Source organism: Winogradskyella psychrotolerans, assembly GCF_018860545.1.
Classification (GTDB): Bacteria; Bacteroidota; Bacteroidia; order Flavobacteriales; family Flavobacteriaceae; genus Winogradskyella; species Winogradskyella psychrotolerans_A.
This window is the reverse complement of record NZ_JAHKPN010000012.1, coordinates 1-57671: the sequence shown is the minus strand read 5'-3', so window position 1 is coordinate 57671 and position 57671 is coordinate 1. Positions and strand designations below refer to the sequence as shown.

Here is a 57671-nt window from a genome sequence, read left to right as displayed (position 1 = left end):
ACTGTTATCATTAGCGGAAGAAATAAAATATAACCTCCGGTAATTTCAGCAATTAAAAATATGGCAGTTAATGGAGCATGAATAACACCAGCAATCAAGCCAGCCATACCAATTAATGTAAAGTTCGCTTCTGATACTTGATGCCCAAGTCCAATGTTGTTTATAATTTTAGCGACCACATTTCCAAGAGCACTTCCCATGACCATGGTGGGTACAATAACTCCGCCCACACCTCCTGCAGCAAATGTAGTGGTCATAGCTATGGCTTTAAATACGGTAAAACCAATAAGTAATATTATAACGACCCAAATACTGTCGGTATATTTATCAAAGAGGTTAGAACCTAAGGCATGTAAATAATTGCCTTCAAATAAATCTTTGGTAAAACTTAAACCTTCACCATATAACGGTGGAATGAAATAAAGCATGATACCAATAGCGATTCCTCCTACTAGAAGTTTCGTAAACTTTGTTTTAAATCGGTCGAAAAAAGTATAAATAGCGAAATACATTTTAGTGAAGTAAATGGATGCTATACCAGTTCCTAATCCTAAAATCATATAAAAGGCTGTATCTCTTGGATTGAATTTTTCGGTAACATTAAAATTAAAAAGTAATTCATCACCTAAGAAAAAATAAGAAGTTAAAACCGAAGATATAGAAGCAATTAGTAATGGTAATAATGAGGCAAACGTCAGGTCTAAACTAAAAATTTCTACGGCCAATACAATAGCTGCGATAGGTGATTTAAACATGGAAGCCACAGCAGCAGCAGTTGCACAAGCAATGAGCAATGTTCGTGTTTTTTTATCGACATGTAAAATTCGACTTAAATTAGAGCTTAATGCAGAACCAGAGGTGATTGCGGGTCCTAATAATCCAACGGATCCACCAAAACCTACGGTTAAAGGAGCCAATATTAATGGATGATAAATAAGTTTATAAGACAAAAGTCCTTTTTGTCGTAATAAAGAGTAGAGTAGTGAAGGTATAGCACGTTTTATAAACGGAGGAATAGACGGTGTCATTCCTTTTTTAAACATATACTTAGTTAAAACGAATACCAAGAATAATCCAATTACAGGTAACACAAAATAAAGCTGGTTATGAGAAAAAATAATACCTTCTTTTAATACAGATTGAATGGTGTAGGTGATGTTTTTTAGCGTTACGGCGGCAATACCAGTTAATAGTCCAACAGCAACACTTAATAAATAAACAAAGTTTTTTTGCGAGACATATTTATATCGCAAAAGAAGCATTTGTCTTATGATGTTTTTTATTGGCATATTTTAAAAAACCTGTTTGCCCTTATCTTTCAGGATTCAAAATCTTAATTATTAGCTCAGGTTAAGATGTAAAATTAATTAATTCTCGTCGGTAAGCCGTTAATAATTTTGATTTTGAAATAAAACCAATATAAAGACCATTTCTTATCACGGGCAGATTCCAAGCACCACTGTCTTGAAACTTTTTCATAATTATAGTCATATTATCTTTTTCAATGTCAATGATTGCCGGTGGTTTTTGCATCACTTCAATTGCAAATACATCATCGTATAATTTTTGATCAAACATTATAGGTCTAATATCATCTAACAAAATAATACCTTTTAAAGTTCTATCTTCTTCATCTATAACCGGAAAAATATTTCGATTAGATTTAATAACCGCTTTTTTTATGATGTCTCTTAAAGTCATATTTGTGGTCACATGGATAAAATTAGTTTCAATAACTTTATTGATATCCATTAAAATTAAAACAGCTTGATCTTTATCGTGTGTAATTAGTTCGCCTTTTCTAGCTAATTCCATGGTGTAAACAGAATGTGGAATATAGAGTTTTGTGATACTAAATGCGATTGCCGCAGTAATCATTAAAGGTATAAATAGATCATAACCACCTGTAAGTTCAGCAATTAAAAAGATAGCCGTTAATGGAGCTTGTAAAACTCCTGCTAATAAACCTGCCATGCCCACTAGCGTAAAATTACTTTCGGAAACTGGAGTATTAAATAAGCCGCAATTGTTAATGATTTTAGCAATGCAATTCCCCATAATACTTCCCATAAAAAGCGTAGGACCAAAAATACCACCAACACCTCCTGCCCCAAAAGTTAAGGCACTAGCAATAATTTTGAAAAATACGAGTCCAGCTAATAGCGCAATAACAATCCATATATTGGATAGATCTAAATTTAGAAAATTAGTAACTAAAGCTTTTTCCGGATTTCCAACGATAAGATTATTAATTACATCAAAGCCTTCACCATAAAGCGGTGGAATAAAATAAACTAGGATACCAATGGCAATACCACCAACTAGAAGCTTTTTAATTGGTGAGTTTAGTTTGTCGAAACGTTTTTGAATTCTCTCGTAAACTTCTGCAAAATAAATAGAGGTAAAAGCAGCACAGACTCCCAAAAATGCATAAAATGGTATATCTGAAATTACGAAGTTATCTTCAATCCTAAAAGGCAATAAGACATCATTTCCAGAGAAAAAATAAGAAGTAATAATTGCTGAAAGGGATGCTAATAACAACGGTAGCATAGAGGCAATTGTTAAATCTAAGCTGAAGACTTCAATTGCAAAAATAATAGCGGCAATTGGAGCTTTAAAAATTGAAGATAGTGCTCCGGCTGCCGCGCAACAAATTAGCAATGTTTTCGTTTTTTGGTTCATTCTAAAGAGTCGTGCAATGTTAGAACCAATAGCGGCTCCTGTTGCAACAGCAGGTCCCTCTAATCCTACCGAACCTCCAAAACCAATAGTTAATGGTGCTGTAAGAATAGAGCCAAACATTTGATAACCTTTTATAATACCTTTACGTTTAGAAATGGCGTGTAATGTTGAAGGAATACCATGACTTACCTTCTCTCTTATCACATATTTAATGATTAAATAAACTAGAGTGAACCCAATTATGGGAAATAAAAAGTAAAATGCTTGATGGTAATATTGAACCAATTTACCTTCTAGTAACAGTTGAATGTAATGCGTTAAATTTTTAAGTACAACAGCTCCAATACCAGATGTAAATCCAATTAAAATACTTAATAGATATACAAATTGTTTATGAGAGATATGTTTAGCTCTCCATATTAAAAGTCTTTTAAATATTGAGTGTTTTGCAGGCATAACAATAATCTATAAAAAAATCCTGCAAGAAGCAGGATTAATTTTTTTTATGATTTTAAATTCAGTTTTAAACTTAATTCTTTTAGTTGCTCATCATCAATTGGTGCAGGCGCGTCAATCATGACATCTCTACCAGAATTGTTTTTAGGAAACGCAATGAAATCTCGTATAGTTTCTTGGCCACCTAAAATGGCAACCAGTCTATCTAAACCAAAGGCTAATCCTCCATGTGGTGGAGCTCCATATTCAAAAGCATCCATTAAGAAACCAAATTGAGCTCTAGCGTCTTCATCAGAAAAGCCAAGATGTTTTAACATAATCGCTTGCGTTGCTTTATCATGAATACGAATAGAACCTCCTCCAATTTCATTTCCATTTAATACTAAATCGTAAGCATTGGCTTTAACCTCACCTGGATTTGTATCTAGTAATTCTATTTGTCCAGGTTTTGGAGACGTAAATGGATGGTGCATGGCGTGATAATGACCCGTTTCTTCATCTAATTCTAATAATGGGAAATCAATAACCCATAATGGTGCAAATACTTTAGGGTCTCTTAAGCCTAAGCGTGTTGCTAATTCCATACGCAAAGCACTTAATTGTGCCCTTACTTTATTGGTCTCGCCCGATAATACACAAACTAAATCTCCTGGTTTTGCGCCAGTGATTTCTGCCCATTTTGCTAAATCGTCTTGATCGTAAAATTTATCTACTGAAGATTTAAAACTTCCATCGTCATTGCAACGTGAATAAATCATACCTAATGCACCAACTTGTGGACGCTTTACCCAATCAATTAATTTATCAATCTCTTTTCTTGTATAACTGTTTCCACCAGGAACGGCAATACCAACAACTAATTCCGCATTATTAAAAACACCAAAATCTTTATGTTGTGTTACCTCGTTTAATTCTCCAAACTCCATCCCAAAACGAATATCTGGTTTGTCGTTTCCGTATAAACGCATCGCATCGTCGTAAAGCATTCTTGGGAATTTTTCTATCTCAACACCATTCACTTCTTTTAATAAGTGACGTGTTAAACCTTCAAAAACGTTAAGGATGTCTTCTTGTTCCACAAATGCCATTTCACAATCGATCTGTGTAAATTCGGGTTGTCTGTCGGCACGTAAATCTTCATCTCTAAAACACTTAACAATCTGAAAGTATTTATCCATGCCACCAACCATCAATAATTGTTTGAAGGTTTGTGGTGATTGTGGAAGTGCGTAAAATTGCCCTTCATTCATACGAGAAGGGACTACAAAATCACGCGCACCTTCTGGAGTTGATTTGATTAAATATGGTGTTTCAACTTCAATAAACCCATCGTTAGATAAATAGTTTCTTACTGCTTGAGTGACTTTTGCTCTAAAAATTAAGCTGTTTTTTACAGGATTACGACGAATATCAATGTAACGATACTTCATACGTAAATCATCTCCACCATCCGTTTTGTCTTCTATGGTAAAAGGTGGCACTAATGAGCTGTTTAAAACCGTTAATTCTGACACTACAACTTCAATGTCACCTGTTGGAATATTAGGGTTTTTTGAAGCACGCTCAATGACATTACCTTTAACTTGAATCACAAACTCACGCCCCAATTTAGACGCCTTATCCATAATGGCTTTTGGTGTGCGTTCTTCATCAAAATATAACTGGGTGATACCATAGCGATCGCGAAGATCTACATAAATCATAAAACCCTTATCGCGGACACCTTGAACCCATCCGGAAAGTGTAACTTCTGTATTGCTGTGTGATGCTCTTAACTCACCACAATTGTGACTTCTGTACATAGATTTTTATTAGAATTGCAAAAGTAAAAAATCCGAAGTAAAGACTTCGGATTTTTCTGTTTAAAATAATGGTTTTCATTTAATCCTCGATACTAAATTGAGAAGACTCATCTATTTGAGGATTTTGATTAGCTTCAAACGTTCTTAAAGGTTGTGACGTTAGTTTTCTTCGTCCCCACATTTTAAGCTTTACACTTAAAAAGAATAATATTGGTACTACAATTAAAGTTAAAAAAGTAGCTACAAGTAGACCGTAAATAACAGTCCACGCTAAAGGTCCCCAAAATACAACGTTGTCACCTCCCATATAAATATTGGCATCAAAATCTGCGAACAGTGTAAAGAAGTTAATATTTAGACCAATGGCTAATGGAATTAAACCTAAAATAGTTGTTATAGCAGTTAATAATACAGGTCTTAACCTTGCTTTACCTGCTTTAACGATACTTTCAAAAAGGTCTTCGGTTTTTAAATAATCATCTTCTGCGAGATTTAATTCATTCTTCTTACGGTCAATTAATAATTGTGCATAATCTAGAAGTACCACACCATTGTTAACCACAATTCCCGCTAAAGAAATAATACCTACCATGGTCATCATAATAACGAATGCGCTACCTGAAAGTACAATACCACCAAAGACACCAATAAAACTCAAGAAAATTGCAATCATAATAATGGTTGGTTTCGAGATGGAGTTAAATTGAAATATTAAGATGAAGAAAATTAATCCAAGACCTGTGAAAAAGGCTCCCATTAAGAAGGCCATTTGTTTGTTTTGTTCTTCAATTTGACCTGTATAATCGATATGGATATCATCAGGTAAACCTTCATAACTTTTCATTTCATTTTGAATCTGAGCGACTATTGATCCGGCATCCGTGTAACCAGGAGACATAGCAGAATAGACGGTTACAACACGTTTAGTATCCTTATGTTTTATAGCACTAAAACCAGAATTATTTTTTTGCTTCGCTACCGTAGATAATGGAATCTCCTTAATCTGACCCGTATTATCTCTGAAGGTAATATTTTGATTAAATAGTGCACTTTTATCATAACGATTGGCTTCATTAAAACGCACGTAGATATCAAAGTCGTCACCGTCTTCTTTAAAAATCCCGGCTTTAGACCCAAAGATAGAATTACGCAACTGATCTCCAATTTGCTTCGCTGTAACTCCTAATTCACCAGCTTTTTTTCTGTCAATTTCAACTAACATCGTTGGTTTGTCCTTATTAACATCAATCTTAAGCTCGTCAATTCCCGGAATATTTTTAGAATTGATAAATGCACGCATTTGCTCAGCAGTTGCAATTAATTCGTTATAGTCGTTACCGTCTATTTCAATATTAATTGGGGAACCTGCAGGTGGTCCGTTAGCATCCTTTTCAACAGAAATTAATACACCCGGAAAAATACCAACTAGCGCCTCTTGTACCTTTTGGCGCAAGAGTTCACTGTCTTCTCCACGACGAAATTTATATTCTCGCATAGACGCAGTAATCTTAGCTTTATGTGGCATTTCTGCACCAGAACCCATGTCAGTTTGAGGGTTTCCTGCACCTTCACCTACTTGAGAAACGGCACTTTCAACTAAGAAGTTTCTGCCGTTTTCCATAAATCTGTCGGCATTGATAACTTCAGATACACGTTTTTCAATTTGTGCAGTAATCGCATTTGTTTTTTCAATGGCTGTTCCTTGTGGATATTCTATATAGACAATAATCTGATTCGGTTTATTGTCTGGAAAAAATTCGACCTTAGTACGTTGTGTTGATAACGAAATTCCGAAGGCTATAAATGCAGCAATTAATAATATAAATGTTCCGATGCTTAAAATGTAAGGTTGCTTATTAGACAAAGCGCTTCGCAGACGACGCTCATACCAATTCTCTAATCGTACTAATGCTTTAGTTTGGAAACTGTTTGCCCAACCTCTAATGAAAAAGCGGTAAGCCCAAAGCATGATAGCTGTAAAGATCATAATGGTTCCCATACCACGATAAGGCCCTCCTATAATTAGTATTAAGACTCCAAAAGCTGCAACAATAATCGTTGTTTTAATAATTTGCTTTAGTGGCATATCCTTATCTTCCGTAGTCATATAACGCGATACTAATACCGAATTAAAAAAGATAGCAACGGCTAATGACGAGCCTAAAACAATGGATAAGGTTATAGGCAGAATCTTCATAAACTCTCCCATAATACCTGGCCAAAGTCCTAATGGCACAAAGGCAGCGACCGTTGTTGCTGTTGAAATGATGATAGGAAAGGCAATTTCTCCAATACCTTTTTTAGCCGCTTCCACACGATTCATACCTTCATCTTCCATTAAACGATAGACGTTTTCAACCACCACAATTCCATTATCCACTAACATACCAAGTCCCATAATAAGACCGAAAAGCACCATCGTATTTAAACTATAGCCAATCACGCCTAAAATCATAAGCGACATAAACATGGACATTGGGATAGCAAAACCAACAAATAAGGCATTTTTAAATCCTAAAAAGAACATTAGAACCGTTACAACTAAAATCACCCCAAAGATGATGTTATTGACTAAGTCATCAACTTGTCCGATGGTAACAGAAGATTGGTCATTTGTTATCGTCACTTCTAAATCTTGAGGGAATTCATTATCAATGGCGTTTTGAACAATAACTTGAATCTGCTCAGCAGCAGCAACCATGTTTTTACCAGCACGTTTTTTTACGTCTAGCATCACGACAGGTTCGCCGGATTTTCTGGCATACGTGGTTTTATCTTCTTCTTTAAATGAAACTGACGCCACATCTTTTAAATAGATAGGATTGTTGTTCTCTGACTTAACCACAAAGTTTTCAAGCTCTGATGGGCTTTCAATTTCACCTATAATTCTAATAGTTCGGCGTTGACCACTGGCTTTTAGGTTCCCTGCCGATTGTGTAATGTTTCCATTGCCAATAGCACCAAGGATATCGTTAAACGTTACTTTGGCTGCCATCATCTTGTAAATGTCTACAGCAACTTCTACTTCTTTGTCTTGAGCACCACGGATATCTGCCTTCTTAATTTCTTGTAAATCTTCTATTTCATCTTGAAGATATTCGGCATAATCCTTTAATTTTTCAATAGGATAATCACCCGAAATATTAATGTTTAAGATGGGCATTTCTTCCGAAAGACTCAACTCAAAAACATCTGGTTCTACTTTTGCGCCATTAAAGGTTGGCCAATCCTCACCGGCTGTTTCAGAATCAATTTCATCTTTAACCTTTTGTTTAGCTTGTTCTACCGTAATATTTTCGTCAAATTCTATGACGACCATAGAATAATCTTCTTGCGAAGTTGAGGTGATTTCTACGAGGTTACTTACCGTTTTAAGTCGGTCTTCTACAGGATCTGTAATCAGTTTTTCAATATCCTCTGCTGTGTTACCAGGATAAATAGTGCTGACGTATATTTTAGTCTCATTTACCTCTGGAAACGATTCCCTTGGCATGTCGAAAAAAGCCGAAATACCTAAATAGAAAAAGACCAAAATAAGCACATACATGGTGGTTTTATTATTAATTGCCCATGATGACCATCCAAATTCCTTTTCGGTATTCTTTTTATTGTTTTTAGTCATTTGTCTTTATGTTTTAGACGTTTGAATTGTTGGTTAGTTTTTTGAAGATTAAAAGTAGCCTTCTAGTTCTTCTCGTCTATTTTAAGAACTTCAACGGATTGACCGTCTCTTACACTACGCGCTCCTTCTTTAATAATTTCTGCTCCATCTTCAAGACCTTTCAAAACTTCAATGATGTCCTCTTGAGTTTTTCCTGTTTCAATAATAACGCGTTTTGCGGTACCAATCCCTTTTTCGTTTTTGTCCATAACAACATATACATATTGCTCACCTTCCGAATTCTCAGAAACGACACTTTGGGGAATTAACAAGGCATTTTCACTCGTATAATCGTTAATTTTTAATCGTGCAGATAGATTAGGTTTAATAGATTTATCCTTGTTAGGAATTTCAACTTCAACTTTAAATGTTCGGTTGGCAGGATTGATAAAATCACCGGCTTGACGAATTTTTGTTTCGATTGTTTTTCCCAAAACAGGAATATTTACACTTACATTTTTGCCTTTTGTAACATCTGAAACGTAACGTTCTGGCACTTCAGTTTCAATATACATATTGTCTAAATTCACAATACGCATCAATGGTGATTGCCCTGCAGCAACAACAGATCCTTGCTCTGTAATAATATCGTCAATAGTTCCAGAAAAAGGGGCTGTAACTGTTGTTTTAGAAATTTGTTGTTTTAATTGATTTACAGCTTCTTCTTGTGACTCATAGGTAGATTTTGATTGTAAAAATTGAATTTCACTACCAATGTTTTGATCCCATAGACGTTGCTGACGCTCGTATGTAGTTTTGGCTAATTCGGCTTGGATTTTTAATTGTGACAGTTGCTGACTTAAGCCACCATCATCAATCTTTGCTAAAGTTTGTCCTTTAGTTACTTTTTGACCTTCTTTGACGTAAACATTAGTTAAAATACCGCTGTATTCTGGTGTAATCGTTAAAAGATCTTTAGTTGTCACGTTTCCTTGTAGTTCTAAAACATGATTGAAAACTTCAGCTTCAGCTTTAAACGTTGTAATTAGTGGTACATGTTTTACCGTATCTAAGGTTTTTATTTTTTCATCTAAGAGTTTAATCTTATCGTTTATAGCTTGTTGTTCTCCAACGAGTTCTCCTCTTTTGGTCCTAAGGGTTTCGAGGTTGCCATTTTCAATGACATTTTCGACAGAGTTTTTCTTTTCGCTAGAACACGAAACGGTAAACATGGCTATGATTAGTAATGGAAATATATATTTCATTTGTGATAGTGATTTATTAATTAGTGGTTGGTGTATTAAGAACGGTTTCTAATTCAGCTTTAGAGTTTACAACATCTAACATGGCTTGTAATAATTCTTGTTGTGCTGAATATAATTGTGTTTGTGCTTGTCTAAGCTCGAAGCTAGAACCTATACCTTCAAAAAACTTAGTTTGGTTTTTAGTTTCTATACGTTCGGCGAGTGCTAAATTTTCTTTCTTATTTTCATAATCCTCTATAGCAAATTGATAATCACTTTTAGCGGATGCAATTTCAAGTTTGATGCGTTGTTCTGTTTCTGTTAGATCCGTTTCGGCTTTTTCTAAATTTATTTTAGCGCGTTGGGTAGAGGCGTTTCGCATTCCAGAACTAAAAATAGGAATACTAAGCGTTACACCAAATGCAGAAGTGCCAATCCATCGTTGTTCTTTATCAAAATAGGTAAACTCATCACTGTTCCCTACATAGGCACCATTTAAATAAGCGCTTAATGTTGGGAGCGCTTTACTTTGCTCAAGTTTAACAAGTAGTTCTTTAGAAACTTTATCATTATTGGCAATTTTGTAATCAATATTATTCTCTACGCTTGTTTCAGCGGTAAGAATTTCGAGATTAATATTATTAACGGTTAAGGTTTCTAAGGTATCTGTTAATAGTGTGTCGTTGTATACATCAATACCTAAATTGATGTTTAACATTTGAAGTGCGATATTTTGAAGACGTTCGGTTTTATTTAAATTACTTTTTAAACCAGATAGCGTAATTTGTAACTGCTCTACACTTTCTTCTTCTTCCAATCCATTTTCGAATATTTTTTCAGTCTCAAAAAGATTTTTTTCTAAAACAGATACGTTTCGTCTTAAAATCTCAACACTTTCATTTGCTAAGAGTACATTACCATAAGCGTTAATTACAGCTTTTCTAACTTCTAAATCTGTTTTTGTTTTGGCATTTTTAGAGATTTCCAAAAATACTTTAGCAGATTGTAACCCTACAATATAAGAGCCATCAAAAAGTAGTTGGTTTAAGGTTACGGATGGATTCATAGATTGTTTGGCACCAAAATCTACCACACCATCCTGATCAAAATCAATAGCATCGAACTGTTGCTTAATGTTGTTGGTATAACTTATACTAGCATCAATTTGCGGTAAACCCGTTGCTGTAGTTTCCCATTTCTGTTTTTCAGCAGCATCAATATCTCTTGCTGCATTAATAGCGGTTCGGTTATTTTCTAAGGCATAGTTAATCGCCTCTTGTAACGAAAAACTTTGAGGTTGCTCTTGGGCAAACCCTGTTTGAAAAATTATGAAACCTACTACTATAATCAGTGTTTTTTTCATCAGTTTTTATTGGTTGGTGTTTAATAAAGTTAGTGTTTCTAATCCTTTTGTTGAGCAAATGCCTCTTACATGGTATTCTATATAATTATTCATGAGATCTTTCATAGTATATGTATCGCGTGGAAAAATATCCTGATCTTTTAAAGAAAGCATGCCATTAAAGTACATACGCGCTATAAAATCTACATCTATAGTGTCTCTGTAAAGTTGCAGACTCACGCCGCGTTCTAAATTACGTGTCACGCAGCTAATCATTTTTTCAAATTGTTTGCCTTTTAAAGATGCATAGATTTTTGGATAATACTTCTGAAGCTGATACTGTGGAGACGATTTTTCGTCTTTTAGATTTAACATTACAAAACGTTTAATCTCATAAATCTCTTCTATCGGATTTTGGTTGAGATTGCAAATACAGTCGATACCAGTCGAAATATTTTCAAAAACATGCATGGCAGTGGCTTCTACCAATTTTGTTTTATTCTGAAAATGCTGGTAAATGGTTTTTTTAGAAATGCCCATTTCATTTGCAATATCATCCATGGTAACGCTCTTAAACCCTAGGTTTAGGAATAAATCAGTGGATTTTAATATTATTTTATCTTTCATCTCAGTATTCCGCAAAAGCGGAGTCTCATTTTATTCAGGCGCAAAACTACGTCAGGAAACTTTAAAAACCAAAAAAGTTTCCAAAGTTTTAATGGTTTTTTAACATGGCTAACATTAGTTTAAAATATGTTTAATACATTATTTTTGTCTTATGCAACATATTGAGAAGTACCAAAAGTCCTTTCTGAAGTATTTAGAAAGTTTTACAGTAGACCGAGAGCCTAAGAATTTATACAATCCTATTAATTATATTTTAGAATTAGGTGGAAAACGATTACGACCTATTTTAACATTAATGGCGGCTGAGGTTTTTGGAGAAACCAAGGAAAATGCTTTGGATGCCGCTTTATCTATAGAGGTGTTTCATAATTTTTCTTTGGTTCATGATGATATAATGGACGATGCACCATTGAGACGCGGGAAACAAACGGTTCATGAAAAATGGGATTTAAATACCGGAATTCTTTCTGGTGATGCCATGTTAATTTTGGCTTATCAATTGTTTGAGAATTATGATGCGCAAACATTTCAAGATTTGGCTAAATTATTTAGTAAAACAGCTTTGGAAGTTTGTGAAGGTCAGCAATATGATATTGATTTTGAAACACGAGATGATGTAACTGTCGTAGAGTATTTAAAAATGATTGAATTTAAAACAGCAGTTTTAGTTGGTGCTGCCATGAAAATGGGAGCTATTGTAGCAAAAGCGTCAATTGAAGATCAAAATGCTATCTATGAATTTGGACGCTATTTAGGCATCGCTTTTCAGTTACAAGACGATTATTTAGATGCTTTTGGAAATCCTGAAACCTTTGGAAAACAAGTAGGAGGTGATATTATTGAAAATAAAAAGACCTATTTGTATCTTAAAACTATAGAATTAGGTTCTGACGATGACACTTTAAATTTAAAAACATTTATGTCTAATTCAGAACTTCCTAATACTAATAAAGTAGAAAAGGTAAAAGCGTTATTCAATACCTCTGGAGCTTCAGAGGCGACTCTAAATGCGGTAAAAGATTATACCAATAAGGCTTTTGAGGTTTTAGAAACTCTAAATATTTCTGATGATAAAAAGCAATCGCTGCGCTTGTTTGGAGAACAATTAATGAATAGACGAGTTTAAAGTCCAATGAATTTACCGTCAAATTTTGAAGATTTAATTATTGAAGCAGAGACATTACAGCTTTATAAGAAACTTATTATTCAACTTAATAAGGATCTGCTTTTTGCTAATATCGATTTAGAATTTGATGAAGAAACCTTACCGACCAGTCTAAAGTTGGTATTTCAAGAGACTATTTTTAATCTTATCAATTCTAAATTTTCAGATTATTTAAATCTACTTTATATTGTAGATGTACCCGAAGTTAAAATCAGATCACTTGATGGCAGTGATGCTTTAAAGTTGTCAGAAGATGTTACTTTTATTATTTTGCAACGCGAATGGCAAAAAGTGTGGTATAAATCTCAATATTTTTAAATTAATTCATATCGGATAGTTTTATCTTATTTGAATTAGGAATTATAGTTTTGAAAACTATAACAACTTAATTGATGTTTTTAAAAGCTTGTCAATGCGGTATAAAAGCAGCAATTTTTATTGCTATTTATTTTTCTGAAAATAGACGGGTAAGTCCTAAAGAAATTTCAGAAGAGATAGATTCTCTGCAGACTTTTAAGGTTAAATTAGCAACCTTTAATCATTTAATTCCACATTTTGAGTTAGAAGAACCTCTTGTATATTAGGTTTAAAGAACGAGTTCTATTTCTAGACTTTTAAACATAATAAGAGAAGCTCTATTGCTTCATATAGATTTAATACATCAGCCTTAAACGTTTCTAGACAACTATAAAGTGATAAGTTTTGGATAACGAAATTTAATACATGATTTATATCATTGTGGGTATTTATGGATTTATTTAGTTTTAAGAATAAGTTCATGTATTATGAAAAAGATTCTTTTACTCACGGATTTTTCTAAGAATGCTACAAATGCTATCACGTATGCTATGGAGTTTTTTGAATCTAAAACATGTACGTTTTATGTGATGTATGTACATAAATTAGGAAGTTATGTGTCGGACGATTTACTGAATTCTCCCAAAAATTCTATTCACGATGCTATAACGGACAAACCAAAGAAAAAACTAAATGCTTTATTAGAAAAATTGAAAGATGATACTAAAACTAAAGACTATCATTTTGAATTGCTCATTGATTATGATGCATTTACCGACGCCGTAAATCAGGCAGTTAAGAAATATTCAATAGATTTTGTGGTGATAGGAAGCAATGGTGCTTCCAATGTTAAGGAGGTGATTTTTGGAAGCAATACAATTAATGTGGTTGAAAAAGTAAATTGCAAGACATTAGTGGTACCTAGCAATTATAAATTTTCACCAGTTAAGGCGTTTTTAGTATCTTTAAATAAGCATTGCACATTAAACACTAATTTGCGGGACGCTATTATAGATTTTATTGAAGATTTTGAATTAAAACTACATGTTCTAAGAGTCACATCAGGAAAGGAAACTTCTAACATCGCTTTAGCAGATAAAGAACAATTGTCATTATTAGATAGCATGTATTATCTTATTGAAGATGTGCCTGTAGACTATGCTGTTTCTAGTTACCTGCAAACTAATAACATTGATATAACGGCATTTATCACTCAAGATAAACCATTTTTAAAACGCTTATTTAGTGCCTCACCAAGTAAGGAGCTAAAATCTAGAATGAAATTACCATTATTGGTATTACATACTCATTAAAGTACTGTCGAATTTAAATATAATTAAAGCTTAAAATCATGATAAAATCCTTAAACATTGAAGAATGCGAGTTGGTGTTAAGCCTTAATTACATAGGGCACTTGGCTTATATTTATAAAGACAAACCTTTTGTTGTACCAGTGACTTATTTTTATGCCAACAATAGAATTATTTGTTATTCTGGTGATGGACACAAGGTAAATGCCTTACGTCTACATAATGCGGCAGCATTGGAAGTTGCCGAAATTACATCCATCGATAATTGGAAATCTGTAGTGGCTCATGGTACCTACATAGAACTAGAGCGTAGTAGTGCAAAAGCCATGTTGCACGAGTTTTCATTAGGAGTAAAAGATGTCATCTTGCGCAAAGAACAGCGCGATTTAGATTTTATAAGTGAGTTTTCGGCTAAAATAGATTCTGATGAAAAGTCCGTAGTTTTTGTTATTGACATCAAAGAGTTTACAGGTGTCTTAAGGCACAATTAAAAATCTTACGATCTTTAAAATTAATTCGTTTTTGAATGGTTTATTTTTGTTTTAAATAGGCTAGGTTTCACCGTAACCATTAACCAAGCCCAGTTGTTAGAGTTATCCCTATTACCAGTTTTTAAGACCTCTATAGTTGCTGTTGCAAAGCATTGCGAATAGCCGGCGTTAAAACTCACGTCCTTTGTCCATTTATAAGTGAATACGACATCTAATTCGGTTCCTAAATGATTGCTCATGTCATGGTTGGCGTTTATAAAAAATAGAAACCATAATTGTTACTGGTGTTCTATGTAATGAATTTTATCAGTATCAATGTTTGTTAATGGTGCAGTTAGATGCCAAAATGTATTAAAACCTAAAACGAACAAACGGCATCCAAGCCTCAGAATAGATACTTTTATCGTTGTCGTATAGTACATCGTATCTAATACCAATAGTAACATTATTACTAGTATAACCTGCACCTAGAAACAAGGCAGGATACCAATAGTCTTCCTCTAAATTAGTCACGAATCTGTCGTCAAATTTTCGACTGACGTGTAGTTGCTCAAATTCTGTAGAGATTTGAACTTCCCTGTAAGGATTGAATAACCCTATGATACTTCCTCCTAAAACAGTAGATGTAAACACATCTTTTTGACTGCTATATGAGAAATTGAGTCCTATACCTGTAGCCACATAAGGATTAAACCTATAAAGAGCATTCGGAGACACTGAGCTGCTAAAAAAACCATCCCCAAAATTTAAACCAATGCCACCACCATATTCTACAGAACTCCAAAAGTTTTGCTTATTTACCGTTGGTTGTTGAGCAAATGAAAATAATGTAATAAAACACATTAAAAGTGTGAGAAATATAATTTTATGCGTATTAAATTGATTCAAATTTATCATAGTATAATTAGTTCTATTCAATATGTTATAAATATAATAAATCCTTATCTATATTTAGTAAAAGTTGTATTTTTGACTAAATTTTGTTGAAACGTCAACGTCTCAAAAAGTAAAATGGATAAATATTCCTTTCTCAACGCGGCACATACAGCATATTTTGCTGATTTATACGACCAATACCTAAAACACCCAGATTCTGTAGAGCCAAGTTGGCGCGCCTTTTTTCAAGGTTACGACTTCGGATCCGAAAATTATGGTTTAGATGGTGAAATTATTGAGGGTGTTTCCACCCAAATTCCAGAACAGGTTCAAAAAGAATTTCAAGTTCTTAAACTTATTGATGGTTATAGAAGTAGAGGTCATTTGTTTACAAAAACAAACCCTGTACGAGCACGACGTAAATATGCTCCAACCTTAGAAGTTGAAAACTTTGGATTATCAAAAAATGATTTACAGACTGTTTTCTCAGCAGGAGAAGTCTTAGGTTTGGGGTCTGCAACTTTGCAAACTATTATAGATCATTTAGAACGTGTATATTGTGAGTCTATTGGTGTAGAGTATATGTACATCAGAAAGCCTGAAGAAATTAAATGGATTCAGCAGAAGCTTAATATTAATGATAATCATCCACAGTTTTCACCGGATCAGAAGAAAACAATTTTAAGAAAATTGAATGAAGCTGTGTCTTTCGAAAACTTTTTACATACTAAATATGTAGGTCAAAAACGGTTCTCTTTAGAAGGAGGTGAAGCATTAATTCCAGCTTTAGATGCTTTAATTGAGCATGCTTCTGGTTATGATGTCAAAGAATTTGTAATGGGAATGGCGCATCGTGGTCGTTTAAGTACCTTAACAAATATTTTTGGTAAATCTGCTAAAGATATTTTTAGCGAGTTTGATGGTAAAGATTACGAGCAAGAAGTTTTTGATGGTGATGTGAAATACCATTTAGGTTGGACGAGTGATCGTGTAACCGATACAGGTAAGAAAATTAATTTAAATATAGCACCAAATCCTTCACACTTAGAAACTGTTGGTGCTGTTGTAGAAGGTATTGTTAGAGCAAAACAAGACGATAAATATCCTGATAACCCATCACAAGTTCTACCAATAATAGTACATGGTGATGCGGCTATTGCTGGGCAAGGTTTGGTTTATGAGTTAATTCAAATGGCTCAGCTTGATGGTTATAAAACCAACGGAACCATTCATATCGTAGTGAATAACCAAATTGGTTTTACTACCAATTATTTAGATGCACGTTCTAGTACCTATTGTACAGACGTTGGAAAAGTAACACTGTCTCCGGTGTTACACGTTAATGCAGATGATGCTGAAGCTGTAGTGCATGCGACATTATTCGCTTTGCATTTTAGAATGAAATTTAAGCGTGATGTCTTTATAGATATGTTAGGTTATAGAAAATATGGTCATAATGAAGGAGATGAACCTAAATTTACACAACCATTATTATATAAAGCTATTGCTAAACATAAAAATCCAAGAGATATTTATGCAGAGCGTTTACTCGCAGAAGGAGTTATTACTAATGACTTTGTGACTAAAATAGAAAAAGAGTATAAAGATAGGCTTGAAGAAAAACTTGAAGATTCTCGTAAAGTAAAGAAAACAGAGATTACACCATTTATGCAGAATGAGTGGACTAATTTTACGACAGCTCAAGAAGACAAGATGATGCAGCCAGTGAATACATCATATTCTAAAGAAGGGCTTAAAAAAATTGCAGAAGGCATATCTAGTTTACCAAAAGATAAAAAATTTATAAGAAAAATTCAACGTTTAATAGAGTCGAGACAAACGATGTTTGATGAAGATCGTTTAGATTGGGCCATGGCAGAACATTTGGCTTATGGTTCTATTTTGTTAGACGGTAATGATGTTCGTATGTCTGGCCAAGATGTAGAGCGAGGAACCTTTTCACATCGTCATGCGGTTGTGAAAGTTGAGGATAGTGAAGAAGAAATTATTTTACACAATAGATTAAGCGACGATCAAGGAAAGTTTTATATCTATAACTCGCTATTATCGGAGTACGGAGTTGTTGGTTTTGACTATGGTTACGCTATGGCAAGTCCTGAAACATTAACAATTTGGGAAGCGCAATTTGGTGATTTCAGTAATGGAGCTCAAATTATGTTAGACCAATATATCTCTGCTGCAGAAGATAAATGGAAATTACAGAATGGATTGGTAATGCTGTTGCCTCATGGTTATGAAGGTCAAGGAGCGGAACATTCTTCAGGACGTATGGAGCGTTATTTACAATTGTGCGCAAAGGATAACATGTTTGTAGCAGATTGTACAACACCCGCAAATATGTTTCACTTACTACGTAGACAAGTGAAGGCAGATTACAGAAAACCTTTAATTGTGTTTACACCAAAAAGTTTATTACGTCATCCAAAAGTGGTGTCTACGGTAGATGAATTTGTAAATGGAAGTTTCCAAATGCTAATCGATGATGCTAGCGCAAAGGCAGATAAGGTAAAAACATTAGTCTTTGTGACAGGTAAATTTTACTATGATTTATTAGAGGAACAAGAAAATCTTGAAAGAGAAGATATCGCTTTGGTAAGAATAGAGCAGTTATTTCCATTGCCTGCTAAAGATATGAGAGCAGTACTTGAAAAATATAAGCATGCAGAAGATATCGTTTGGGCACAAGAAGAACCAAGAAATATGGGAGCTTATGGCCACATGTTAATGAACTTTGATGAAGCTAAACAATTTAGAGTTGCGAGTAGACGTCCTTATGGTGCACCTGCAGCTGGAAGTTCGGTTCGTTCTAAAATAAGACACAAAGAAGTTATAGATTACGTTTTTGATAAAACCAAAAACAACCAGAGATAAAAAAGAATTAATACAACGCAAATTAGAGCTTAAATAAAACAATAAAGCATGATTTTAGAAATGAAAGTGCCTTCACCAGGCGAATCAATTACTGAGGTAGAAATTGCAGAATGGTTAGTGCAAGATGGTGACTATGTTGAAAAAGACCAAGCAATCGCTGAAGTCGATAGTGATAAAGCAACTTTGGAGTTACCTGCAGAGGCTAGTGGAACAATTACACTAAAAGCTGAAGAAGGTGATGCTGTTGCTGTAGGTGCTATTGTTTGTTTAATAGATACTAGCGCGGCAAAACCAGAAGGAGGTGAAGCTCCTGCAAAAGCAGAAAAGAAGGAAGAGGCTCCTGTAAAAGAAGCATCTCAACCCGTTGCTGCGGAATCTAAAACGTATGCAACAGGCACTGCAAGTCCTGCTGCTAAGAAAGTATTAGCTGAAAAAGGTATTGATGCAAGTTCTGTTTCAGGCACTGGAAAAGATGGTAGAATTACTCAAGATGATGCTGTAAAAGCAGTACCATCTATGGGAACTCCTACTGGCGGTAATAGAGGAACAACGCACAGTAAAATGTCAATGTTGCGTCGTAAAGTAGCGGAACGTTTAGTTGAAGCAAAAAATACGACAGCCATGTTAACCACATTTAATGAGGTAAATATGACTCCTATTTTTGAATTGCGTAAAAAGTACAAAGAAGACTTTAAGGCAAAACATGGCGTGAGCCTTGGCTTTATGAGTTTCTTTTCTCTTGCTGTTGTTAGAGCGTTAAAAATGTATCCTGCTGTTAACTCTATGATTGATGGTAAGGAAATGTTGACTTACGATTTTGTAGATATTAGTATTGCGGTTTCAGGACCAAAAGGACTCATGGTACCAGTGATTAGAAATGCTGAAAACTTAACATTTAGAGGAGTTGAATCTGAAGTAAAACGTTTAGCACTTAGAGCTAGAGATGGTCAAATCACGGTTGATGAAATGACAGGTGGTACATTTACAATTACAAATGGTGGTGTTTTTGGTAGTATGTTATCTACACCTATTATTAATCCTCCACAAAGTGGAATTTTAGGGATGCACAATATTATTCAACGTCCTATCGCTGTAGATGGTAAAGTAGAAATTCATCCTATGATGTATGTCGCTTTATCTTATGATCACCGAATTATTGATGGTAAGGAGTCTGTAGGGTTCTTAGTGGCTGTAAAAGAAGCTTTAGAAAATCCTGAAGAGTTATTAATGGATAATAACGTGAAGAAGGCATTAGAGATGTAAGTCTTAAATAAATGTTTAAAAACAAAAAGCGCAATTCCTATAGAGTTGCGCTTTTTTGCTCCTTACCAAGAGCACCTAATTTAACTAACTTTATCTAACTAAAGAAATTAACAGCAATATTTGCTGATATTACAATTACTGAACTAACAATTAATAAGATTATAAATACTTTATCACTTTTTGTGGTAGATTCATTTTTTGTTGTTTCCATAAAGTTTTGTTTTTTTAAAAGCTCTGAATTATAAGTTATTCAGAGCTTATAAGATTTTAATTTGAGGTATGAATTAATAGCTGATGTAAAGTTGCAACTAATTATAATACAATACTATACGTAACTTTACGTATTTTTTGAGTTTTTTTCATAAAAAAAGGCCTCGAACCAAAGTTCGAGGCCAAAATAATCCCTAAGAATTAATCAATCCTATGTTTTTTAGAATTAACTAATAGCAAATTGTATGTTACAACCCCTACATTTGTAACATGATGTAAAGGTCTTGAAAATAATAATACAATACTATACGTAACTTTACGTAGTTTTCATTTTTTTTTTAATTAAGTATCAAAAAATTTAGAATTTTCCTTTGCCCAAATGAGCAAACTATTTTGTTTACTTTCCAATTTTAATTTTTTTATAATATTGCTTTTGTGTTTTTCTACAGTTCTAGGTGAAATTCGAAGCAAATCTGCTATTTCAACTCCAGTTTTGTTCTGTGATATTAATTTTACAATTCCTTTTTCATGATTCGTTAATAAGTCGAAGTTGTCAGGTAACGCATTTAATTCTAAAAATTTTAATAATTCAGGACTGAAATAAGACTTATCCTTTGTAACAGATGAGATACAGTTTTCAATTTCCACGAGTGCAAATTCCTTTAAGACATAACCATAAATTCCTAAGGCTTTAGCATCATAATATGTCTTCTCGTCTTTTTCGAAAGTAATAAGAATTATTTTAGTTGCTAACTTATCATTTTTACATTTTTCAGCAATCTGCAAGCCTGTTAAAAACGGCATTTTTATATCTAAAATGGCAATGTCTGGTGTATGTGCTTTTATAAGTGCTAATGCTTCTTTTCCGTTTTTTGCACTGGCTAATACATTATGTTTTTTTTCTATTAAAAAATCGTGGAGACCTTTCAGGACCAAAGGATGGTCATCTGCTATAATAATCGTAGGGTTCATTTTTTGCTATTAATTATTTTAAAGGTAGTAAGAATCTTTAGCATATGAAATTTCTAATTCCAATTTAATCGGATAACGGGTGTTATAATTTTAAATACAAGTATTTTTTTTCATAATCTATAATACCTTTGCCTTTTTTTAAGATGTCTGCACCAATGATACCATCCACAGGGTCTGCGTCATGACTTATTAAACCGTTGTTGACATGAGAGAGATTAAATAAAATTAACGCGATTCGATTTTTTTTCCATTTTCCCACCTTTATGGCATTCGAAGTAGAGATTTGCGTCAACATGTCAGAAGCTCCAGCACCAACAGCTTTAATTTCAGAATCTTTTACTTTAAGGTTAAAACGGTCAATAGCTTCAAATCCCACACAGCTACTGGACGCACCTGTATCTAGTATAAAACGTCCTTTAACACCGTTAATAGTGGCCTTTATTTCAAAATGGTTCGTTTTAGTAAACTTTAATTTTACTTTAGAATAGCCTTTATTTATGAGGAACTCCTTTAACGTTTCCATGTTTTTTGTTTAAAAATTAATAACCAACATAACAACGCAATTATTAAGCCTAAGATGATATAACTAAATATATTGTAAACATTCGCAGGTTCTTCAGCAGTTAAATCACCTGAATAGATAAAAGCACTCCAATAATAAGGTGATTTCTTTATATTTGATATATCAGGATGATTTAAGTACATTAATTTAGAGGTTTGATTGGCCGAAAAAGCAGACTCAGTTTTGTAGAGCTCACTATAAAAATTAGACATGAGCTGTGAGGTAGATAAATCGTTAATTTTCCAAAGTGAAACTACTAAATTAGATATTCCTGCGTATTTAAAACCACGTGCTAAATTCATACTGCCTTCTCCTTTCTGAAGCATGCCGACTCCGGTTTCACAGGCACTTAAAACGACCAAGTCGTTTGTTAAATCAAGATTATATAGGTCTTGCAGGTATAATTTTGAATCTATAAAACCAATATTGGCAGGTGTTGTAAAATCACCACTATTGGCATGTGTGGAAAGGTGTAAAATACTGTAAGTATTGATTTGTTCTAAAACATCTTTTTTAGTAGCCTCATTATACATTAAAAACGCAGTCTTAACTTCGTTATCTAATTGTTCGGCTTCGTCTAGTGAGTAGGTGAGCTTCAAATTACTATTATCAAACACAGGAAAAACACCGAGTGCAGAATTTCTAAATTTATATGGTTTGCTCTCATTATAAAATGATGCACTTGTATGGTAAGCGATACAGTGTTTCTTCACCATAAAAGGCATGTCAGCATAATTTGAAGCTGTAGTTTGTTGCGTTAATAAACTTTCAAAAGAAATAAAATTTAATAGGCCATCGGCAACAATGATTATATTTTGGTAGTTACCAATCTCATTTAATTTTAATAATTCATAAAGGTTGAAGGCATCATCTCTAAATTGAGAAATAGTATTGTTAATGGCTGAGGCATTTTCAAAATAGCTGATATATGTCGAAATGCTTTGTTGATCTAAAACAGATAAATCAATCCGGTTAAACTCCATATTGTTTGGGGAGAACATAAATTGATACAATCCATTTTTACCGTAAAAATAAGAGACCAAACAAGCCTTATCTGTTTTTAGTTTCGATTGTAAACGGTCTATGTCAAACCCTTTAGAGTCGTTTGAAACGTATACTTTGTTAATTGTATCTTGTATTTGTTTTAAGTCTATACTTGTTGTAATGAGCTGTTGTTGTAAACTGTCGCGCACTGATATTTTTGAATTATTTAGAGGTCTATTAAGCAATCTGTTGGTAAGTCGTTGTTGTTGCTTTAGTAATGTTTGTTCTTTCAGTAAAAGACGATCTGTGGGATGTTGCTCTAAAAGGGTTCTTTTGTTGATGTGCCATTTTAAAGCTAATGCTTTATTGCATTCGGCATAGTTAAAAGCACGACTTATGTATTTAATATCTCTTTTTTCTTGGTATTTAGTATATAACAAAGCAATACATTTCTCACTTCTATCTTTATTAACGCTTGCACTAATAATATAGCTTTCTTGACTAGTGTGTTCTTTATTGAGCAATTCAGTAACATAAAAACTTAAATCATAACTCTGCAGTGCTTTTTCAGGTTCGGTTTGTAATGCTGCCCATAAATCAAAAACATCTATAAAGGTATTTTCTGGATATAAATCTTTAGCATTCGGTAAATCAATACCATTAAAATTTGGTAATAAAATTGCTAAGCAATTTTTTAGTTTTGTAAAGGCTTTATCTTTTTCGTTTCGTATAAAATGTAATTGAGCTTCTTGAAAACTGAATTGTGCTCTGCTTCTTCCTGAGGTGAGTTTGTTTATTTTTAAAGCTCTTATCCGGTTAAGACTGGTGTAGGCTAAATCATAATCTTCATTTTGTAGCGCCGATTCGTAAGTGAGTTGAAGTTTTTCAATCGTGCTAGTATTAAATCGGGTTACAATAAGGTCATTTTCTAATAATAAACGGTTTTGATTCGTTTTTAAAAGCAATTCACTTTTTCGTTTTATATAATTTAGGTTGCGTTGTTGCTGTTTTTTTAAGCCTTCAATTTTTAAGCCTTTAGTAACGATAGCTATCACCTGTTGATGTTTGCTTAAAGATTGGTACAGTTTTGCGAGGTTGATATAGCCAGAAATCTGCTGTTGCTTATTATTTTGTTTTTCCGATAGTTGAAGGTAGTGTCGTATAGTGTGTTCCGCTTTGACGTAGGCGTTAGTTTTGTGATAGAGGATCCCTAAAGGAATAAGGCAGTATTCTACAATATCATAAGATAAAATGTGATGTTCATTATAAAGCTGAAATGCTTTCTCATAATTTGTAATAGCTTCTTTTTTTCGATTTACTGTATTGAGATAGTATGCTTTATGAACTAATAGGTTTATAAATGCAAAGTACTCGTCTTTGGTGTTAAGTTGTGCTTCAATATGAAGACTAGTTTTATTTAGCTCATTTAGGCCTTCAACTGTTTGATTTTGACTAAAATTTTCAGTAGCCACATAAACTGTTTCTTCCAAATCTTGAGCAAAACAAGTTCCGAAGACCAACATAAAAATTAAAATGAGTCCTTTTTTCATTTATTATGGAACTGTTTTTAAACTAGAATTTCCAAATGGCATAAAACTGTAGATAATTATAATTGTCTTCTAAGTTAAATACATAACGTGCACCAAGACTTGGTCCGATACGCGCAAAACCTGCTGTAGCTTCTACTAAGAAACCTTTTCTGAAATTGGTAAAGGACTCTGTGACCTCTTCATCGGTGGTGCTACTGTCAAAAAGAAATAAATCGGCTCCTTGACCTTCAAATTGCTCCGTTAAAACTGATTGTTCTTGTTTTTCGTTTACCGATATAGTACCAATAATTCCGGCTCCTAAACCGATATAATTATTTACATTATACCGAACTAGCACGGGGATTTCCCAATCGATATTATTGTAGCTCCTGTTTGTGGTTGTGCGTTCCGTGTATGGAAAACCGATGGCGCCATCATCGACAATTTCTTCTGTAATTTCGGTGTTGCTGTCAAACTTATGAAAACTGTTTAATAACTCAACTTGCCAATACCAACGATAGGATTTGTAAGGAGAAATAGTCGCTCCTAAAAAGTAACTTTCTGAGTTTTTTAAATCTGCAAAGGAGTTGTAACCTGCTTTGACTCCAATAGAAATACCAGGTAAAAAACGTGTAGTAGAATAATTGGTGATTATGGGTTCGTTTTTATCGAAAATAATAGCGGTTCGGGATTTGGTTTTCTTTTTATGAAAGTCATTAGAAAACTTTAGTCGGTATTTTACAAAACCTTTGGTAGAATCGTATTCTTTTACATTTTTCTGCTCACTTCCTGGTAGATAGATGTTTTTGAAAGTAAAAACCGCCTGTTTAGCAGTGTAAGTAGTGTCGAGACAGCTATAAGCAACATCATACTTTGGACAAATTTTCACTTTAGGATACATGTCTAATACTTCAATTGAAGATTTATCAAACATTTCAGGAATATCAGTTTCTAAACGAATCGTTGTAGCCGGACCTTTACCATTATTTTGGAATCTAATTTTGAATTTAGGCTTTTTAAATCGTACTAACCTATAATTTAGAAACGAGGCATTAGAGGACATTTTATTGGGATCGTGAGAGGTTACAATTTCCATCTCCATATCTTTTACATGGTGATTATCGTAACTATTATCTGGTACATAGACTCCTCTAACCGAAATAATAGCTGAGGTGTCTTTTAGCATTTCTTTGGTGGTTTTTAAACTGTAAAATACATGGCGTTCTTCATTGGGTTTCATGTTGTCAAATTGTAGTTGACTAGAGTTTCTGTAAGCGAATTTTGCGTCCTCTAAAGTCTTAGGTAGGTTTCTGCGAACTGTTGTGTCTTGGGGTTTTGCTTTTAGAGACAGTAAATTATCTTCTGCAGAGGCATAATATACATCAGAATCAAATTTTGAACTATATACGAGATCTTCAGTTATGTCCCGTTCGTTGTGGTATGGTCTGGTTTCGATGAGATCAAAATTGTCAGCTTTGTATTTCGCTTCATTGTAAAACAGAAAGAATTTTCCGTTAGTGGTGTATGATTTTGTGTTTTTGTAGCTAAACACAATAACGATATCTTCATCTGGCATGGGTTCTCTGTTACGTTGTAGATTTAAGGCACTATCCATTGAGGCTTCATCTTCAAAATCGTCACTTGCATTTTCTACTGTTATTTTTTTTGGTCGTGTTAATGGTGGTTTTCCAGTATCATAGTTATTCGTAGCCCATAATCTCACGGTGTATTCTCCATTTTTTTTATACGTTTTTTTAGGTTCTAACGCTTTACTAAACGTACCATCACCAAATTCCCAAAAATTGGTGTAAAATGCTTTTGGCGCACCAGCAATTTGATTGAGTTGCGGAGCGTTTGCTTTAAACTCAGTTTCACTGCCATTGGTTTTATGTTCAATGGTAGCCGTTCCTCGTGTGGTATCCGTTGCTATGTCTTGCTGTGCAAAACCGTAAACTGAAAAACTAAAAAATATATAAAATAGGGTTGTAGGTTTCATGTGATAGCATTTATTGCGATTAAATTTAAGAATTAAAAACTAAGCCCATTTATACCCAGCACAAAAAGTCAGAAAAATTAATTTCTGACTTTTATTAACTAAGTAGGATATTTCATTTATGGTAAATCATTCATCAAAGCTGTTAATGACGCTTCTGTCCCTACTGTAGTCTCCCCTAAATTAAAAGTTATAATATCGTTTTCAACTATAGTTACAGGTTTAATTGCATATCTCCACTCACCTTCGGATTCAGATATAAAGATGACGTGACATTCTAATCCAATTGGTATTTGTCCATAGTGCTCGCTAAAAATATTTAAGGTCTCATCATAAGTATCTAAGTGTGCTAAGGCTGGTAATTCGCCATCGTAAGACAAGTATATGGCACTATTTTCATTATTGTATCCTGCTGGTGGCTGAACCTGAATTGTTGTTTTTGGTCTTGGGTCGTTATAGAATTTATCTACATTAGTCCAACCGAATCCTTCAATGATGGCATAGTAATTTTCACCTTCTAAAAATAAACCTCCATCTCCATTGGCATTATCTTCATTTTCATCCCATGCTAAGTTGCCATCTGCATCGATGTCACCAGTCCAAAGCGTCATAACTGGGTCAGCATCTCCTGTTAAACTTGTAGGAATCATTAATTGGAAACCACAACTAGTGTCTAAAACAGTTCCGTTTTGCGTGGCTTCTACAAAGAATTCTCCACCACTAATTATTAGGGCTTTATCACCATTAGGTAATTTCCCCATAGTAGGTTTGTTCGTGGTTAACATGCTTCCTTTATCAAAAAGTTCAACATATTCTAAAGAGATGTTTCCAGTAATTGGATTTCCGTTGTCTGTAATACAGTTAGAATTGATGCTAATTTGTACACCGTTTTCTGAAGTTAAATAGACGTACCCATCATCCGCGTCAAAGCTAAATGTTTGGGTGTGGTTGTCCATGGCAAGGTCTCTCATGTTTTCAAATTCTAAAGGAGTAGGTGTGTTATTATTTTGGAATACATTATCTGCATCGTCGGTAGGGTCGCAGCTTGTTGTAAGTAAAGAGGTCATTAATAATAGGGCAAAAAGGCTGAATAATTTTTTTGTTAAAATACGCTTCGTACTTGTTCTGATGTAAATGGTTTTACTTGTTTTCATAATGATTTAAATTTATAGTTATCTGTAGTTATATAAACAGAGTAATAAAATTGTTACCCTGTTTTTATGGTTTATTTTAATAATCTTTACTTGCGATGACTTTATAGGTTATAATATCACCTTTGGCCGCTAAGGCAATCAATCTTTCAGCAGCAGCTTGTGAATATGCAAAGCCTTCAGATTGACCATAATTACTCTCTACCTTCCAGAAGTAAAGTCGTTTTGTTGTGTCTTTGGCTTCAGACCTTAAAACGTTATAGCTCGTAATCTGATTTTCTATAATAATGTCTCCAGCGCTGAATAAGGCAATCATGCGTTTTGCTTCTTCTAAGTTTAATGAGGTGCCTTCGCTTTTTCCGTTTTTAGTGATGACTTTCCAATCATAAACTTCAATAATATTGTCTTTGGTGATTTCTAATGAGGTTGCATTAGTTAAAATCGAGGTTGCTGTCGTAGCATTTAAAGTTGTAAATCCTAATGCTACTGTTGCGAAAATTAAAAGTGTACGTTTCATAATTGAGGGTTTTTAATTAATTATTTCTTCTTGTTTGCTCAGTTTTGTTTCACTGTTACACCCTTATATCAAAAGACCTTTTAAATTGTTACCCTCATTACATAAAGATTTTTTAAATTCGTTGAAAATAAAGGGTTCATGAGCGAAAAAAAATTACACGACGACCAAAAATATATTGATGGATTAGCTGAAAACAATACCTTTATTATTAAGGCAATCTATGAGAAGTTTGCACCTAAGATCATTAATTATATCAAGCAGAATAGTGGTGATGCTTATGATGCTCAAGATGTTATTCAGGAAACGATTATAACTATATATAATCAAGCGAAGCAGAACAAGCTCCAATTAACTTGCCCTTTTGATGCCTATTTTTTCTTGCTCTGTAAACGAAAGTGGTTAAATCAATTGAAGAAAAGTAACCGAAAAGAGGTAACAATAGATGACGATGTGTTATATAAAGATGATGATGCACAAGTATTATCTTTTGAAACCTCAATTTTTGAACATAAACAAGCCCTATTTGACGAGGTATTTCTACAATTAGGAGATGCCTGTAAAGATTTGCTCAAAGCGACTTTTAAAATTAAATCTATGGAAGACGTTGCTAAAAGTCTTAATATCACATATGCCTATGCACGAAAGAAAAAATCGTTGTGTATTGGGCAATTGACTAAATTAGTTCAAGCCTCACCGAAATTTAACCGTCTGAATTATTAAAATTATGGAAGAACAAGATTATATACAGTTTGAAGCGTTTCTCGCAGGTAATTTATCCAAAGACGACCTAGTAGCTTTTAATGATCGATTACATTCGGATGCTCAATTTAAAGAAGCCTTTGAGATTTTTAAGGATTTAAATTCAAACCTAGAACATCAAATTGCCAACGAACGTGAAATTTTCGATTTTAAAGCAAACTTAGATGTGATTTCTAGTCAGCATTTTAATGCCATTCACGATGAGGATATCATAATTAAGCCTAATCCAAAATCTAATTTCTATAAGTATGCTGTTGCAGCTTCTGTAGTTATTCTTTTAGGGTTCTTTGTTTTTAATCAATTTGGAGGTCCAAAATATGAGGAGTATAATAATTTTGATCCAATTAGCTTAACGGTCCGAAGTACTGATAATACTAATTTTAGTAAGGCAGAACAGAGTTTTAATAATAAAAACTACGAAGAAGCAATACGTGCATTCAACGCTATTTTGGAAGACGATTTTACTAATTTAGAAATACAACTCTATAAAGGTATAGCTTTGGTTGAAACCAATCAGTTTGAAGAAGCAGATATAGTGCTTAATAAAATAATGAATGGGAATACAGCTTATAGGAATAAAGCCAAATGGATTTTAGCTTTAAGTTATTTAAAACAAGATAATACCTCAGAAAGTATTAAAATACTTAAAACGATACCAAAAGGCACTGAAGATTATGTATCTGCTCAAAAATTATTAATGGAGCTAGATTAATATAAAGTGAATACCATTTAAAGAGATTTTTTTCTAAAATAAATACTAAACTGAAAGTCATCAATTCCACGATGACTTTTTTACTTTTGCAAAATGATTATTACAGATACACATACCCATTTATATAGTGATGCTTTTGATGAGGACCGAGCAGAAATGATACAACGCGCTGTTGAAGCTAATGTGACACGGTTTTTCATTCCGGCCATAGATTCTAGCTATACAGAATCTATGCTTCAACTTGAGAAGGATTTTCCGGAGCATGTGTTTTTAATGATGGGATTACATCCCACTTCGGTAAAAGATAACTATAAAGAGGAATTGAGTCTTGTTACAGACTTCTTAGCGAAACGGAAATTTTGTGCTATTGGAGAAATAGGAATTGATTTGTACTGGGACACCTCTACTTTAGGTATTCAAATAGAAGCTTTTCGCTACCAAATTAAACTAGCCAAAAAGTATCAATTACCTATTGTTATTCATTGTAGAGATGCTTTTGATGAAATTTTTGAAGTTTTAGAAGAAGAACAGTCTGATGATTTATTTGGAATTTTTCATTGCTTCACTGGGACTTTAGAACAAGCTCAAAAAGCAATATCTTATAATATGAAACTAGGCATTGGAGGGGTGGTTACCTTTAAGAATGGTAAAATAGATCAGTTTATCAATCAAATAGATTTGAAACATATTGTATTAGAAACAGATGCACCCTATTTAGCACCAAAACCGTTTAGAGGAAAACGCAATGAAAGCTCCTATGTATGTAAGGTGTTAGAGAAATTATCAGAACTTTACGGCAAAAGCGAAGAAGAAATCGCTAGTGTTACAACAGAAAACTCAAAAGCTATATTCGGAATTTAAATGACAAAACAACCACATATTCTACTCATATATACAGGTGGCACGATTGGCATGGTAAAAGATGTTGAAAGTGGAGCACTAAAAGCATTTGACTTTAATAGTCTACTTGTTAAAATTCCAGAATTACGCTTATTAGACTGTACTATTGAAACTATTTCCTTTGAAGAACCTATAGATTCGTCAAACATGAATCCTAAATATTGGGGAGATATTGCGACCATTATAGAGGAAAATTATGAAGATCATGATGGTTTTGTGGTTTTACATGGTAGTGATACCATGAGTTATTCGGCATCGGCACTTAGTTTTATGTTAGAAAACTTGGCCAAGCCTGTAATTTTTACTGGCTCACAATTGCCTATTGGGGATTTACGGACAGATGCAAAAGAAAATTTAATTACGTCCATACAAATGGCATCTTTAAATATTGAAGGTATACCAGTAATTAGAGAAGTGGGGCTTTATTTTGAATATAAACTTTATAGAGGTAATAGAACTACAAAATTAAATGCTGAACATTTTGAAGCATTTGAGTCGTTAAATTATCCGCATTTAGCAGAATCTGGTGTGCATTTAAAAGTGAATTCTGAACATTTATGGAGACCAACACCAAACACAGAATTGATTTTACGAACAGCTATGGACACTAATATTGGAGTGCTCAAATTGTTCCCAGGTATTTCGAGACCCATTTGTGAAGCTATTCTTACCAGTAAATTAATTAAAGGGCTTATCATAGAAACCTATGGTTCAGGTAATGCCACAAGCGAGCCCTGGTTTATACAATTATTAAAAGATGCTATTAGCAACGGATTACATGTTATTAATGTAACGCAATGTGCAGGTGGAAGTGTCAATATGGGACAATATGAAACGAGTTCACAATTAAAACTAATTGGCGTTATTTCAGGAAAAGATATTACCATAGAAGCTGCAATTGCTAAATTAATGTACCTTTTAGGTGAGAATGTTGCTGAAAATGAATTCAAAACAATTTTTGAAAGGTCTTTAAGAGGAGAAATGTCCTAAAAATAACAGTTTAAATTTTAGTGTTTGAAGATTTTTTCGTTATTTGGCACAATGTAATTTGAAATAAAATTTAGAGAGAGGTGGCCGAGTGGTCGAAGGCGCACGCCTGGAAAGTGTGTATACCTCAAAAGGGTATCGAGGGTTCGAATCCCTTCCTCTCTGCTGATATTTTTACGTGATTATTGCATATTTTTTTTTACCTTTAACACTTTAACTAATAAAATTAAGATTCAGAACAAATGAAAAGATTATTTTCTATCCTTGCCATAACATGTTTAATGGCTATCGGAACTGTTAATGCCAATGCAACAACAGCATTTGCAAGCGCAACAGCAACTGTAACAAGTGTAACTCAAGATGAAGTGACAGCTTCAGAAGATTTGAGTTTTCATCAAGAATTAAAAAAGCGTTTTATCGAAGGTGGTCCAGGCTTTATGGGTATTGTACTACTATGTTTAATTCTTGGATTAGCGATTGCTATTGAGAGAATTATCTTCTTAAACCTTTCGACTACAAACACTAAAAAATTAACACAAAATGTAGAAGATGCACTAAACTCTGGTGGTATTGAAGCTGCAAAGGAAGTTTGTAGAAATACAAAAGGACCTGTTGCCTCTATTTTCTATCAAGGTTTAGATAGAGCCGACGAAGATATCGATGCTGCTGAAAAAGCTGTTGTAGCTTATGGTGGTGTTCAAATGGGACAATTAGAAAAGAATGTGTCTTGGATTTCATTATTTATCGCTTTGGCACCAATGCTTGGTTTCATGGGTACGGTAATTGGTATGATTCAAGCCTTTGATAAAATTGAAGCAGCTGGTGATATGCAACCTTCTTTAGTAGCAGGTGGTATTAAAGTAGCACTTTTAACAACGGTATTTGGACTGATAGTAGCGATTATACTTCAAATCTTTTATAATTATATCATTGCTAAAATTGATAGTATTGTAAATGATATGGAAGATGCATCAATCACATTGATGGATTTATTAGTAAGACACAAAAAATAAAAAACAATTATGCACAAAATATTAAAAATAGTAGCTGCTATCATAAGCGTACTTGGCATTATCTTTTTAGGAAGAATACTTGCTGAAGGCGATGATGAGATAAAAGCAGCAGCTTTAGCAGGAGATACTGCTATTGTAGATCCGATAGCTATTACAGCTTATATTATATTAGGACTCGTTTTAGTATTTGTGGTGGTTTTTGTTTTAAAGAATCTATTCACAAATACAGCAGGACTAAAAAATACACTGATTGGTGTAGGTGCTTTTGCGGCAGTATTGATAATTTCTTATGTACTTTCTGGTGGTGACACTATGCAGTATAAATTACAAGATGGCGTTGCAACAGATGGACAATCAACTCTAGTAGGAGCTGGTTTAGTAGCTTTCTATATATTATTAGCTGTTGCTGCAATAACGATGCTTTTTTCAGGAGTTAAAAAAGTAATCAGTAAATAATATAACATGGCAAAAAGAGCAGCACCCGAAGTAAATGCAGGATCAATGGCTGACATTGCTTTCTTACTACTAATATTTTTCTTAGTAACAACAACTATTGAGAAAGATAAAGGATTATTAAGAAGTTTGCCACCAATTGATGACACCGAAGTTGAACCACCAATTATTAGACAAAAAAATCTATTCACGGTTAATATTAACCGTAATAATCAACTCTTAGTTGAAGAAGAAGAAATTCCGATTAGCGAACTAAGACAAGCAACAATAGATTTTTTAGATAATGGAGGTGGAACAAATCAAGCTGGTGAATCTTGTGATTATTGTAAAGGGAAACGTTTAGAAGATTCTTCTGATCATCCTGACAAAGCAATTATCTCAATGAAGCACGATAGAGAAACCACTTATGAGAAGTACATGGATGTACAAAATGAGTTGGTTGCAGCTTACAATTTCTTAAGAGAGCGTGAAGCATCAAGACTTTATAAAAAGTATTATCCAGATGCGGATAAGGTCTTTACTGCAATGCTTGAAGAGAAAGAGAAGAACCAATTTAGTAAGGATGAAGTTCTTAATGAGCGTATAGAGACCATTAAGAAATTATTCCCAATGAAATTGTCTGAAGCAGAACCTGATAAAAAATAAAACGTAACAAATATGTCTAAGTTTAGAAAAAAAGATAAAGGTGAATTGCCCGCAATTTCAACGGCATCACTACCAGATATTGTATTTATGTTGCTTTTCTTTTTTATGGTTGCAACTGTGATGAGAGACAGTTCTTTAATGATTGAAAACCAATTGCCAAGTGCGGATCAAGTAGAAAAACTGAAAAAAGATAGAACTATTTTTATCTATGCAGGTAAACCTAGTAGTCAGTATAAGCAATTTGGTGTTGAACCAAGAATTCAATTTAACGATGCTTTTATTACAGTAGAGGATGTTCAGGCATCAGTATTTCAAGGTATTGGAGAAATGAATGAAGAACTGCAAAGTAAAGTAGTTATAGGTCTTAAAGTTGATAAGAATACCAATGCAGGTTTAGTATCAGATATTAAGCAAGAACTACGTAAAGCAAATGCATTAAAAGTGATGTATATTGCTAACACAAAGAAAGCGGAATAATATATTATATTCTTAATTTTATAAATGAACGTCCTGAGAAATCAGGACGTTTTTTGCTTAATAGCTATTAAAGATTTTGTAGCTTTATCACAATGAAATACGAGGATTATATCCTTAAGAAGAAAAGATATATGACGCGTACATATTATCTGCCACGTTAAAATTATATCAGACGAATACATGAAGCATTATCTTTTGGTTTTATTCACTTTAATAGCGTTTTCTGGCTTTTCTCAAAGCTATACTATAGATACCTCCGAATACGATGAAAACTATAGAGAAGATCAATTCTATGCCTCTGTGACCTATAACTTACTCAATGAAAAACCGAGTGATATTTCTCAAAGTGGTTTTTCTTCAGGTTTTCATTTTGGTTTTATTAGAGATATGCCTATCAACAATAAACGTAATGTAGCGATAGGCTTAGGAATGGGTGTTTCAACAAATTCATACAATCAGAAGAACGTATTAATTGATGATACTGACAACACGATTTCTTTTACTAAAATTGATGAAGGTGATTATGATGTGTCAAAAAATAAGTTTACCACCTATCTTGTAGAGGTCCCGTTAGAAATTAGATGGAGAACATCCAATGCAAGTGATTATAGTTTTTGGCGTATTTATACGGGATTCAAAATGGGGTATTTGGTGTATAACTCTTCAAAATTTAAAAGTGAAGTTACCGATGTGAAGCTTTCTAATATCGATAGTTTTAATAAAGTTCAATATGGTCTAACCTTAAGTGCAGGTTATAGCACATGGAATTTTCACGTGTATTATGGCCTGAATTCTATTTTTGATAGTTCTGCTGAGTTTGATGGTGAATCTATAGACATGAAATCCTTAAAAATAGGATTGATGTTTTATATCTTATAACCAATAACTAAGAAGCATAAGTTGTGGAACTAATCCGGTAAACATTCCCAAAATTAATTCTTGAGGAGTATGTGCTTTAAGATGTAAACGCGAGGTTGCAATTGCTCCAAGAATAACCATCATTAAGGCTATGGTTCCATTGATATTTATCTGATAGTGTATACTTAAGGCTACGGCAAACATGAAAAAGCCAGAAGCAGCTATCATGTGAATACTTGCCTTTATTTTAAACACCGCAAGAATAAAACAGGTTAATGTAGAAATAAGGATGCCTAAAAAGAAAAAATATAACTCTATGATTTCTTCAGGTGTCAGTACGCGTATTAAAATGAGCACAATTATAATACAATTTATAAATAGCGGTATTAAACGTTCTTGAGTGCTCTTGAGATAAATAGAATTAACCTTGTTGATTGTCTTTAGCAAAAAGAATAGAAGAATAGGTAATATAATGGTAAGGATAACAATCGAAAATATTTTCGCATTTCTAACCGGTTCAGGGATATAACGGGGCGTTTTAGAGAAATAAAAAAGTATACCCAATAACGGCATGATTAAGGGGTGAAAAACAAACGATATACCTTTTAATATGAATTCTTTCATCAAGGCCTACTTAAAGTTCTTTCCTTAAACGTGCTACAGGAATATCTAATTGCTCTCTATATTTAGCTACAGTCCGTCTCGCAATTGGATACCCTTTTTCTTTTAATATTTTAGAAAGTGCTTCATCGGTTAGTGGCTTTTTCTTGCTTTCTTCCTCTATAACGGTTTCTAATATTTTCTTGATTTCACGTGTTGAAACCTCTTCACCTTGATCATTGGTCATGGATTCTGAGAAGAATTCCTTAATCAATTTTGTACCGTAAGGTGTATCTACATATTTACTGTTTGCCACTCTAGATATGGTTGAAACATCCATTTCAATTTCGTCTGCAATATCCTTTAAAATCATAGGACGTAAATTACGCTCATCACCCGTTAAGAAGTATTCTTTTTGATAATGCATAATAGAACTCATGGTAACAAATAACGTCTGCTGACGTTGCCTAACAGCCTCTATAAACCATTTTGCAGCATCCAACTTTTGTTTTATAAACATAACTGCATCTTTCTGAGATTTAGACTTTTCTTTGGTCTCTTTATAGCCTTTAAGCATGTTGTTGTATTCTCGTGATACATGTAATTCTGGTGCATTTCTACCATTTAAGGTTAACTCTAATTCACCATCTACAATCTTTATCGCAAAATCAGGAACAATATGCTCTACTATTTTGTTGTTACCAGCATAAGAACCACCTGGTTTAGGATTAAGGCGTTCAATTTCTTCTATAGCATCTTTTAGTTGCTCTTCGTCTATGCTGAATTTTTGCATTAATTTTTTATAATGCTTCTTTGTGAATTGCTCAAACCCATTATCAATAATCGTTGTTGCTAATTCAACATCTGGGTGCTGTTCTTTTCTATGCAATTGAATACTTAGACATTCTTGAAGATTGCGAGCGCCAACACCTGCTGGATCGAGTTGGTGTACAATGTGTAAAACGTTTTCCACTTCTTCCTCAGTGGTATATACGTTTTGTGTAAAGGCTAAATCGTCAGTAATATCAGCTAGCGAACGACGTATATAACCGCTTTCATCAACGCTACCAACTAAGAAGTACGCAATTTCTTCTTCTTGCTCTGATAAACGAAACGTGTTTAATTGATTTATGAGATGTTGTGTAAAAGAGGTGCCTGCGGCATAAGGCACAGATTTATCTTCATCATCAGCACTATAATTATTGGCTTGTGTTCTGTATTCTGGTATTTCGTCGTCACTGAGATATTCATCAATATTGATATCATCAGCTTCTATGGTTTCATTGTCATCGTAATTCTCTTCAGAATTATCAAACTCATCCAGGTTGTCATCAGAAGCTTCGGATTCTTTACCTGTATCTAAGGCGGGATTTTCTTCTAATTCTTGCTTTAAACGTTGTTCAAACGCCTGTGTAGGCAACTGAATCAACTTCATAAGCTGAATCTGCTGTGGCGAAAGCTTTTGTGAAAGCTTAAATGATAAAAACTGCTTTAAAGACATAAATTTTTAGTTGATTATAAATGTAATAAAAAATACCTGATAGGTTTTAAAAATCTATCAGGTATATTATTGTATGTCAATTAAAACTCTGCATTTTGTGGTGTTCTAGGATAAGGAATGACATCTCTAATATTCCCCATACCTGTAGCAAACATCACTAAACGTTCAAAACCTAAACCGAATCCAGAGTGAACAGCGGTTCCGTATTTACGTAAGTCTAAATACCACCATAATTCTTCTTCAGAAATATCTAAAGCTTTCATCTTTTCTTTTAAAACATCTAAGCGTTCTTCTCGTTGCGAGCCGCCAACCATTTCACCAATACCTGGAAATAAAATATCCATGGCTCTTACTGTTTTTCCATCTTCATTTAAACGCATGTAAAACGCTTTAATATTTGCAGGATAATCAAATAATATTACGGGACATTTAAAATGTTTCTCAACTAAGAAACGTTCGTGCTCAGACTGTAAATCGGCTCCCCATTCTTCTATAATATAGTTGAATTTCTTCTTTTTATTTGGCTTAGAGTTTTTCAAGATATCTATAGCCTCAGTATAGCTAACACGTTTAAAATTGTTATCTACTACAAACTTAATTTTTTCAATTAAGCTCATATCACTACGCTCGGCTTGTGGTTTTGTTTTTTCTTCGTCTAATAAACGCTTTTCTAAAAATTCTAAATCTTCGCTGTTGTTCTCAAGAACATGACTTAAAACAGATTTCATAAAGTCCTCAGCTAAATCCATATTACCCGCTAAATCCATAAAAGCAACTTCGGGTTCAATCATCCAAAATTCAGATAAATGGCGCGACGTATTTGAGTTTTCTGCTCTGAATGTTGGTCCAAACGTATAAACCTTACCTAAAGACATGGCGTAAGTTTCAGCTTCAAGCTGACCAGACACGGTTAAATTGGTTTCTTTTCCGAAGAAATCTTCTTTATAATTTACCGAACCGTCTTCATTTAATGGTGGATTTTTTGAATCTAAATTTGAAACTCTAAACGTTTCACCAGCACCTTCGGCATCACTTCCTGTAATGATTGGAGTGTGCATATAGTTGAAACCATTCTCGTTAAAATATTTGTGAACAGCAAATGACAATGATGATCTTAAACGCATTACAGCACTAAACGTGTTTGTTCTAGTACGTAAGTGTGCATTTTCTCTTAAGAACTCAAACGAGTGTTTTTTAGGTTGAATAGGGTAGGTTTCAGGATCAGAATCTCCTAAAATCTCTAAAGTTTTTACAACAATCTCAACCGATTGCCCTTTACCTTGACTTTCTACTAATTCTCCAGTAACATGTATTGCTGCCCCTGTAGTAACTCGCTTTAATAGAGCTTCTTCCAAATTATTAAAATCAACAACACATTGAATATTATTAATGGTAGAACCGTCATTTAAGGCTATAAATCGGTTAGCCCTAAACGTTCTTACCCAACCTTTAATTGAAACATCTTGCAAGGTGACATCTTGAGATAATAATTGTGCTACAGTTTTTGAATTCATTTTATTAATAATTTTTGAATGCTAAAATATGTTGTTAATCTTTATGGTCTTTTTTTTCTTCATCAGCATCTTCAGAAGCAATAATATTTATAGAAGGTTTTCTTAAGACTTCTTTATTGGCAATATTGCGCTCTAAAGATAATAATAGCGAAGGTAATAACAGTAGGTTAGAAAGCATAGCAAAAAGTAATGTTATAGATACTAAAGCTCCTAAAGCTACGGTACCACCAAAGCTAGATATTGTAAACACCGAAAATCCAAAGAATAATACAATCGATGTATAAATCATACTAACTCCGGTTTCTCTTAATGCTGCGTAAACTGATTTTCTAATTTTCCAATTGTTGGCTTGTAACTCTTGTCTGTATTTTGCTAAAAAGTGAATGGTGTCATCTACAGAAATACCAAAAGCGATACTAAAGACTAATATCGTTGAAGGTTTTATTGGAACTCCAACATAACCCATAATACCTGCCGTTACTACAAGTGGTAATAGGTTTGGTATAAGCGAAACAATGATCATTCTAAACGAACGGAACAAATAGGCCATAAATAAAGCAATGAGAATTATAGCAAGTGTCAATGAAATCGCTAAATTTTTAACCAAATATTTGGTGCCTTTTTGAAAGACTAAAGCTTTGCCTGTAATGATGACGTTATAACGTTCTTTAGGAAATAATTTGTCTACTTCATCTTGCAGATCTTCTTGGATACGTTCCATTTTATCCGTACCAATATCCTTCATGAACGTCGTAATTCTAGCATATTGGCCAGTACTATCTACAAAATCATTAAGCATATCACCACCGGTTGTCGAATTTTTAGCATACGATAAAATGAAGCTGTTTTCTTGACTTGTTGGTAATTGATAATATTTAGGGTTGCCGTTGTAGTACGCCTGTTTGCTATATTTTACTAAACTAACCACTGAAATTGGGCGCGATAATTCTGGGATGTCTTCAATGAGTTCTTCAAGTTCATCCATGCGTTTTAAGGTTGATAATTTCATAACTCCCTTCTTACGCTTCGTGTCTATCATAATTTCTAATGGCATAATACCATTAAATTCAGATTCAAAAAACCGAATATCTTTAAAAAACTCAGTGTTTTGAGGCATATCTTCTATAAGACTACCAGAGATTTTAATCTGATAAATTCCTATAATACTAGCAATTATTAAAATCAGCGTTGTAATGTAAATGGTAATTTTTTTGTTTTTTACCATGTTCACCATCCAATCTACAAAAGCACCAATCCAGCGTTTATTTAAATGTTCTAAATGGCGTTCTTTTGGGTAAGGTAAGAACGTATACATTATTGGAATAATGAGTAAACACAATATAAAAATGGCTAAAATACTTAAGGATGCGACAATACCAAACTCTTTAAGTAATGTGCTTTCTGTAAAGATGAAAGTAGCAAAGCCAGAAGCCGTTGTCACATTAGTCATCAACGTAGCATTACCAACTTTCGTAATGACACGTTGTAATGATCTTACTTTATTACCATGAGATTTTACTTCTTGCTGGAATTTATTGATTAAGAAAATACAATTCGGGATACCTATGACAATAATTAAGGGTGGAATTAAAGCAGTAAGTACTGTGATTTCATAACCTAGTAATCCTAATATACCAAACGTCCACATCACACCAATACATACCACTACAAGTGAAATGAAAGTCGCCGTAAATGACCTAAAGAATAAGAAGAAAATTAAGGAAGTGACAAACAGTGCTCCTCCGATAAAAATAGGAATCTCATCTATAATACTTTGCGAATTTAAGGTTCTGATGTATGGCATTCCTGAAACTCTAACGTCTAAACCTGTTTGAGCTTCAAACGCATCAATTTTTTCTTGAAGGTTATTTATAATAAAAGCTTTCCTTGCAGGTGTATTGATTATATCTTTCTTTAAGTAGAGTGCTGTTCTAATGGTTTTAGTCTCCGAATTAAACAAGAAATTATCGTAAAACGGATACTGCTCAAAAAGTTGTTTCTGTAGTGTATTGACTTCTTCAACACTAGATATAGAATCTTTAATAAAAGGCTCTAAATCAAACTGAACTTTTTCCGTGTTTTTAACTAATTTTTGAAGGTCTTTTATAGATAAAACAGCTTCAACTTCGTCACAACCTTTAAAAGAATCGGCTAGGGCATTCCACGCGTTAAGTTGTTTTACAGAGAATAATGTAGAATCTTTTACACCTAAAACAACAAGATTACCCTCTTCCCCAAAGATTTCTAAAAATTCGTTATAGACGAGATTTACCTCGTGGTCATCTGGTAAGAGATTAGCTTCTGTTGAAGAAAACCGCATGTGTTTCCATTGCGAGCTGAAAAATATAGTCGCCAAAATTATGGCAATGAGCATAAAGATTTTATTACGAAGAATAAGCCTTGCAATAGAATCCCAAAATCCTGTAGTAAAAAGTTTAAACATGTTTTAGTAACTTCCTCAGAGTGAAATCATAAGGTATTAATTGAAACGGTTTTAATTTTTGAAATAATCGCATTAATAGTAATGATATCGATGGCTGACAAAAATAAGCGGTAAAGGTAGAAAAAACCTAAGGATTTGTAGGTTAATTAACAGTAATATAATTTGCATTAGAGCGAAATATTAAAGGTAAACTTAAAGGCTATGTTATCCTCTAATTGCGGTAAGTGATAACCACCATATCGGTAGGCAAAGCTCAGTCCAAACCCAAAGAGTAATCTATTAATTTCAAAACCAGATTCTGAGTATAGTTTGTTAAGTGTGCCAAACTGAATGCCTTGGTGTCTACTAGTATGATTCATGTCTCCAAGGGCATAACGCGATATTAACACCAACTGTGGTTTAAAGCGATCTGAAATTTGAAATGGTTTTAATGTGTGTTTTAATTGTAATGTAGAAAATCTGTCACTAAAAAATTCATTAAAATACATAGTTTCGAAACTATTTAAACCTGCTACAGAAAAACGTTGCAATATGGTCTCCTTGGTAATATTATTAGGATAGGCGTGATATAAATGTGTAATTGGAATATCCCCTCCTGCAATTCCTGCAACCAATGTAAGTTTGGTAATGGCCTCATTTTTATGTTGAAACTGTTGAATGGTTCTAAAATCCAGTTTTGAAAAGCTAAAATTACTACCTAAAATAGATTTAAAAGCTTGTGTGTACTGGAACGTGAATTTTGGAAACCCATTTTTAGTTTCTTCTAATTTATCATTTATGTTGGTGAACTCACTAAATGGACTCCATTGTAAACTCACTTTAGTGGTACTTAAATCATAACTAGAGTAGGTTTTATCATGAATTAAAAAATTGTAATAGTAAGTCGGATCTATTTTTGAAGTCGCTAATTGCGTTTCTGAAAGTAAGTGATTCGAGAATTTATGCTGTAATGAAATTGATTTGGTAATGTGCCTATGAAACAAGTCAATATTGAGTAAACGTGGTTCAAAAAAGGTAAAGAAACGCTTATCGGTTAAAAATTTTGAACTTCCTGTTTCTTGTAAATCATCAATGTAAGCAAGATTGATCCAGGTGTCCGAAGCTTCATTAATTCTAATGCCTCCACCAATTTTATATTTAAGTGCTTTATCTTTAAAACCATAGACTAAATAACCATCAATGCGGTAACGTTCAGAAAATCGATTATTTGTAATGCCTCCTAATCCACTTCGTACACCTTCGTATTGGTTGAATTTAAAAAGGTATTTTAAATCGATATTAAAATAATTAAATGGTAGAAAGCCGTTACCAATATGTTTTAAGAATTCTGTCTTTTTTATAGAATCTTGCGCTGTTTTAGTAGAATCCTTTTTACTTACAAGTTCTTGCTGTGCATAGCTATAAGATGCAAGCGTTAGAAGTAAAACGGCAAACAGGTGCTTTCGCATTGAAGATGTTTAAATTGTAATATTAAAAAAAACATCCCAACGTGTTGGGATGTTATAACTTGATCGTGTTGGAATTACACGGTCATTATCTCTTTTTCTTTAATGTCTAGAGTCTCATCGATTTTCTTAACGTAGGTATCAGTTAATTTTTGAATATCGAGCTCAGCATTTTTTTGTAAATCTTCAGATACATCTGAATCTTTAATCTCGTGATTAGCATCCTTACGAGCATTTCTAATTCCGATTTTAGCATCCTCAGCTTCCGCTTTAGCTTGTTTTGCTAAATTACGACGTCGCTCTTCTGTTAATGGTGGTACATTTATAATAATAGTATCTCCATTATTCATTGGATTAAATCCAAGATTAGCAATCATAATTCCACGTTCAATTTCTTGAAGCATGTTTTTTTCCCACGGCTGAACTGTTATCGTTCTACCGTCTGGTGTATTTACATTTGCTACTTGACTCAAAGGGGTTTGTGAACCATAATAATCGACCATTACACTACCCAACATTGCAGGACTAGCTTTACCTGCTCTAATGTTTGTAAATTGTTTAGCTAAATGCTTTAATGCAGCATCCATGGCTTCTTTTGTAGTATCGATTATAAATTTAATGTCTTCGTCCATTGTGTTAACGTTTTAATTGAGAGTTATCAAAGTTTGAGCCAAAAAATTAAACATTGACTTCAGTTCCTATATTTTCCCCAGAAACTACTTTTAGTAAGTTTCCTTTTTTATTCATATCAAAAACAATAATAGGCAATTCATTTTCTTGACTCAGAGTAAAGGCAGTTGTATCCATAACCTTCAACCCTTTAAGTAGAACATCTTTAAAAGAAATCTGATCAAACTTAACAGCAGTACTGTCTTTTTCTGGATCAGCAGAATAAATACCATCGACACGAGTTCCTTTTAAGATGACATCTGCTTCTATTTCTATAGCGCGTAATACGGCTGCAGAATCTGTTGTAAAATATGGATTTCCTGTCCCTCCACCAAAAATAACAACACGACCTTTATTTAAATGGCTCATTGCTTTTCGTCTAATAAACGGTTCTGCAACTTCATTTATTTTAATAGCGGTTTGTAAACGTGTTTTAATCCCAGTATCTTCAAGTGCATTTTGTAATGCTAAACCATTGATAACTGTTGCTAACATGCCCATATGATCTCCTTGAACGCGGTCCATACCGTTCATAGCTCCGGCAACACCTCTAAAAATGTTTCCTCCTCCAATTACGATTGCAACCTCAACGCCTAATTCGGTTATTTCTTTAATGTCTTTGGCGTACTCTGATAAGCGTTCCGGATCGATACCGTACTGACGGTTGCCCATTAAGGCTTCACCAGATAATTTTAGTAGTATTCTTTTATATTTCATTATATGATTTAAAAGTTGAGCAAAGCTACGTAATTATTAGCTTCTGTAAAAGTGAAAAAAATGCAAAAAAAATGCTTCTCAGTATTGAGAAGCATTTTTAACACTTTATATATTGGATCCTATATATTATCCAACAGTTGCACGTTTGAAACCAGTAACTGCAACGTCACCATAAGTTGCAACGTAAGCAGCAACAGTTTGTTTTTCATCTTTAATAAACTTCTGATCTAATAAACATTGTTCTTGATCTAAAGTTGTGTTATCAGATATAAAACGCTCCATTTTACCTGGTAAAATTCTATCCCAGATTTGTTCTGGCTTACCTTCAGTTTTTAATTCTGCTTTTGCAGCTTCTTCAGCTTCAGCAATAACTTCAGGAGTTAATTGTGCCATAGAGATATAACTAGGAACATTCTTTAACGTTTTACCTAAACGTCCTAATTCAATATTATCTTTTTCAATTACAGCGATACGCGCTTCAGTTTCTGAAGCAACAAATGCAGGATCAAAATCTTTGTAAGATAATGATGTTGCTCCCATAGAAGCTACTTGCATTGCTACGTCTTTAACTAAAGTTTCAACGTTATCAACTTTAGCAGATAAACCTACTAAAGCTGCAATTTTATTAATGTGTACATATTGTCCAACATAAGGAGCTTCTAACTTTTCGAAAGCAGTGATGTCTAATTTCTCACCAATAACTCCAGTCTGCTCAACTAATTTTTCTGCAACCGTCATACCACCAAAATCAGCAGCTAAAAATGCTTCTTTTGTATCATGGTTTAATGCAATGTCAGCTAAATCATTAGCTAAAGCTACAAAGTTTTCGTTTTTACCAACAAAATCAGTTTCACAACCTAATACGATAGCAACACCAAATGTATTATCAGCATTAATCTTTGCGATAGCAGCACCTTCAGAAGAATCTCTGTCTGCTCTTTTTTCTGCTACTTTTTGACCTTTTTTACGTAAAACTTCAATGGCTTTATCAAAATCACCACCAGCTTCAACTAAAGCTTTTTTACAATCCATCATCCCAGCACCAGTTGCTTGTCTTAGCTTGTTTACTTCTGCTGCTGTAATTTTTACAGTATTTTCCATATTTTTTTAATTTAAAAAAGTCGAATAATTAATTTTCTACAAAGAAAAGAACTAAACGACTTTTGAATATTTTCTAAATGTTATTTATTCTTCTTCTTCAGATACGGTTGCTTTTTCTGCTTTCTTAGCAGGCTTAGCTTTAGCTTCTCCTTTTTGAGCTTTAGCTTCTTTTTCTGAACGTTCAGCTTTTCTTTCGTTTAAACCGTCTGCTATTGCAGAAGTTACGATAGATAAGATTTTGTCAATAGATTTAGAAGCATCATCGTTTGAAGGGATTAAATAATCAACTTCACGTGGATCAGAGTTCGTATCTACCATTGCAAAAATTGGAATGTTCAATTTTTGAGCTTCTTTGATGGCGATATGCTCACGCATAATATCTACAACAAATATAGCACCTGGTAAACGTGTCATATCAGAAATAGAACCTAAGTTCTTTTCTAATTTTGCACGTAAACGGTCTACTTGTAAACGCTCTTTTTTAGATAAAGAGTTGAATGTACCATCTTTTTTCATTCTATCAATAGAAGCCATTTTCTTCACGGCTTTTCTGATAGTTACAAAGTTAGTTAACATTCCACCAGGCCAACGCTCAGTAATGTATGGTTGGTTTACTGCTCCTGCTTTTTCAGCAACGATGTCTTTAGCTTGTTTTTTTGTAGCAACGAATAAGATTTTCTTTCCTGACGCTGCTATTTTAGCTAAAGCTTCAGAAGTTTCTTCAATTTTTGCTGCTGTTTTGTAAAGGTTGATAATATGGATACCGTTACGTTCCATATAGATGTATGGAGCCATGTTTGGGTTCCACTTACGTGTTAGGTGACCGAAGTGTACACCTGCTTCAAGTAATTCTTTTACTTCTACTTTTTCCATTTTGTAATAGTTTACGTTCTGTTAAATTAGCAATGTTCCAGTTGGCTTTTGCCGTTGGCTTCATTTAGATGCTAAACTGTAATCCTGAACTCGTTTCAGGACCTTTTTTCAATAAAAAATAATAATCCAGAATCTGCCGAAGCAGATTCTGAATAAAAAATAATTGTTGGATATTAACGTTTCGAGAATTGGAATTTCTTACGCGCTTTCTTCTGTCCGAATTTCTTACGCTCTACCATTCTTGGGTCTCTCGTTAATAGACCTTCTGGCTTTAATACTAGTCTGTTTTCAGGATCTAGTTCGCACATTGCACGACTTAATCCTAAACGTATTGCTTCTGCCTGGCCGGTGATACCACCTCCATATACGTTAACAGTAATATCAAAGTTGCCATCATTGTTAGTCAAGGCTAAAGGTTGGTTTACTTTGTATTGCAATGTTGCAGTACTAAAATAATCCGCCATGTCTTTTTTGTTCACTGTGATTTTGCCATTACCTTCGGCAACGTACACACGAGCAACAGCCGTCTTTCTACGGCCAATTTTGTGAATTACTTCCATTAGTTAATTTCGTTTAATTTCATTGTCTTTGGTTTTTGCGCTGCATGAGCGTGCTCTGTACCAGTAACAACAGTTAAATTTCTAAAAAGGGTTGCTCCTAATTTGTTTTTAGGCAACATTCCTTTCACTGACTTTTCTACTAATCTGCTTGGGTCTTTCTCAAACAATTCAGTAGCCGTCAGACTTTTTTGTCCACCTGGATAACCTGTGTGACGGATGTAACTTTTTTCCGTCCATTTGTTTCCAGTTAAGTTGATTTTCTCTGCATTGATAACAACAACGTTATCACCGCAATCAACGTGTGGCGTGAAATTAGGTTTGTGCTTACCTCTTAAAAGTATTGCTACTCTTGAAGCTAAGCGACCTAAAGTTTGTCCTTCAGCGTCAACTAAAACCCACTCCTTATTAACGGTAGCTTTGTTTGCTGAAACTGTTTTGTAGCTTAATGTATCCACACTAATTTGATTTATAATTGTGCCTTAAATGACACAATAGATTAAACATTCCTCTTCAAAAAAGAGTTTGCAAATTTACGATAAACTATTGATTTACCAAACCTTGATGGAAATATTTTTCTGCTGAAAATCAGCATGTTTAAAAAATGGCTTTTTAGTTTAGTGTTTTGTGGCTCTAGTGAGGCGGTCGTTTATAGATTTTCCTAAGCTGTAATCTGGGAATTCTTCAGCAATAATAATATCAAGATGCATCTTATCTAACTGATGAAGCACATCATATAAATTTGAAGCCGATTCAACTAAATCACCAGTTGTTGATAGTGCTATTTGAACCTCAATATTAGGATGGTCAATTTCAGACTGAAACGTTAATAGTCCAATACGTTTGTTTTTATGAAGATTTACTGCTTCTAAAATATTATCTGTTAAGACGGTTTTTGTTTTTGGTGCGTAGTGACGTTCTAACATGCCTGGTGCATCCGGAATAGATTCCGTTTGACTTTTAACCGAATTTTTAATTTCAATCGTTCCAACTATGGCTTCAATATCTTCTAGTGATTTTGAACCGAGTCTATATATAATAGGTTCGTCATTTTCGAAACCAATAATAGTAGATTCAATACCACTTGTACACGCTCCACCATCTAAAACCATTTTAATAGCATCTTTAAAATACGTTTCTACATGTTGCGCAGAAGTTGGGCTAATACTACTAAAAGGATTGGCACTTGGTGCTGCTAATGGAAAATCTAAGCGATTTAATAATTCTAAGGTTGTGGGGTGATTGGGAACACGTACGGCAACGGTATCTTTTCTTCCTGTAATTAGATCAGGAATTATGCTTTTCTTCTTTAAGACTAAAGTGATTGGTCCTGGCCAAAAGGCTTCGGCTAATAATTGCGCTTTTGCTGGAATGTGTTCAACTATATTAGAAAGCTCGTCTATTGAAGGGATGTGAACAATGAGCGGGTTAAAAAATGGACGCTTTTTGGTTTCAAAAATAGCTCTTATCGCTTTCTCGCTATAAATGTTTCCTGCTAAACCATAGACTGTTTCTGTTGGTATCGCAACAATGTCTTCAGCCGTTAAAAGCGCAACAGCTTTTGATATATCTTTTGAAATAATACTCATTATCTTTTATATACGGATACAAAATTACTTCAAAATCTCATACCACTATGATTTAAGGCGCTTATTTTTCTTTTCCTTATGTTGTTGGTAAAGTGCATAACCCAATACAGCCATTTCCAAACCTAAAATAGCTATTTTGGCTTTTTTGCTTGAAGTTATAGCGCTTGTTAATCCTAATACTTTTGTGATAATCATAATGATTCAAATTTAAATTAATACTATTTCTTTAAAATTAATATTTAGGTCTTAGAGCGGTTAACGGAAATAGGATTAGAATTAACTGAAATAGGACCTTATACAATTTTCGTTATATGTATAAATAATGACATTCCATTTAGTAGTTTTGCAGCTTCAAAATTTAGATTATGATTTCAGTAGATAATTTGGCGGTAGAATTTAGTGGTCACACCTTGTTTAGTGATGTGTCATTCACGATTAATCCGAATGACAAAATTGCCTTAATGGGCAAAAATGGTGCGGGAAAATCGACCATGATGAAAATTATCGCAGGTGTACAAAGTGCGACTCGTGGTAATGTAAGATGTCCAAAAGATGCTGTTATCGCTTATTTGCCTCAACATTTGTTAACGGAAGATAATACGACGGTTTTTGATGAAGCTTCTAAAGCTTTTAAACATGTTTACGAAATGCGTGACGAAATGGAAGACCTCAACAAGCAATTGGAAACGCGAACCGATTACGAATCTGACGAGTACATGAAAATCATTGAGCGTGTTTCTGATTTAGGTGAGAAATATTACGCTTTGGAAGATGTTAACTATGATGCTGAAGTTGAAAAAGCATTGAAAGGTTTAGGTTTTAAACAAGCCGATTTTACGAGACAAACTAATGAGTTTTCTGGAGGTTACCGTATGCGAATAGAATTGGCTAAGATTTTATTGCAAAAGCCTGATTTGATTTTATTAGATGAGCCTACCAACCATATTGATATTGAGTCCGTCATTTGGTTAGAAGATTTTTTACTGAATAAAGCCAATGCTGTTGTCGTTATTTCTCATGATAGAGCGTTTGTAGATAATATTACCAATAGAACGATTGAAGTGACGATGGGTCGTATTTACGATTATAAAGCTAATTATACCCATTATCTTCAATTGCGTGAAGACCGGCGTGTACATCAAGTAAAAGCCTACCAAGAACAACAGAAATTTATTGCAGACAATATGCAATTTATTGAGCGTTTTAAAGGGACGTATTCTAAAACCAACCAAGTAACGTCTCGTGAGCGCATGCTCGAAAAGTTAGAGCTTATTGAAATTGATGAGATTGATACGTCAGCTTTAAAATTACGTTTTCCAGCAACACAGCGTTCTGGTGATTATCCGGTGACGGTAAAGGATGTTTCTAAATCTTATGATGACCATATGGTATTTAAAGATGCTAACATGTCTATTGCAAGAGGTGAGAAGGTCTGTTTTGTAGGTCGAAATGGAGAAGGGAAGTCCACGATGATTAAAGCTATTTTGGGAGAAATAGATGTGGAAGGGACTTGCGCTTTAGGTCATAATGTAAAGGTTGGGTATTTTGCCCAAAACCAAGCGGCTTTGTTAGATGAGAGCTTAACCATTTTTCAAACCGTTGATGATGTGGCACAAGGTGATGTACGCACGCAGATTAAAAGTATTTTGGGTGGTTTTATGTTTAGAGGAGATGATGTTGAGAAAAAAGTCAGTGTGTTGTCTGGTGGTGAAAAAACCAGATTGGCGATGGTGAAACTCTTATTAGAACCTGTGAACTTATTAATTCTCGATGAGCCTACCAATCACTTAGATTTAAAATCGAAGGATGTTTTAAAAGAAGCTTTACAGAATTTTGATGGGACTTTAATTCTTGTGTCTCACGATAGGGATTTCTTACAAGGACTCTCAAATAAGGTGTTTGAGTTTAAAGAAAAACGCGTTGTTGAACATTTTGAAACGATTGATGACTTCTTGGCAAGAAATAGGGTAGAGAGTTTAAAAGGTTTGGATTTATAACAGCCTTTTACAATTTTTCTAAAAGCACTTTTCTTTCTTTAGTTTTAAATACAGAATTCTTAGAGTTCAGTCTTTTTAATTGCGCTTTAGCATTATCATAATCTTCAGTTCTAATATAGATTAAGGCGGTGTACCAAAGCGATTCGTCCGTATAGTCAAAATCGAGTTGATTTAAGATTTTAAATTGTTTTAAAGCCAACTCGTATTTCGATTGGTTGAGTAAAGACGCTGCGTAATAATAACGGATATTAGGATTGTTATTTATTTCTAATAGTGTTTCAAATTCATTTTCAGCCAATTCATAGTTTCCGTTTTCATATGCTATAAAAGCAGTATTATCCTTATCAGAATTATTTGATCGGGTTACGGGTTGATACGTATTTGGTGAAATTTCAAAATGGTCTTCAAATAAATCGTTACCAGATGTTGTGTTGAAGATGTTATAGCATAGTCCAATAACTAATACACTTGCAATAGCCAAAGCGGCATATTTAACTGTTTTAAAATTCGATTTTTCTTTAGGAAGGGTGTTTTCTAATTGCTGAAAGTGTGATTTTAGATGTTTGGCTTCAGCGATTTTAAAAGCCACAGCCATATCTTTATGAGACTCAAATTCAGCTTTAAAATCTGAATCTGTTTCTAACAAATGCTCAACTTCAGCTCTTTCGTTAGTAGAAAGCCGATTTGCAATATAGTCTTGTATGAGTGTTTCGTTATTCATTAGTTTACTTTAAACAACGTTTTTAAATGCTTTAAGCATCGTGATTTATGACTTCTCACCGTATTTGCATCTTTATAATGGGTAGCATCCACAATTTCTTCAATCGTTAAATTTCTGTAATAAAATAGTTGAAGTACTGTTTTACAGGTTTCAGATAGTTCGCTAAGTCGTTTCGCTAAAGCGTGTTGGTTTGCTGTAGGTAATTCTTCTTCTATCTTAATTTCTGTATAGTTGTCGTTTTCAACGTCTACTCTGATAACACGTTGCTGTGCTTTTAATGTTTTAAATATTTTATTTTTTCCTATGCCAAAGAGGTACGTTTTAATGGTACTGTTCTGCAGCTCTAATTGCGACGTTACAAAATTTTGGTGCATCGCAATAATGGCGTCTTGGTATATGTCTAAGACATCAGAAGTCGCTATGTCGTAGCGCTTGGCATAATTTAAAAACGCTTGCTTATAACTCAGATACACGCTTTCTAGAGCTTTTTTATCATCGGCTCTAAGTTGTCGTTGTAAATCGTTGTCGCTAAGCGTGTTTTTCATTTAGTTATCTCGAAGACTAAAACATTAACAATAAAACAAATATAATTTTTTTTAAATGGTTTGTTAATGTTTGTAATGTTAGAGGAACTAAAAGTGTAATCAATTCATAAAAACAATGAAAACACTTTTAAAATACGTTTTAGTATTAATGCTATTTTCTGCTGTTCAGCCTGTTGAAGCGCAATTATTAAAAAAGCTAAAAAATAAAGTTGAAAAGAAATTAGAACGAAAAGCGGAAGCAAAAATTGATAAAACGATAGATAAAACGATTGATGATGTTACGTCTGAAAAGAAAAAGGACACCCCAAAATCTTCCGACGAACCTGAGAAATCATTAGAAATAGCAAGTCCAAATACGGATTACGGCGATGTCATTATTACCCATGCCAATACTTTTGGTGCAGTTCAGATTCCTGAAGTGGGAAGAATAAAAGCAACACAAACCAATTCACAATGGCATATTACAGGATCGTGGTGGTCTCATGATGCCGATATACATGATGGCTTTGTGCTTACCATCCCTACCGAAGCGAATTTAAGACATGATGCAGAAGCAGATACTAAGGATGTAAAGCGCAGTTTTAAAATTCCTGAAGAAGCTACGCTCAAATTATCGTACGATCCCGACTTGTTGCATTACGAAGATTCTGGAGACGATTTTAAAAAAGCAGTTTCCGATAATTATCAAAGTTACAATGTTTCTAAAGGACAAGTCACTATCGATGTGCTAACGGAAGGCGCTATTCAAATTTCGTTTGATGGAAAAGTAAGTTTAAAAAAAATACTAAGGCACAGTGCTAACTCTGAAGACTATTCTGAAACCTATTTTGAATCTACCGTAATAGGAGGTATTGATGCTGAAAGTCCAGAATTTTTTAACCAAACCTCAGTGGTTAAAACAGAAGAGCCTAATGAAAACAGATGGAGTGGCTCGGAACAACAAAACACCAATTCAACCGCAGTTGCTGGGGTGTATCAATTTACGTTTGAAACTAAAGTTAAGGTCACCAATATTGATGATGCTAACGAAACCTATAAGATGTCTTATTTGTTAAATCCTAATGAAGACTATATGGGCTTAATGGTTGATATGAGTGATTATTCGGATGAAGAAATGCAAGGAGAGTCTGTAATCGTTATGGATGATGGAAATTCTCACATTTTTGTGGATACTGCTGGTATGAAAATGCAAATGTCCCAAAATATGATGGGCGGACAGCAAATGCAAAATCCTACCGACCAAATGGCGAATTACGACTATTCTAAAATTAAAAAGACAGGAAAAACTAAAACGATACTTGGTGCAATCTGTTATGAGTATGTGATGTCCGACAGTGAGGTTAAAATGACACTTTGGGTGGCACCAGAAATTAATCTGCCAAATTGGTTTATTCAAAATGAAGCGATTCTTAAAGGCTATATTATGGAATACACTATTCAATCTAAAGATGGTAACATGACAAGTGAAACTATTGCCATAAACGATAACATTGATAAGACAATCAATCCAAAGGATTATAAAAAAATGTTTTAACCCCAATTTAAAAACCAATGATTATGATTAAAAAAATACTACCAATATGCACTTTATTGCTATTTATGATCAATGTTAGTGCGCAAACATTTAATATTCCATTTACTGAAGATTTTGAAAGTTCGGAGGCAGGAGGTACATCTAGTCCTAATGCACCAGAAGGATGGTTTTATTTAAACTCAGGTATGGGCGGATATACTTATGTGAGAGCTAATTTAAGTTCAGCACAGTCAGGTGCAAAATATTATCGTCTGCATAGTGGTGTTGATTCAGATGGAGATTATATGCTAATCTCGCCTGAAATTTCTGAATTAACAACTACAGGTATTCTGGTTAACTTTAGTGTGAGCGGCTTAACGGGAGAAGAATTGCAAATCGGTACAATGGCTGACCCTTCTGATGCTTCTACATTTAATCTATTAGATACAAAAATTTTAACTTCAAACAATAACTACGAAGATGTGCAAATTAATATTCCTCAAGGAACAGACTCTTATTTCGCTGTTAGACATGGAGTAATTTCAACTCAGGTTAGTTTAAATTTAGATGATTTTAGTTTTACAGCTATGCCAAGTTGTATTGTTCCAGAAAATTTAACGGTTTCTGGTATTACAAGTACATCGGCAACACTATCTTGGGAAACGGAAACTACAGCTATTAATGGTTATGATTATATTTTAACTGCAGAAAATATAATTCCGGAATCTACATCAAGTCCACTTGGTTCAGTTGCAGCAGAAGTCACAACAGTAAATGTAACCGACTTAATTGCAGGGCAAATTTATTATGCGTTTGTTAGAGGTAATTGTGGTAGTTTAAAAAGCGAATGGTCAAATGGGATTGGTTTTCAGGCACCATGTTTTGTGTCTATTCCTTTTAGTGAAAACTTTGAGGGGTTAACTTCTGGATCTACTGCTAACCCAAACTATCCTTCATGCTGGAATTCTTTTAACTCTGGGGACGCATCTAGTGGAGGTACTTATATTTCTAATTTTCCAAATAACCCTGACGCACAATCTGGTGAGGGCTGCTATGTTCTTAAGAATGTCGTAGACATTTTTGGTGATTATATGTTAGTTTCACCAGCAATAAATGAATTAATTACCGATGGTGTTAAAGTTGAATTTGGTGTGAAAGGGTCACCGAACAAAGAATTAGAAATTGGTACAATGACTAACCCTACAGACATTTTAACATTTACTGTATTGCAAACAATAACTTTAAGTACAAATGAGTATGAAAATATTGAACTGAATATTCCTTCCGGAACGGATTCTTTTTTTGCGGTAAGGCTTGGTCAGACAGCAACTTTTACAGTACTAAATTTAGATAACTTTGTTTTTAGCGAAATTTCGGATTGTAATAAACCCGAAAATCTTACACTGGTTAATGTTACAGATTCAACTGCGAATATATCTTGGACAGAACCAGTGGAAGTACCTACAAATGGATATGAGTATGTAGTAATTTTAGATGAATCACTTCCAGATAATGAAACAGTTCCCTCAGGAAGTATTGTTGGTACCACTTTAAACCTTACTGATCTTGATGCGAACACAACTTATGATGTTTATGTAAGAAGCATTTGTAACTTAAATAATAATAGTAGTTGGTCTAATGTCTTAAATTTTACAACCGCTACGGTGTCTAATTTTATTTCGATTCCAGATTCAAATTTTGAACAAGCATTAATCGATTTAAATATCGATACAGATGGTGTAGTTAATGGCCAAATGCTTCAAAGTGATGCTATAGGTATTACTAGCCTAGATGTAAGCGATGAAAATATATCTGATCTTACAGGTATTGCATATTTTACGGATTTATTGAATTTATTCGCTGTAAACAATACGATAGCAACTATCGATGTGAGTCAAAATACAGCATTGACAGGTTTAGTATTAACTCAAAATAATTTAACGAGCATAGATGTTTCAAATAATAGTAATTTACAAACCTTAATACTAAGTGATAATGAAATTACAAGTATTGATTTATCAAACCATACTTCCCTATCAAAATTATATCTACATAGTAATTCATTATCAGAAATAGATACCTCTGTTCTACCAGCTTTATCAGAATTTGTCATATTTCAAAATGACTTATCAGAATTAGATTTATCACAAAACTTAGCTTTAATTCAGGTGCTATGTTCAGAAAATGACTTGGTAAGTTTAAACCTTCAAAATGGAAATAATACAAGTATAAGCGGTGTTTTTTTTGATGCGACTCAAAACCCAAACTTAACCTGTATTCAAGTTGATGATTCTGATTACAGTGAGTTAAATTGGACAGCTATAGATTCACAAACGACTTTTAGTACCAGTTGTTCACCAGAGAATGATGATTGTGTAGACGCCACTTCAATTACATTAGGGCAAGATACACCAGGTACTACAGTAAATAGCACGTCTAGTGATTTTAATCCTGCTTGTCAACAAGAAGGTATTGTTATATTGGATGTATGGTTTCAATTTATAGCACCAGCAAGTGGAAGTGTTACGATGACGCTAGGTGTTCCTGTAGCAACTGCAAAAGTTGCCATTTATGAAGATTGTTTGGCCCAAAGTCCGCTGGATTGTGCCCAAGACGAATTACAGATTAATAACTTAAATGCAGGGCAAACCTATTATTTACAAGTATGGTTGGAGGCATCAGTATCGGGTAGATCATCTACTTTAAATCAAGAAGGTGATTTTGTGCTTAATGTTCAAGATACATCGGTATTATCTTTAGACACCATAAAACATGAGTCTAATGAGATAAAGCTTCATCCCAATCCAGCAAAAGATAAGGTGACTATTACTTCTGATAAAATCATTACTCGTTATGAAATCTTTGATATGACTGGTAAAGTTATCTTGGCGCAATCAGGAATTCAAAACCTTAGTCATTCTATTTCGACGACGTCACTTTCAAAAGGCATTTACTTGATAAAAATTAAAGGAGAACAGCATTCAATAACTAAAAAATTAATCATTCAATAAACGATACTTATGAAAATGAAACTGTTATTAAATTTAAGTCTATTCACCCTATTGATGTCCTCATGTTTAGGAGATAAAAAAGTGGCGAACGTTGCTGAAATGAACGATACAAGCTTTGTGAATACCAATTTTAAAGGTAATCTCATTAACTATGCTAAGGGTATGAGTGCTTGTAAACATATATCTGCGAGTGCTATTGCCAAGCTCTACGATGTTTCTTCTGACAAGGTACATATTGAAGATCCTACAACCTCTGATAGGTATAAAAAAGATATGGAACCTATGTGCTTATTTTATATTAAAGACGGTGAAAATGATTTTCAGTGGTTAAAGGGCTCGCTGAATATTCAACGCGAAATTAGAAAAGATGAAATGGCGTATGACGTAGCAAAGGCTGCAGGCAATGGTGAAGAATGGGAAGAGGCTTGGGCGCTAAATAAATCAATTTCTAAATCTTCGGAGTGGGTTAGTGATATGGGAATGGCAGCTGTTTGGAATTCGAAAAAAGTAGAACTCAAAATTAAATTTAAAGGGTATATACTAAGTATTTATCCTATTAAAAATAAATTGAATCAAGCTGAAGTCGCCAAAAATAGAGATTACAAAAACGTAGCGATTGCTATGGCTAAGGCTTCAGGATTCATAAAATAAAATTAGACTTCAATGAAAATTATAAAGAATATACAACTGTTATTAATCACGGTTTTAATGGTTACTTCATGTGGCCAGAATAAGGAAGCTAAAAATGATACTAATTTAGGAGATGAGCCAGCATTAACGTCTCAGTCGAAAACAAAGGCTATAGATATAGCGTCAATAAAGAAGAAACTATGCAATGATTTTCCTGAAGATTTAATTTTAAAGTATAATCCTGACGGTAAAAAAATAGAAATAGAACCAATTGATGATGGTTCTGGTGGTATTTTACATTGTAAAGTTAAATTGTTTTATGGAGAAAAAGAATATCAATTTTGGGAAGGCTTAGTTACAGCTAATATCAATAACATGAAAGATCCATTTTGGCAATATAATCCAAAGCGCAATCCTACATTATATCAAGAAGTTGAAGGTTTAGGAGACAGAGCTGTTTTTATTGGTAATATGTTTCAGTTACAGATTTTAAAAGAAGGTGTGATGTATAACATTACACCACCAAATCGAGGTCGTACAACTAATACTGGAAAAGAAACAAAAGCTATTGCCATTGAAATTGCTCAACATTATCAGCTTTAAGACCAAATAGAAGGATTAACTTCACAAGAAGTAATAGCATAAAAACAAAAAAAATAGTATTATTACTTATTCTTAATGGTTTAAGTGTGAGGTCTTAAACTTAAAAAACACGAATTAATTGTTTGTTTTCAAAATTATATTTAAGTCTGTTGTAGCAATTTTGCTATTGTTATGTTCTGGCGTTTATGCTCAAGAGGTTTCTCAATCTCAAGAACTCGATAGTATATATGCACAGCAAGCCCTACTTTATAAAGCCAAAGATTATGCTGGGATTATTACTTTAAGCGAACATGCAAAGACCATTGCCTTAAAAAGTGCTCAAGACAGTATAACTTTTGCCAGAATTACAGCCTACATTGGCTATGCTAATAATAAATTTGCGAACTACTTAGAATCAATTAAAGGTTTTGAAGCCTCCTTAAAATATATCCCAAGCGAAAAGAGTGCAGGTGTTATTAACACCAATTATAATATTCTTTATGATTTACTCACTAGATATTACAGTTTACGACGGTATAAAAAAGCACTGTCGGTCGCAGCAAAGGCAGAACGACTACTCAACGACTACGATTATATTCGCGCCAGTAGGCATACGTGGTTGTACCAGCGAAAATTTAGAATCTATACAGCTTTAGGGTTTTATGATAAAGCTGCGATAGAGGTTGAAAAAATAAAGCAGAAATTACAACCAATAACTAATGAAACTGATGAAGCTATGCGCTATGGTTGGATGCGCTACTACAGATCGCGTTTATTGCTAAGCTATAATGAAGCGCTACATCTAAAGGAAAAAACAAATGCGTATCAAACTAAAATTAGCCCTCTTCGAAACACTATTGAAACCCATTTGTATAAGTTAGACTCGGTGT

General features: G+C 33.8%; 52 protein-coding genes and 1 tRNA gene (1 of these 53 running past the window's edge). 23 read left to right on the top strand and 30 right to left on the bottom strand.

From position 1 onward, the window contains the following. From KO515_RS06720 to KO515_RS06690, 7 genes are all read right to left on the bottom strand, one after another. Positions 1-1289 carry the 5' portion of a chloride channel protein gene (locus KO515_RS06720; RefSeq protein ID WP_215935615.1) on the bottom strand. The gene continues 514 nt to the left of window position 1, outside the view, so the window shows 1289 of its 1803 coding nt (coding positions 1-1289); it begins with the start codon at positions 1287-1289; its stop codon lies off the left edge, out of view. A 61-nt stretch (positions 1290-1350) separates the two neighbouring features. After that, positions 1351-3141 carry a chloride channel protein gene (locus KO515_RS06715; protein WP_215935614.1) on the bottom strand — a complete coding sequence of 597 codons (1791 nt, stop codon included), beginning with the start codon at positions 3139-3141 and terminating at the stop codon, positions 1351-1353. 47 nt (positions 3142-3188) lie between these two features. Next, on the bottom strand, positions 3189-4943 hold the full coding sequence (aspS, locus tag KO515_RS06710; protein WP_215935613.1) for an aspartate--tRNA ligase: 1755 nt from the start codon (positions 4941-4943) through the stop codon (positions 3189-3191). A gap of 79 nt (positions 4944-5022) precedes the next feature. After that, positions 5023-8565 (bottom strand): efflux RND transporter permease subunit, encoded by a 3543-nt coding sequence (locus tag KO515_RS06705; protein WP_215935612.1) that lies wholly within the window; start codon positions 8563-8565, stop codon positions 5023-5025. A 62-nt stretch (positions 8566-8627) separates the two neighbouring features. Next, positions 8628-9809 carry an efflux RND transporter periplasmic adaptor subunit gene (locus KO515_RS06700; protein ID WP_215935611.1) on the bottom strand — a complete coding sequence of 394 codons (1182 nt, stop codon included), beginning with the start codon at positions 9807-9809 and terminating at the stop codon, positions 8628-8630. Positions 9810-9825: 16 nt separating this feature from the next. Then, positions 9826-11151, bottom strand: coding sequence for a TolC family protein (locus tag KO515_RS06695; RefSeq protein WP_215935610.1), 1326 nt, complete (start codon positions 11149-11151; stop codon positions 9826-9828). Between the two features lie 6 nt (positions 11152-11157). Then, entirely contained in the window at positions 11158-11757 is a 600-nt protein-coding gene (locus tag KO515_RS06690; RefSeq protein ID WP_215935609.1) for a TetR/AcrR family transcriptional regulator, read from the bottom strand. A gap of 151 nt (positions 11758-11908) precedes the next feature. On the opposite strand from KO515_RS06690, the gene KO515_RS06685 reads away from it, so the two are divergent. The 5 genes from KO515_RS06685 (at position 11909) to KO515_RS06665 (ending at position 15020) form a co-directional block, all read left to right on the top strand. Beyond that, positions 11909-12883, top strand: a complete 975-nt coding sequence (locus KO515_RS06685; RefSeq protein WP_215935608.1) for a polyprenyl synthetase family protein — start codon at positions 11909-11911, stop codon at positions 12881-12883. Between the two features lie 6 nt (positions 12884-12889). Beyond that, entirely contained in the window at positions 12890-13240 is a 351-nt protein-coding gene (locus KO515_RS06680; RefSeq protein ID WP_215935607.1) for a hypothetical protein, read from the top strand. 74 nt (positions 13241-13314) lie between these two features. Beyond that, positions 13315-13506, top strand: a complete 192-nt coding sequence (locus KO515_RS06675; RefSeq protein ID WP_215935606.1) for a hypothetical protein — start codon at positions 13315-13317, stop codon at positions 13504-13506. 201 nt (positions 13507-13707) lie between these two features. After that, positions 13708-14532, top strand: a complete 825-nt coding sequence (locus KO515_RS06670) for a universal stress protein (protein WP_215935605.1) — start codon at positions 13708-13710, stop codon at positions 14530-14532. Between the two features lie 38 nt (positions 14533-14570). Beyond that, positions 14571-15020: a pyridoxamine 5'-phosphate oxidase family protein gene (locus KO515_RS06665; RefSeq protein WP_215935604.1), complete on the top strand. Its 450-nt coding sequence runs from the start codon at positions 14571-14573 to the stop codon at positions 15018-15020. A gap of 20 nt (positions 15021-15040) precedes the next feature. Here the strand turns inward: KO515_RS06665 and KO515_RS06660 are convergent, their stop codons facing one another. Next, positions 15041-15259 (bottom strand): hypothetical protein, encoded by a 219-nt coding sequence (locus KO515_RS06660; protein ID WP_215935603.1) that lies wholly within the window; start codon positions 15257-15259, stop codon positions 15041-15043. Between the two features lie 112 nt (positions 15260-15371). Then, a complete protein-coding gene (locus tag KO515_RS06655; RefSeq protein WP_252723803.1) occupies positions 15372-15917 on the bottom strand; it encodes an alpha-ketoglutarate decarboxylase in 546 nt (181 codons plus the stop codon). A gap of 114 nt (positions 15918-16031) precedes the next feature. On the opposite strand from KO515_RS06655, the gene KO515_RS06650 reads away from it, so the two are divergent. Then, positions 16032-18788, top strand: coding sequence for a 2-oxoglutarate dehydrogenase E1 component (locus tag KO515_RS06650; RefSeq protein WP_215935602.1), 2757 nt, complete (start codon positions 16032-16034; stop codon positions 18786-18788). A gap of 48 nt (positions 18789-18836) precedes the next feature. Continuing rightward, positions 18837-20051, top strand: a complete 1215-nt coding sequence (gene odhB / locus KO515_RS06645; protein ID WP_215935601.1) for a 2-oxoglutarate dehydrogenase complex dihydrolipoyllysine-residue succinyltransferase — start codon at positions 18837-18839, stop codon at positions 20049-20051. A 552-nt stretch (positions 20052-20603) separates the two neighbouring features. On the opposite strand, the gene KO515_RS06640 is transcribed toward odhB, so the two are convergent. From KO515_RS06640 to KO515_RS06615, 6 genes are all read right to left on the bottom strand, one after another. Beyond that, positions 20604-21233, bottom strand: a complete 630-nt coding sequence (locus KO515_RS06640) for a response regulator (protein WP_215935600.1) — start codon at positions 21231-21233, stop codon at positions 20604-20606. A gap of 82 nt (positions 21234-21315) precedes the next feature. Beyond that, the gene (locus KO515_RS06635; protein ID WP_215935599.1) at positions 21316-21756 is read right to left on the bottom strand and encodes a retropepsin-like aspartic protease; all 441 of its coding nucleotides are present in this window, start codon (positions 21754-21756) and stop codon (positions 21316-21318) included. Then, on the bottom strand, positions 21744-24329 hold the full coding sequence (locus KO515_RS06630) for a CHAT domain-containing protein (RefSeq protein WP_215935598.1): 2586 nt from the start codon (positions 24327-24329) through the stop codon (positions 21744-21746). The genes KO515_RS06635 and KO515_RS06630 overlap by 13 nt, the downstream gene beginning before the upstream one ends. A gap of 22 nt (positions 24330-24351) precedes the next feature. Next, complete coding sequence (locus KO515_RS06625) at positions 24352-26304, bottom strand: PKD domain-containing protein (protein WP_215935597.1); 1953 nt, start codon at positions 26302-26304, stop codon at positions 24352-24354. A gap of 116 nt (positions 26305-26420) precedes the next feature. Then, a complete protein-coding gene (locus KO515_RS06620) occupies positions 26421-27455 on the bottom strand; it encodes a hypothetical protein (protein WP_252723802.1) in 1035 nt (344 codons plus the stop codon). 76 nt (positions 27456-27531) lie between these two features. Beyond that, positions 27532-27969, bottom strand: coding sequence for a hypothetical protein (locus tag KO515_RS06615; protein WP_215935596.1), 438 nt, complete (start codon positions 27967-27969; stop codon positions 27532-27534). Between the two features lie 138 nt (positions 27970-28107). On the opposite strand from KO515_RS06615, the gene KO515_RS06610 reads away from it, so the two are divergent. The 10 genes from KO515_RS06610 to KO515_RS06565 all read left to right on the top strand — a co-directional run bounded on the left by KO515_RS06610 (position 28108) and on the right by KO515_RS06565 (position 34794). After that, positions 28108-28689, top strand: a complete 582-nt coding sequence (locus KO515_RS06610) for an RNA polymerase sigma factor (protein ID WP_215935595.1) — start codon at positions 28108-28110, stop codon at positions 28687-28689. Positions 28690-28693: 4 nt separating this feature from the next. After that, positions 28694-29440: a tetratricopeptide repeat protein gene (locus tag KO515_RS06605; protein WP_215935594.1), complete on the top strand. Its 747-nt coding sequence runs from the start codon at positions 28694-28696 to the stop codon at positions 29438-29440. Between the two features lie 93 nt (positions 29441-29533). Continuing rightward, a complete protein-coding gene (locus tag KO515_RS06600; protein WP_215935593.1) occupies positions 29534-30301 on the top strand; it encodes a TatD family hydrolase in 768 nt (255 codons plus the stop codon). Further along, entirely contained in the window at positions 30302-31330 is a 1029-nt protein-coding gene (locus KO515_RS06595) for an asparaginase (protein ID WP_215935592.1), read from the top strand. A 74-nt stretch (positions 31331-31404) separates the two neighbouring features. Then, positions 31405-31492, top strand: a tRNA-Ser gene (locus tag KO515_RS06590). Between the two features lie 77 nt (positions 31493-31569). Further along, complete coding sequence (locus KO515_RS06585; RefSeq protein WP_178986035.1) at positions 31570-32340, top strand: MotA/TolQ/ExbB proton channel family protein; 771 nt, start codon at positions 31570-31572, stop codon at positions 32338-32340. A gap of 9 nt (positions 32341-32349) precedes the next feature. Continuing rightward, a complete protein-coding gene (locus KO515_RS06580) occupies positions 32350-32796 on the top strand; it encodes a hypothetical protein (RefSeq protein ID WP_215935591.1) in 447 nt (148 codons plus the stop codon). 6 nt (positions 32797-32802) lie between these two features. After that, positions 32803-33438, top strand: a complete 636-nt coding sequence (locus KO515_RS06575; RefSeq protein WP_215935590.1) for an ExbD/TolR family protein — start codon at positions 32803-32805, stop codon at positions 33436-33438. 12 nt (positions 33439-33450) lie between these two features. After that, a complete protein-coding gene (locus tag KO515_RS06570) occupies positions 33451-33915 on the top strand; it encodes an ExbD/TolR family protein (protein ID WP_215935589.1) in 465 nt (154 codons plus the stop codon). Positions 33916-34095: 180 nt separating this feature from the next. Further along, complete coding sequence (locus KO515_RS06565; protein WP_215935588.1) at positions 34096-34794, top strand: porin family protein; 699 nt, start codon at positions 34096-34098, stop codon at positions 34792-34794. Here the strand turns inward: KO515_RS06565 and KO515_RS18805 are convergent. The 13 genes from KO515_RS18805 to KO515_RS06500 all read right to left on the bottom strand — a co-directional run bounded on the left by KO515_RS18805 (position 34789) and on the right by KO515_RS06500 (position 47977). Then, complete coding sequence (locus KO515_RS18805) at positions 34789-35130, bottom strand: hypothetical protein (protein WP_252723801.1); 342 nt, start codon at positions 35128-35130, stop codon at positions 34789-34791. The two genes, KO515_RS06565 and KO515_RS18805, sit on opposite strands and share 6 nt — an antisense overlap. A gap of 277 nt (positions 35131-35407) precedes the next feature. Next, positions 35408-36874: an RNA polymerase factor sigma-54 gene (rpoN, locus tag KO515_RS06555; RefSeq protein WP_215935586.1), complete on the bottom strand. Its 1467-nt coding sequence runs from the start codon at positions 36872-36874 to the stop codon at positions 35408-35410. Positions 36875-36954: 80 nt separating this feature from the next. Then, positions 36955-38388: an asparagine--tRNA ligase gene (gene asnS / locus KO515_RS06550; RefSeq protein ID WP_215935585.1), complete on the bottom strand. Its 1434-nt coding sequence runs from the start codon at positions 38386-38388 to the stop codon at positions 36955-36957. A gap of 34 nt (positions 38389-38422) precedes the next feature. After that, a complete protein-coding gene (locus tag KO515_RS06545; protein ID WP_215935584.1) occupies positions 38423-40831 on the bottom strand; it encodes an efflux RND transporter permease subunit in 2409 nt (802 codons plus the stop codon). A gap of 167 nt (positions 40832-40998) precedes the next feature. Continuing rightward, entirely contained in the window at positions 40999-42279 is a 1281-nt protein-coding gene (locus tag KO515_RS06540) for a DUF5686 family protein (RefSeq protein ID WP_215935583.1), read from the bottom strand. A 74-nt stretch (positions 42280-42353) separates the two neighbouring features. Continuing rightward, on the bottom strand, positions 42354-42908 hold the full coding sequence (gene frr, locus KO515_RS06535) for a ribosome recycling factor (protein ID WP_215935582.1): 555 nt from the start codon (positions 42906-42908) through the stop codon (positions 42354-42356). Positions 42909-42954: 46 nt separating this feature from the next. After that, entirely contained in the window at positions 42955-43662 is a 708-nt protein-coding gene (pyrH, locus tag KO515_RS06530; RefSeq protein ID WP_215935581.1) for a UMP kinase, read from the bottom strand. 126 nt (positions 43663-43788) lie between these two features. Next, complete coding sequence (gene tsf / locus KO515_RS06525) at positions 43789-44763, bottom strand: translation elongation factor Ts (protein WP_215935580.1); 975 nt, start codon at positions 44761-44763, stop codon at positions 43789-43791. Between the two features lie 84 nt (positions 44764-44847). Then, on the bottom strand, positions 44848-45636 hold the full coding sequence (gene rpsB, locus KO515_RS06520; RefSeq protein ID WP_215935579.1) for a 30S ribosomal protein S2: 789 nt from the start codon (positions 45634-45636) through the stop codon (positions 44848-44850). 173 nt (positions 45637-45809) lie between these two features. Then, complete coding sequence (rpsI, locus tag KO515_RS06515; protein WP_215935578.1) at positions 45810-46196, bottom strand: 30S ribosomal protein S9; 387 nt, start codon at positions 46194-46196, stop codon at positions 45810-45812. Then, the gene (gene rplM, locus KO515_RS06510) at positions 46196-46651 is read right to left on the bottom strand and encodes a 50S ribosomal protein L13 (protein ID WP_215935577.1); all 456 of its coding nucleotides are present in this window, start codon (positions 46649-46651) and stop codon (positions 46196-46198) included. The genes rpsI and rplM overlap by 1 nt, the downstream gene beginning before the upstream one ends. Positions 46652-46810: 159 nt before the next feature. Further along, a complete protein-coding gene (locus tag KO515_RS06505) occupies positions 46811-47782 on the bottom strand; it encodes an L-threonylcarbamoyladenylate synthase (protein ID WP_215935576.1) in 972 nt (323 codons plus the stop codon). A 45-nt stretch (positions 47783-47827) separates the two neighbouring features. Further along, positions 47828-47977 carry a hypothetical protein gene (locus KO515_RS06500; protein WP_215935575.1) on the bottom strand — a complete coding sequence of 50 codons (150 nt, stop codon included), beginning with the start codon at positions 47975-47977 and terminating at the stop codon, positions 47828-47830. A 170-nt stretch (positions 47978-48147) separates the two neighbouring features. Here KO515_RS06500 and KO515_RS06495 point away from each other — a divergent pair, with 170 nt between their 5' ends. Further along, the gene (locus KO515_RS06495) at positions 48148-49779 is read left to right on the top strand and encodes an ABC-F family ATP-binding cassette domain-containing protein (protein ID WP_215935574.1); all 1632 of its coding nucleotides are present in this window, start codon (positions 48148-48150) and stop codon (positions 49777-49779) included. A 7-nt stretch (positions 49780-49786) separates the two neighbouring features. Here KO515_RS06495 and KO515_RS06490 read toward each other — a convergent pair whose 3' ends face one another. Next, on the bottom strand, positions 49787-50500 hold the full coding sequence (locus KO515_RS06490) for a hypothetical protein (protein ID WP_215935573.1): 714 nt from the start codon (positions 50498-50500) through the stop codon (positions 49787-49789). After that, the gene (locus tag KO515_RS06485) at positions 50500-51045 is read right to left on the bottom strand and encodes an RNA polymerase sigma factor (RefSeq protein ID WP_215935572.1); all 546 of its coding nucleotides are present in this window, start codon (positions 51043-51045) and stop codon (positions 50500-50502) included. Before KO515_RS06485 ends, KO515_RS06490 begins: the two co-directional genes overlap by 1 nt. Positions 51046-51160: 115 nt before the next feature. Here KO515_RS06485 and KO515_RS06480 point away from each other — a divergent pair, with 115 nt between their 5' ends. From KO515_RS06480 to KO515_RS06460, 5 genes are all read left to right on the top strand, one after another. Next, positions 51161-52579 carry a DUF4412 domain-containing protein gene (locus KO515_RS06480; protein ID WP_215935571.1) on the top strand — a complete coding sequence of 473 codons (1419 nt, stop codon included), beginning with the start codon at positions 51161-51163 and terminating at the stop codon, positions 52577-52579. Positions 52580-52602: 23 nt separating this feature from the next. After that, positions 52603-55569: a fibronectin type III domain-containing protein gene (locus tag KO515_RS06475; RefSeq protein ID WP_215935570.1), complete on the top strand. Its 2967-nt coding sequence runs from the start codon at positions 52603-52605 to the stop codon at positions 55567-55569. Positions 55570-55584: 15 nt separating this feature from the next. Beyond that, on the top strand, positions 55585-56220 hold the full coding sequence (locus KO515_RS06470; protein ID WP_215935569.1) for a hypothetical protein: 636 nt from the start codon (positions 55585-55587) through the stop codon (positions 56218-56220). Positions 56221-56232: 12 nt separating this feature from the next. Further along, on the top strand, positions 56233-56802 hold the full coding sequence (locus KO515_RS06465; RefSeq protein WP_215935568.1) for a hypothetical protein: 570 nt from the start codon (positions 56233-56235) through the stop codon (positions 56800-56802). A 118-nt stretch (positions 56803-56920) separates the two neighbouring features. Next, positions 56921-57671 (top strand): hypothetical protein (locus KO515_RS06460; protein WP_215935567.1); only part of this gene is annotated, 751 nt, incomplete at its 3' end.

Coding starts and splice junctions, on each gene's coding strand:
- KO515_RS06650 (WP_215935602.1), top strand. CDS start 16,032: ATGGATAAATATTCCTTTCTCAACGCGGCACATACAGCATATTTTGCT.
- KO515_RS06570 (WP_215935589.1), top strand. CDS start 33,451: ATGTCTAAGTTTAGAAAAAAAGATAAAGGTGAATTGCCCGCAATTTCA.
- KO515_RS06635 (WP_215935599.1), bottom strand. CDS start 21,756: ATGGAAACGTTAAAGGAGTTCCTCATAAATAAAGGCTATTCTAAAGTA.
- KO515_RS06600 (WP_215935593.1), top strand. CDS start 29,534: ATGATTATTACAGATACACATACCCATTTATATAGTGATGCTTTTGAT.
- KO515_RS06490 (WP_215935573.1), bottom strand. CDS start 50,500: ATGAATAACGAAACACTCATACAAGACTATATTGCAAATCGGCTTTCT.
- KO515_RS06685 (WP_215935608.1), top strand. CDS start 11,909: ATGCAACATATTGAGAAGTACCAAAAGTCCTTTCTGAAGTATTTAGAA.
- KO515_RS06680 (WP_215935607.1), top strand. CDS start 12,890: ATGAATTTACCGTCAAATTTTGAAGATTTAATTATTGAAGCAGAGACA.
- KO515_RS06715 (WP_215935614.1), bottom strand. CDS start 3,141: ATGCCTGCAAAACACTCAATATTTAAAAGACTTTTAATATGGAGAGCT.
- KO515_RS06640 (WP_215935600.1), bottom strand. CDS start 21,233: ATGAACCCTACGATTATTATAGCAGATGACCATCCTTTGGTCCTGAAA.
- KO515_RS06665 (WP_215935604.1), top strand. CDS start 14,571: ATGATAAAATCCTTAAACATTGAAGAATGCGAGTTGGTGTTAAGCCTT.
- KO515_RS06695 (WP_215935610.1), bottom strand. CDS start 11,151: ATGAAAAAAACACTGATTATAGTAGTAGGTTTCATAATTTTTCAAACA.
- KO515_RS06625 (WP_215935597.1), bottom strand. CDS start 26,304: ATGAAACCTACAACCCTATTTTATATATTTTTTAGTTTTTCAGTTTAC.
- pyrH (WP_215935581.1), bottom strand. CDS start 43,662: ATGAAATATAAAAGAATACTACTAAAATTATCTGGTGAAGCCTTAATG.
- KO515_RS06480 (WP_215935571.1), top strand. CDS start 51,161: ATGAAAACACTTTTAAAATACGTTTTAGTATTAATGCTATTTTCTGCT.
- rpsB (WP_215935579.1), bottom strand. CDS start 45,636: ATGGAAAAAGTAGAAGTAAAAGAATTACTTGAAGCAGGTGTACACTTC.
- KO515_RS06500 (WP_215935575.1), bottom strand. CDS start 47,977: ATGATTATCACAAAAGTATTAGGATTAACAAGCGCTATAACTTCAAGC.
- frr (WP_215935582.1), bottom strand. CDS start 42,908: ATGGACGAAGACATTAAATTTATAATCGATACTACAAAAGAAGCCATG.
- KO515_RS06540 (WP_215935583.1), bottom strand. CDS start 42,279: ATGCGAAAGCACCTGTTTGCCGTTTTACTTCTAACGCTTGCATCTTAT.
- KO515_RS06700 (WP_215935611.1), bottom strand. CDS start 9,809: ATGAAATATATATTTCCATTACTAATCATAGCCATGTTTACCGTTTCG.
- KO515_RS06675 (WP_215935606.1), top strand. CDS start 13,315: ATGTTTTTAAAAGCTTGTCAATGCGGTATAAAAGCAGCAATTTTTATT.
- KO515_RS06565 (WP_215935588.1), top strand. CDS start 34,096: ATGAAGCATTATCTTTTGGTTTTATTCACTTTAATAGCGTTTTCTGGC.
- KO515_RS06655 (WP_252723803.1), bottom strand. CDS start 15,917: ATGATAAATTTGAATCAATTTAATACGCATAAAATTATATTTCTCACA.
- KO515_RS06595 (WP_215935592.1), top strand. CDS start 30,302: ATGACAAAACAACCACATATTCTACTCATATATACAGGTGGCACGATT.
- KO515_RS06660 (WP_215935603.1), bottom strand. CDS start 15,259: ATGAGCAATCATTTAGGAACCGAATTAGATGTCGTATTCACTTATAAA.
- rpsI (WP_215935578.1), bottom strand. CDS start 46,196: ATGGAAGTAATTCACAAAATTGGCCGTAGAAAGACGGCTGTTGCTCGT.
- KO515_RS06470 (WP_215935569.1), top strand. CDS start 55,585: ATGAAACTGTTATTAAATTTAAGTCTATTCACCCTATTGATGTCCTCA.
- KO515_RS06690 (WP_215935609.1), bottom strand. CDS start 11,757: ATGAAAGATAAAATAATATTAAAATCCACTGATTTATTCCTAAACCTA.
- asnS (WP_215935585.1), bottom strand. CDS start 38,388: ATGAATTCAAAAACTGTAGCACAATTATTATCTCAAGATGTCACCTTG.
- KO515_RS06615 (WP_215935596.1), bottom strand. CDS start 27,969: ATGAAACGTACACTTTTAATTTTCGCAACAGTAGCATTAGGATTTACA.
- KO515_RS06475 (WP_215935570.1), top strand. CDS start 52,603: ATGATTAAAAAAATACTACCAATATGCACTTTATTGCTATTTATGATC.
- KO515_RS06575 (WP_215935590.1), top strand. CDS start 32,803: ATGGCAAAAAGAGCAGCACCCGAAGTAAATGCAGGATCAATGGCTGAC.
- KO515_RS06580 (WP_215935591.1), top strand. CDS start 32,350: ATGCACAAAATATTAAAAATAGTAGCTGCTATCATAAGCGTACTTGGC.
- rpoN (WP_215935586.1), bottom strand. CDS start 36,874: ATGTCTTTAAAGCAGTTTTTATCATTTAAGCTTTCACAAAAGCTTTCG.
- KO515_RS06585 (WP_178986035.1), top strand. CDS start 31,570: ATGAAAAGATTATTTTCTATCCTTGCCATAACATGTTTAATGGCTATC.
- KO515_RS06620 (WP_252723802.1), bottom strand. CDS start 27,455: ATGAAAACAAGTAAAACCATTTACATCAGAACAAGTACGAAGCGTATT.
- KO515_RS06505 (WP_215935576.1), bottom strand. CDS start 47,782: ATGAGTATTATTTCAAAAGATATATCAAAAGCTGTTGCGCTTTTAACG.
- KO515_RS06495 (WP_215935574.1), top strand. CDS start 48,148: ATGATTTCAGTAGATAATTTGGCGGTAGAATTTAGTGGTCACACCTTG.
- KO515_RS06630 (WP_215935598.1), bottom strand. CDS start 24,329: ATGAAAAAAGGACTCATTTTAATTTTTATGTTGGTCTTCGGAACTTGT.
- KO515_RS06545 (WP_215935584.1), bottom strand. CDS start 40,831: ATGTTTAAACTTTTTACTACAGGATTTTGGGATTCTATTGCAAGGCTT.
- aspS (WP_215935613.1), bottom strand. CDS start 4,943: ATGTACAGAAGTCACAATTGTGGTGAGTTAAGAGCATCACACAGCAAT.
- KO515_RS06670 (WP_215935605.1), top strand. CDS start 13,708: ATGAAAAAGATTCTTTTACTCACGGATTTTTCTAAGAATGCTACAAAT.
- tsf (WP_215935580.1), bottom strand. CDS start 44,763: ATGGAAAATACTGTAAAAATTACAGCAGCAGAAGTAAACAAGCTAAGA.
- KO515_RS06610 (WP_215935595.1), top strand. CDS start 28,108: ATGAGCGAAAAAAAATTACACGACGACCAAAAATATATTGATGGATTA.
- KO515_RS06705 (WP_215935612.1), bottom strand. CDS start 8,565: ATGACTAAAAACAATAAAAAGAATACCGAAAAGGAATTTGGATGGTCA.
- KO515_RS06465 (WP_215935568.1), top strand. CDS start 56,233: ATGAAAATTATAAAGAATATACAACTGTTATTAATCACGGTTTTAATG.
- KO515_RS06485 (WP_215935572.1), bottom strand. CDS start 51,045: ATGAAAAACACGCTTAGCGACAACGATTTACAACGACAACTTAGAGCC.
- odhB (WP_215935601.1), top strand. CDS start 18,837: ATGATTTTAGAAATGAAAGTGCCTTCACCAGGCGAATCAATTACTGAG.
- KO515_RS06605 (WP_215935594.1), top strand. CDS start 28,694: ATGGAAGAACAAGATTATATACAGTTTGAAGCGTTTCTCGCAGGTAAT.